The 48,671-nt window shown below is 74.2% G+C and carries 44 protein-coding genes and 2 pseudogenes; 15 read left to right on the top strand and 31 right to left on the bottom strand.

Annotated features, from left to right (window positions below; translation table 11 throughout):
- Positions 1-69: 69 nt before the first annotated feature.
- The 3 genes from LWC33_RS26940 (at position 70) to LWC33_RS26930 (ending at position 2,374) form a co-directional block, all read left to right on the top strand.
- A complete protein-coding gene (locus LWC33_RS26940; protein ID WP_233307477.1) occupies positions 70-768 on the top strand; it encodes an ankyrin repeat domain-containing protein in 699 nt (232 codons plus the stop codon).
- 151 nt (positions 769-919) lie between these two features.
- Complete coding sequence (locus tag LWC33_RS26935) at positions 920-1,750, top strand: helix-turn-helix transcriptional regulator (protein ID WP_233307476.1); 831 nt, start codon at positions 920-922, stop codon at positions 1,748-1,750.
- A 114-nt stretch (positions 1,751-1,864) separates the two neighbouring features.
- Positions 1,865-2,374 carry a tRNA (cytidine(34)-2'-O)-methyltransferase gene (locus LWC33_RS26930; protein ID WP_233307475.1) on the top strand — a complete coding sequence of 170 codons (510 nt, stop codon included), beginning with the start codon at positions 1,865-1,867 and terminating at the stop codon, positions 2,372-2,374.
- Here LWC33_RS26930 and LWC33_RS26925 read toward each other — a convergent pair.
- Together LWC33_RS26925 and LWC33_RS26920 are read right to left on the bottom strand one after the other, a co-directional pair.
- Complete coding sequence (locus tag LWC33_RS26925) at positions 2,340-3,212, bottom strand: YceI family protein (protein ID WP_233307474.1); 873 nt, start codon at positions 3,210-3,212, stop codon at positions 2,340-2,342. The two genes, LWC33_RS26930 and LWC33_RS26925, sit on opposite strands and share 35 nt — an antisense overlap.
- Positions 3,213-3,394: 182 nt before the next feature.
- Positions 3,395-5,965: an FtsK/SpoIIIE family DNA translocase gene (locus tag LWC33_RS26920; protein WP_372476696.1), complete on the bottom strand. Its 2,571-nt coding sequence runs from the start codon at positions 5,963-5,965 to the stop codon at positions 3,395-3,397.
- A gap of 261 nt (positions 5,966-6,226) precedes the next feature.
- Between LWC33_RS26920 and LWC33_RS26915 the strand changes: the two genes are divergently transcribed.
- Positions 6,227-8,263: an acetate--CoA ligase family protein gene (locus LWC33_RS26915; RefSeq protein ID WP_233307473.1), complete on the top strand. Its 2,037-nt coding sequence runs from the start codon at positions 6,227-6,229 to the stop codon at positions 8,261-8,263.
- Positions 8,263-9,000 carry an enoyl-CoA hydratase/isomerase family protein gene (locus LWC33_RS26910; protein WP_233307472.1) on the top strand — a complete coding sequence of 246 codons (738 nt, stop codon included), beginning with the start codon at positions 8,263-8,265 and terminating at the stop codon, positions 8,998-9,000. The genes LWC33_RS26915 and LWC33_RS26910 overlap by 1 nt, the downstream gene beginning before the upstream one ends.
- Positions 9,001-9,217: 217 nt before the next feature.
- Here LWC33_RS26910 and LWC33_RS26905 read toward each other — a convergent pair whose 3' ends face one another.
- The 5 genes and pseudogenes from LWC33_RS26905 to thyX all read right to left on the bottom strand — a co-directional run bounded on the left by LWC33_RS26905 (position 9,218) and on the right by thyX (position 13,893).
- Positions 9,218-10,909 (bottom strand): ribonuclease J, encoded by a 1,692-nt coding sequence (locus LWC33_RS26905; protein ID WP_233307484.1) that lies wholly within the window; start codon positions 10,907-10,909, stop codon positions 9,218-9,220.
- 156 nt (positions 10,910-11,065) lie between these two features.
- A complete protein-coding gene (gene dapA, locus LWC33_RS26900; RefSeq protein ID WP_233307471.1) occupies positions 11,066-12,076 on the bottom strand; it encodes a 4-hydroxy-tetrahydrodipicolinate synthase in 1,011 nt (336 codons plus the stop codon).
- 18 nt (positions 12,077-12,094) lie between these two features.
- Positions 12,095-12,721 (bottom strand): TIGR03085 family metal-binding protein, encoded by a 627-nt coding sequence (locus LWC33_RS26895; RefSeq protein WP_233307470.1) that lies wholly within the window; start codon positions 12,719-12,721, stop codon positions 12,095-12,097.
- Positions 12,722-12,807: 86 nt separating this feature from the next.
- A pseudogene (locus LWC33_RS26890) lies at positions 12,808-13,116 on the bottom strand (endonuclease/exonuclease/phosphatase family protein); the annotation flags it as partial.
- A gap of 24 nt (positions 13,117-13,140) precedes the next feature.
- A complete protein-coding gene (gene thyX / locus LWC33_RS26885) occupies positions 13,141-13,893 on the bottom strand; it encodes an FAD-dependent thymidylate synthase (RefSeq protein WP_233307469.1) in 753 nt (250 codons plus the stop codon).
- Positions 13,894-13,994: 101 nt separating this feature from the next.
- Between thyX and LWC33_RS26880 the strand changes: the two genes are divergently transcribed.
- Both LWC33_RS26880 and LWC33_RS35680 read left to right on the top strand, forming a co-directional pair.
- Entirely contained in the window at positions 13,995-14,540 is a 546-nt protein-coding gene (locus LWC33_RS26880) for a toxin-antitoxin system HicB family antitoxin (protein ID WP_233307468.1), read from the top strand.
- 5 nt (positions 14,541-14,545) lie between these two features.
- Positions 14,546-15,451, top strand: coding sequence for a DUF4097 family beta strand repeat-containing protein (locus tag LWC33_RS35680; RefSeq protein ID WP_305080895.1), 906 nt, complete (start codon positions 14,546-14,548; stop codon positions 15,449-15,451).
- Positions 15,452-15,555: 104 nt separating this feature from the next.
- On the opposite strand, the gene LWC33_RS26870 is transcribed toward LWC33_RS35680, so the two are convergent.
- Together LWC33_RS26870 and LWC33_RS26865 are read right to left on the bottom strand one after the other, a co-directional pair.
- Positions 15,556-16,788: a winged helix-turn-helix domain-containing protein gene (locus LWC33_RS26870; RefSeq protein WP_255693045.1), complete on the bottom strand. Its 1,233-nt coding sequence runs from the start codon at positions 16,786-16,788 to the stop codon at positions 15,556-15,558.
- A gap of 32 nt (positions 16,789-16,820) precedes the next feature.
- A complete protein-coding gene (locus tag LWC33_RS26865) occupies positions 16,821-17,780 on the bottom strand; it encodes an EamA family transporter (RefSeq protein WP_233307466.1) in 960 nt (319 codons plus the stop codon).
- 87 nt (positions 17,781-17,867) lie between these two features.
- On the opposite strand from LWC33_RS26865, the gene LWC33_RS26860 reads away from it, so the two are divergent.
- Entirely contained in the window at positions 17,868-18,395 is a 528-nt protein-coding gene (locus tag LWC33_RS26860) for a GNAT family N-acetyltransferase (RefSeq protein ID WP_233307465.1), read from the top strand.
- A 12-nt stretch (positions 18,396-18,407) separates the two neighbouring features.
- On the opposite strand, the gene dapB is transcribed toward LWC33_RS26860, so the two are convergent.
- The 9 genes from dapB to LWC33_RS26815 all read right to left on the bottom strand — a co-directional run bounded on the left by dapB (position 18,408) and on the right by LWC33_RS26815 (position 27,357).
- Positions 18,408-19,154, bottom strand: a complete 747-nt coding sequence (gene dapB / locus LWC33_RS26855) for a 4-hydroxy-tetrahydrodipicolinate reductase (RefSeq protein WP_308191015.1) — start codon at positions 19,152-19,154, stop codon at positions 18,408-18,410.
- A 42-nt stretch (positions 19,155-19,196) separates the two neighbouring features.
- Positions 19,197-19,673 carry a DUF456 domain-containing protein gene (locus LWC33_RS26850; protein WP_233307464.1) on the bottom strand — a complete coding sequence of 159 codons (477 nt, stop codon included), beginning with the start codon at positions 19,671-19,673 and terminating at the stop codon, positions 19,197-19,199.
- Between the two features lie 137 nt (positions 19,674-19,810).
- The gene (locus LWC33_RS26845; RefSeq protein WP_233307463.1) at positions 19,811-21,079 is read right to left on the bottom strand and encodes a M16 family metallopeptidase; all 1,269 of its coding nucleotides are present in this window, start codon (positions 21,077-21,079) and stop codon (positions 19,811-19,813) included.
- 29 nt (positions 21,080-21,108) lie between these two features.
- A complete protein-coding gene (locus tag LWC33_RS26840; RefSeq protein ID WP_233307462.1) occupies positions 21,109-23,367 on the bottom strand; it encodes a polyribonucleotide nucleotidyltransferase in 2,259 nt (752 codons plus the stop codon).
- Positions 23,368-23,575: 208 nt separating this feature from the next.
- Positions 23,576-23,845: a 30S ribosomal protein S15 gene (gene rpsO / locus LWC33_RS26835; protein ID WP_233307461.1), complete on the bottom strand. Its 270-nt coding sequence runs from the start codon at positions 23,843-23,845 to the stop codon at positions 23,576-23,578.
- A gap of 240 nt (positions 23,846-24,085) precedes the next feature.
- A complete protein-coding gene (locus LWC33_RS26830) occupies positions 24,086-24,724 on the bottom strand; it encodes a hypothetical protein (RefSeq protein ID WP_233307460.1) in 639 nt (212 codons plus the stop codon).
- A gap of 122 nt (positions 24,725-24,846) precedes the next feature.
- Positions 24,847-25,773 carry a bifunctional riboflavin kinase/FAD synthetase gene (locus LWC33_RS26825; protein ID WP_233307459.1) on the bottom strand — a complete coding sequence of 309 codons (927 nt, stop codon included), beginning with the start codon at positions 25,771-25,773 and terminating at the stop codon, positions 24,847-24,849.
- Positions 25,774-25,801: 28 nt separating this feature from the next.
- Positions 25,802-26,686, bottom strand: a complete 885-nt coding sequence (gene truB, locus LWC33_RS26820; RefSeq protein ID WP_308191014.1) for a tRNA pseudouridine(55) synthase TruB — start codon at positions 26,684-26,686, stop codon at positions 25,802-25,804.
- A gap of 11 nt (positions 26,687-26,697) precedes the next feature.
- The gene (locus LWC33_RS26815; protein ID WP_233307458.1) at positions 26,698-27,357 is read right to left on the bottom strand and encodes a response regulator transcription factor; all 660 of its coding nucleotides are present in this window, start codon (positions 27,355-27,357) and stop codon (positions 26,698-26,700) included.
- A 123-nt stretch (positions 27,358-27,480) separates the two neighbouring features.
- On the opposite strand from LWC33_RS26815, the gene LWC33_RS26810 reads away from it, so the two are divergent.
- The gene (locus tag LWC33_RS26810) at positions 27,481-28,992 is read left to right on the top strand and encodes a cation:dicarboxylate symporter family transporter (RefSeq protein WP_233307457.1); all 1,512 of its coding nucleotides are present in this window, start codon (positions 27,481-27,483) and stop codon (positions 28,990-28,992) included.
- 13 nt (positions 28,993-29,005) lie between these two features.
- Positions 29,006-30,673 carry a sensor histidine kinase gene (locus tag LWC33_RS26805; protein WP_233307456.1) on the top strand — a complete coding sequence of 556 codons (1,668 nt, stop codon included), beginning with the start codon at positions 29,006-29,008 and terminating at the stop codon, positions 30,671-30,673.
- Here the strand turns inward: LWC33_RS26805 and LWC33_RS26800 are convergent.
- The 9 genes from LWC33_RS26800 to rimP all read right to left on the bottom strand — a co-directional run bounded on the left by LWC33_RS26800 (position 30,585) and on the right by rimP (position 40,074).
- Positions 30,585-31,934, bottom strand: coding sequence for an MATE family efflux transporter (locus LWC33_RS26800; protein ID WP_233307455.1), 1,350 nt, complete (start codon positions 31,932-31,934; stop codon positions 30,585-30,587). The two genes, LWC33_RS26805 and LWC33_RS26800, sit on opposite strands and share 89 nt — an antisense overlap.
- 154 nt (positions 31,935-32,088) lie before the next feature.
- Positions 32,089-32,646 carry a class I SAM-dependent methyltransferase gene (locus tag LWC33_RS26795; RefSeq protein ID WP_233307480.1) on the bottom strand — a complete coding sequence of 186 codons (558 nt, stop codon included), beginning with the start codon at positions 32,644-32,646 and terminating at the stop codon, positions 32,089-32,091.
- Positions 32,647-32,833: 187 nt separating this feature from the next.
- Positions 32,834-33,814, bottom strand: a complete 981-nt coding sequence (locus LWC33_RS26790) for a DHH family phosphoesterase (RefSeq protein ID WP_372476698.1) — start codon at positions 33,812-33,814, stop codon at positions 32,834-32,836.
- Positions 33,815-33,908: 94 nt separating this feature from the next.
- Entirely contained in the window at positions 33,909-34,382 is a 474-nt protein-coding gene (rbfA, locus tag LWC33_RS26785) for a 30S ribosome-binding factor RbfA (protein WP_233307454.1), read from the bottom strand.
- Positions 34,383-34,451: 69 nt separating this feature from the next.
- Positions 34,452-34,745, bottom strand: a complete 294-nt coding sequence (locus LWC33_RS26780; RefSeq protein ID WP_232872306.1) for a DUF503 domain-containing protein — start codon at positions 34,743-34,745, stop codon at positions 34,452-34,454.
- Positions 34,746-34,834: 89 nt separating this feature from the next.
- Positions 34,835-37,966 (bottom strand): translation initiation factor IF-2, encoded by a 3,132-nt coding sequence (infB, locus tag LWC33_RS26775; protein ID WP_233307453.1) that lies wholly within the window; start codon positions 37,964-37,966, stop codon positions 34,835-34,837.
- Between the two features lie 97 nt (positions 37,967-38,063).
- Complete coding sequence (locus LWC33_RS26770; RefSeq protein WP_372476697.1) at positions 38,064-38,453, bottom strand: YlxR family protein; 390 nt, start codon at positions 38,451-38,453, stop codon at positions 38,064-38,066.
- Positions 38,450-39,514 (bottom strand): transcription termination factor NusA, encoded by a 1,065-nt coding sequence (nusA, locus tag LWC33_RS26765; protein ID WP_233307452.1) that lies wholly within the window; start codon positions 39,512-39,514, stop codon positions 38,450-38,452. Before nusA ends, LWC33_RS26770 begins: the two co-directional genes overlap by 4 nt.
- On the bottom strand, positions 39,511-40,074 hold the full coding sequence (gene rimP / locus LWC33_RS26760) for a ribosome maturation factor RimP (RefSeq protein WP_233307451.1): 564 nt from the start codon (positions 40,072-40,074) through the stop codon (positions 39,511-39,513). The genes nusA and rimP overlap by 4 nt, the downstream gene beginning before the upstream one ends.
- 119 nt (positions 40,075-40,193) lie before the next feature.
- On the opposite strand from rimP, the gene LWC33_RS26755 reads away from it, so the two are divergent.
- The gene (locus LWC33_RS26755) at positions 40,194-40,706 is read left to right on the top strand and encodes a hypothetical protein (RefSeq protein WP_233307450.1); all 513 of its coding nucleotides are present in this window, start codon (positions 40,194-40,196) and stop codon (positions 40,704-40,706) included.
- Positions 40,703-41,152, top strand: coding sequence for a ferritin-like domain-containing protein (locus LWC33_RS26750; protein WP_233307449.1), 450 nt, complete (start codon positions 40,703-40,705; stop codon positions 41,150-41,152). The genes LWC33_RS26755 and LWC33_RS26750 overlap by 4 nt, the downstream gene beginning before the upstream one ends.
- Before the next feature lie 76 nt (positions 41,153-41,228).
- Here LWC33_RS26750 and LWC33_RS26745 read toward each other — a convergent pair whose 3' ends face one another.
- Positions 41,229-42,245: an aminotransferase class V-fold PLP-dependent enzyme gene (locus LWC33_RS26745; RefSeq protein WP_233307448.1), complete on the bottom strand. Its 1,017-nt coding sequence runs from the start codon at positions 42,243-42,245 to the stop codon at positions 41,229-41,231.
- Positions 42,246-42,562: 317 nt separating this feature from the next.
- Here LWC33_RS26745 and LWC33_RS26740 point away from each other — a divergent pair, with 317 nt between their 5' ends.
- The gene (locus LWC33_RS26740; protein WP_233307447.1) at positions 42,563-42,973 is read left to right on the top strand and encodes a secondary thiamine-phosphate synthase enzyme YjbQ; all 411 of its coding nucleotides are present in this window, start codon (positions 42,563-42,565) and stop codon (positions 42,971-42,973) included.
- Positions 42,974-42,982: 9 nt separating this feature from the next.
- Here LWC33_RS26740 and LWC33_RS26735 read toward each other — a convergent pair whose 3' ends face one another.
- Positions 42,983-43,306: a hypothetical protein gene (locus LWC33_RS26735; protein WP_233307446.1), complete on the bottom strand. Its 324-nt coding sequence runs from the start codon at positions 43,304-43,306 to the stop codon at positions 42,983-42,985.
- A gap of 73 nt (positions 43,307-43,379) precedes the next feature.
- Between LWC33_RS26735 and LWC33_RS26730 the strand changes: the two genes are divergently transcribed.
- The gene (locus LWC33_RS26730; RefSeq protein ID WP_233307445.1) at positions 43,380-44,234 is read left to right on the top strand and encodes a DUF8017 domain-containing protein; all 855 of its coding nucleotides are present in this window, start codon (positions 43,380-43,382) and stop codon (positions 44,232-44,234) included.
- Positions 44,235-44,402: 168 nt separating this feature from the next.
- Here the strand turns inward: LWC33_RS26730 and LWC33_RS26725 are convergent.
- Positions 44,403-45,412: pseudogene (locus tag LWC33_RS26725) on the bottom strand (FAD-dependent oxidoreductase).
- 114 nt (positions 45,413-45,526) lie between these two features.
- Positions 45,527-47,269, bottom strand: coding sequence for a proline--tRNA ligase (locus LWC33_RS26720; protein ID WP_233307444.1), 1,743 nt, complete (start codon positions 47,267-47,269; stop codon positions 45,527-45,529).
- Positions 47,270-47,421: 152 nt separating this feature from the next.
- Between LWC33_RS26720 and LWC33_RS26715 the strand changes: the two genes are divergently transcribed.
- Positions 47,422-48,642 (top strand): acyl-CoA dehydrogenase family protein, encoded by a 1,221-nt coding sequence (locus LWC33_RS26715; protein WP_233307443.1) that lies wholly within the window; start codon positions 47,422-47,424, stop codon positions 48,640-48,642.
- Positions 48,643-48,671 lie beyond the last annotated feature (29 nt).

Genomic DNA, 48,671 nt, shown 5'->3' with positions numbered 1-48,671 from the left:
CCGCGAGTCGCGCCCCGGGCTCCCGCGAGTCGCGCCCTGGGCTTCCGCGAGTCGGGGCAGGATCGGCGCATGACCGAGGCCGAGGAGCAGGCGGTGGCGGCGATCCGTGCCGGCGACGTCGAGGAGCTGCGACGCCTGCTCGCCGCCGAGCCCGCGCTCGTCACCGCCCGGCCGGACGGCGCGCGGACGCTGCTCCACGTCGTCACGGACTGGCCGGGCAACCGGCCGGCGGGCCCCGAAATCGTACGGATGCTCGTGGCGGCGGGCGCGGACGTCGACGCCCGGTTCGTCGGGGCGCACCGCGAGACCGCCCTGCACTGGGCCGCCAGCAACGACGACGTCCCGCTCGTCGACGCCCTCCTGGATACCGGCGCCGCGATCGACGCCGACGGCGCCGTGATCGCCGACGGCACGCCCCTCTCCGACGCCGTCGCCTTCGGTCAGCACGCCGCGGCGCGCCGGCTCGTCGAGCGCGGCGCGACACCGCGCCCCGCCGAGGCCGCCGCGCTCGGGATGGTCGACCTGCTCGTCGCCGAGTACGAGGAGCACCCTCCGCGACCGGACGACGTCGACGTCGCGTTCTGGTACGCCTGCCACGGCGGCAGCATCGACGCGGCGGAGTACTTGCTGGCCCGGGGCGCCGACGTGGACGTCCTGCCTCTGTGGGAGCGGCTCACCCCGCTCGACGCGGCGGAGCGCGCCGGGGCAGCCGAGGTCGTCGCCTGGCTGCGGCAGCACGGGGCGCACCGGGCCGCCGAGCTGGGTTGAGCCGGCCGCAGCTCCCGACTCGCGATGCCAGAGCTCCCGACGCGCAGAAGCCCACAACGCGACTCGCAGGAACCCACAGCGCGACTCGCGGGAGCCCAGAGCGCGACTCGCGGAGGTGCGGGGCGTTGAGCTGCGGCGATACCCTCGGCCCGTGACCGACCCGACCCGCCCCGACGGCGGATCGGAGCTGGTGTGGGCGCGGCCGGCTCCGGCGCTGCGCCCGCTCGTCGACCTCTACAGCGGTTACCGCATGCCGGCGACCGCGCCCGGCACGCACATGGGCGTGCCGGGCGGGCACCTGACCTTCCTGCTGTGCCTCGACGGCGAGGTCGACGTCCTGCGCACGCCCGACCCCGACCGCTCGTCGGGCTCCTACCGCGCGATGGTCGGGGGGCTGCACGACCGCCCTGCCGTGATCGGCACCGGCCCGGCGCAGACGGGCCTGCAGCTGCGCCTGACGTGGCTCGGCGCGCGCATCCTGCTCGGCGCCCCGGCGAGCGCGCTGGCCGGCGACGTCGTGGGGCTCGGCGACCTGCTCGGCCGGCGGGGCGAGATCCTCGTCGAGCGCCTCGCCGAGGTCCCGACCTGGGCCGGCCGGTTCGCCCTGCTCGACGCGGCGCTCACCAAGCTCGCCGCCGGGGCCCCCCGCCCCGACCCGCACCGGGAGGTGGCCCGGGCCTGGCACCGGCTGGCGGCGACCGGCGGCACGCTGCGGATCGAGCAGCTCGCCCGGGAGATCGGCTGGAGCCGCCGCCACCTCGCCCTGCGGTTCCGCGACGAGATCGGCCTCTCCCCCAAGTCCGCGGCCCGGGTGATCCGCTTCGAGCGGGCGTGCGACCTGCTTCGCGGCCGCACGCGTCCGGCCCTCGCCGACACCGCCGCGCTCTGCGGCTATGCCGACCAGGCCCATCTGGCACGGGACTTCCGCGAGCTCGCGGGGCTCACCGCGACCGAGTGGCTGGCCGAGCGCCCCGACGGCTGACCCGGACACTCCTGCCCCGGCAACCGACCTCCGGCACCCTGGTTCGCGCACTCGCGCCCCGGCCCGAGCACCCCGTCGTCGCTGGTCCGGGCAGCCGCCTGCTACGAAGGGCGCGTGTTCCGGATCGCCTTCCACGCCCCCGAGATCCCGCCCAACACCGGCAGCGCGATCCGGCTCGCGGCCAACACCGGCGCCGAGCTGCATCTCGTGGAGCCGCTGGGCTTCGCGCTCGACGAGCGCAACGTCCGGCGGGCCGGCCTCGACTACCACGAGCTCGCCGAGCTGCGGGTGCACCGCACGATCGACGAGCTGTGGGCCGCGGTGGCGCCCGCCCACGTCTACGCGTTCACGACGGGCGCGGACCGCGTCTACACCGACGTCGCCTACCAGCCGGGCGACGTCCTGCTGTTCGGCTCGGAGTCGACCGGACTGCCCGCGGAAATCGTCCACGCACCGCAGGTCAGCGCCAGGGTCCGGCTGCCGATGGTCCCCGGCTCGCGGTCGCTGAACCTCGCCAACGCCGCGGCCGTCGCGGTCTACGAGGCCTGGCGCCAGCACGCCTTCCTCGGCGCAGTCGGCGCCACCGCGGCTACCCCTGCAGCACCGCCTGCACGTCGAGGTTGATCTCGATCGTCGACCCGACGACCGGCACACCGCGGTTGACCATCTGCTGCCAGTTCAGCGTGAAGTGCTCACGGTGCAGCTCCGCGGTGGCGACGGCACCGGCGCGCCGGCCGTTCCACTCCTCCATGCCGAGGAAGGTGACGTCGAGCTGCACGTCACTGGTCAGGCCGTGCAGCGTGAGGTCGCCGTCGACGAACCAGCGGTTGCCGGGGCCGCGGCGGAAGCGGGTGCTGGAGAAGCGCAGCTGCGGGAAGCGCTCGACGTCGAGGAAGTCCGGCGAGCGCAGGTGCGTGTCCCGGGCCTCGACGTTGGTGTCGACGCTGACGGCGTCGATCACGATGTCGACGGCGGAGTCCTCGAAGGGCTCGGCGATGCGGATCTGCCCGCGGAAGCGGTTGAACCGGCCGTAGACCCGCGACATCCCGATGTGCCGGGCGATGAACCGGATCGAGGAGTGGTCCGCGTCGATGTCGTAGACGCCGGGCGGCGGCGGGGTGAGCGACTGGTCCGGCGCGAGGGCCAGCGCGCCGACCTCGGCGTGCTTGCCCCACTCGACCTCGACCGTGGCGCTGTTGCCCCGGTAGCCGCCGGCCTCGGCGCGCACCCGGTATTCCCCCGGGACGAGCGCGGCGGTGAAGTAGCCGAAGGGATCGGTGTCGGCGTTGAGGATCCGGGTGCTCGCGCGGTCGAGGACCGAGACCTGGGCCCCGGCCAGTGGGCGCCCCTCGCCGTCCTGGACCTGCCCGCTCAGCAGGCCGCCCGTGAGCGGGATCGGCACGAGCGCGTTGCGACCGGTGTCCGACCGGCGCGCACCCTTCCCTCGCTTGCTCCAGAACACTCCATGACCTTCCGACGAGTGAGTCGACCCGGGCACGGGCCGTCGAACACTCTGGCAGAAAAGGTCACGAACCGGTGACGCCGGTGGCCCCCATGTGAACGCCCCCACACGGCCGTACGCCGAACGGCTGCTCAGCGGAGCCGAGCGACCACACACGGGCCACATCTCCGCTGGTAGAGCGCTCAATCATCGTCCCCGGAAGGGGCTTCACCGCCCCCGCCGCGCAGCAGCCAGATCACGTTCTCGAGCTCCTCGGGCTTGATGAGGACGTCCCGCGCCTTGGAGCCCTCGGACGGCCCGACGATTCCGCGGGTCTCGAGCAGGTCCATCAGCCGGCCCGCCTTCGCGAACCCGACGCGCAGCTTCCGCTGGAGCATCGACGTCGAGCCGAACTGCGAGGTCACGATCAGCTCGGCGGCCTGGATGAGCACCTCGAGGTCGTCCCCGATGTCGGGGTCGATCTCCTTGGCCTCGCCCTGCTTGGCCGCCGTGACGCCCTCGGTGTAGGTCGGCTCGGCCTGCTCCTTGGTGAACCCGACGACCTCGGCGATCTCCTCGTCCGAGATGTACGCGCCCTGCATGCGGATCGGCTTGCTCGCACCCATGGGCAGGTAGAGCCCGTCGCCCATGCCGATCAGCTTCTCGGCGCCCGGCTGGTCGAGGATGACCCGCGAGTCCGTGAGCGACGACGTGGCGAACGCCAGCCGCGAGGGCACGTTGGTCTTGATCAGGCCGGTGACGACGTCGACCGACGGCCGCTGCGTGGCCAGGACCAGGTGGATGCCGGCCGCACGGGCCTTCTGCGTGATGCGGACGATGGCGTCCTCGACGTCTCGCGGGGCCGTCATCATCAGGTCGGCGAGCTCGTCGACGATGCAGAGGATGTACGGGTACGGCCGGTACTCCCGCTCGCTGCCCGGGGGCGCGGTGATCTCCCCGGAGCGGACCTTGCGGTTGAAGTCGTCGATGTGCCGGACGCGGTTGGCCTGCATGTCCTGGTAGCGCTGCTCCATCTCCTCCACCAGCCAGGCCAGCGCCGAGGCGGCCTTCTTCGGCTGGGTGATGATGGGCGTGATCAGGTGCGGGATGCCCTCGTACGGCGTGAGCTCGACCATCTTCGGGTCGACGAGGATCATCCGGACCTCCTCGGGCGTGGCCCGGGAGAGCAGCGAGACCAGCATCGAGTTGACGAAGCTGGACTTACCGGAACCGGTGGAGCCCGCGACCAGCAGGTGCGGCATCTTCGCCAGGTTCGCGCAGAGGAAGTGACCCTCGATGTCCTTGCCCAGGCCGATGACCATCGGGTGCTGCTCGTTGCGGGCCGTGCCGGACCGCAGCACGTCGCCGAGCCGGACCATCTCGCGGTCGGAGTTGGGCACCTCGATGCCGACGGCGGACTTGCCCGGGATCGGGGCGAGGATGCGGACGTTGTCGGTGGCCACCGCGTAGGCGATGTTCTTCGACAGCTGGGTGATCTTCTCGACCTTGACGGCCTGGCCCAGCTCGATCTCGTAGCGGGTGACCGTCGGGCCGCGGGTGAAGCCGGTGACCTGCGCGTCCACGTTGAACTGGTCGAGCACGCCGCTGATCGACTCGATCATCGCGTCGTTGGCCGCGGAGCGCATCTTCGGCGGCGGGCCCGTCTCCAGGACGTCCACGGGCGGCAGCTGATAGTCGCCCTCGCCGACCGGCTCGCGGATGGCCATGGACATCTGCTCGCCCTCGGCGGGCGGGGGCTCGGCGGGCGGCGTGGCCTTGACCGACGCGGGATCCGGCCGCTTCGGGCGCGCCTTCGGCGCGACCGGGACGTACTCCTCCTCGGGCTCCGCCGGCGTCTCCGGGGACGACGCGTCGTCCGGGGTCTCCTCCGTGAACGCCTCCGCGCTCGACGCCTGCCGGCGCCGGGCCGGGCGGCGGCGCGCCGGCGGGGCCTCGGCGGCGGGCTCCTCCTCGGCGAGGGGCTCCTCGCCCTCCTCGCCGTCGGCGTGGAGCTCCGGCCGGCCGAGCAGCCGGCGCACGCGGTCGGGCACCTCGCGCACGGGCGTGGCCGTGAGCACGAGCAACGCGTAGAAGCTGACGAGCAGCAGGATCGGCACCGCGACCCAGACGGTGAGCCCGCTGGCCAAGGGCGTGGCCGCGACGTAGCCGATCGCACCGCCGCCGGAGGCCCACCGCGCCGGCTCGTCGGGCGAGCCGGAGAACAGGTGCACCAGCCCGAGCACGCCGAGGGCCAGCAGCAGCGTGCCGACCGCGATCCGCGGCCGGGCCTCGGGGTGCGCGGGGGTGGTCATCAGCACGACGCCGACGGCCAGCAGGATGACCGGCAGCAGCGCGCCGGCGATGCCGAACACGGCCCCGACGCCCGCGGAGAACCCGCGGCCGACCGGGCCACCCGCCTCCCACCAGATCCCCGCGGCGGAGACCACCGCGAGCACGATGAACAGCACGCCGAGCCCGTCCCGGCGGTGCGCGGGGTCGATCTCGCGGGTACGCCCGGCGGCGCGCCCGGCGGACTTCGTCATCCGGACGACGCCGCGCCCGACGGCGTCGATCCCCTTGTCGATCAGGTCCGGTTGGCGTCGGGCGGGAGGACGCTTCGCGGGCGTGCGCGACCGCGAGGACGAGCCCCTCGACCGGGACGTGGACGACCGCGAGCGCGACGACGAGGACGACCGCGAGCTCCGACCCGATCCGGCCGCGGCCCGCATGCCCGCCCCGTCCGCGGCCCGTCCGGCCGTCCCTCGTCCTGCCATGTCGCCCACGGTAACCGCGAAGTCGGGCGAAACCCGTGACCGACGCACCCCGATCAGGCGGCGTGGAGCGTGCTCCGCTCCACGCCTGCGACCGAGTAGCCGCGGTCGGCGTAGGGGAAGCCGCGACCCGTCCCGGTTCTCCCGCTCGGCCCGGCCGAGGATGGCACATCGGCGCTCGGCGATCTACGGTGAGATCGCGGGACGACGCGCTGACCTGCGGATCCCGCCTTTCCCCAGCCTCGACGACGAGGAGGAACACCGGTGGCTCCCACCGACTGGGAGCGGGTGCTGAACCCGCGGACCGTCGCCGTCCTGGGCGCCTCCGGGCGCGCGGACAACCCCATGGCCCGCCCGCTGCGCTGGCTCGCCGAGCGCGGGTTCGCCGGCCGGGTCGTCCCGGTCAACCCGAAGTACCCCGAGCTCGCGGGGCTGCCGTGCGCCGCCTCGCTCGCCGACGTCGAGGGGCCGGTCGACCTCGTCCTGGCGATGGTCCCGGCCGCCCGCGCGGTGCAGGCCGTGCGCGAGTCCGGTACCGCCGGCGCGGCGGCGGTGATCGTGTTCGCCTCCGGCTTCGCCGAGGTCGGCCCGGAGGGTGCGGCCCTGCAGCAGGAGCTGGTCGCCACCGCGCGGGAGACCGGCGTGCGCGTGTTCGGCCCCAACTGCCAGGGCATCGTCCACACCCCGAGCAGGCTGTTCGCGAGCTTCTCGGCCGCCGTCGAACGGCCGCTGACCGGCAGCAGCGGGATCGCCTACGTCGGGCAGAGCGGGGCGATCGGCGGCTCCGTCCTCGATCTCGCCGCCGAGCGCGGCCTCGACCTCACGACGTGGGTGAGCACCGGCAACCAGGCCGACGTCGACCTCACCGAGATCGGCCTGCACCTGGTGCAGCGGCCGGAGATCTCGGTCCTCGCGGTGTACGCCGAGGAGATCCCGGACGGCGCGGCCTACGCCCGGCTCGCCGCCACGGCCGCGGCCCACGACACCGCCGTCGTCGTCCTGCGCTCCGGCCGGTCCGCCGCCGGGCGGCGCGCCGCGGTGTCCCACACCGGAGCCATGGTCGGCGACGACACCGCCTTCCGATTGCTCTCGCGGCGGCACGGGGTCGTCCTCGTCGACGACGTCGAGGAGCTGCTCGCCGCGGCCACCATGCTGCGCGGGCAGCCCCGGCCCACCGGGCGCGGGGTCGCCGCCGTGACGACATCCGGCGGCGCAGGGATCCTCGCCGCCGACCGCTGCGAGGGGCTCGGCCTGAGCGTCCCGGTGCTGGCGCCGGAGACCCAGGAGAAGCTCGCCCGGATCGTCCCGGACTTCGGGGCGGTCGCGAACCCGGTGGACGTGACCGCCCAGCTGTTCAACCGGGGCGACCGAGCGTTCGGCGACGTGTGCGGGATCGTCTGCGCGGACCCGGCGGTGGAGTCGTTGCTGGTCCTGGTCACGATGGTGACGGGGCAGGAGGCGGTGCACCTCGCCGAGGACCTCGCCGCGGCCATGGCGGACAGCCCGGTCCCCTGTGCGGTGGCGTGGCTCGCGGGCCCGGACCGCACCGCCGAGGCTCGCGCGCTGCTCACCGCCGCGGGCATCCCGGTGTTCGCGTCGATCGCCGTGGCATCCCGGATGCTCGCGGTGCTCGTGCGCGAGCCCGGCCCCGACTCCCCCGCCGCCACGGCGCTGACCGGCCTGCTGACCGGGCCGGTGCCCGCGGACGACTGGGAGCTGCTCGACGTCCTCGGCGTCCCGCGGCCCGCCGGCGCGGTCGCGACCGACCCGGACGAGGCCGCCCGGATCGCCGGGGACCGCACCGTGGTGCTGAAGGTGGAGGGCCCGGCCCACAAGTCGGACGTCGGCGGGGTGCGGATCGGGGTGCCGCCCGGACGGGTCGCGGCGGAGGCGGCCGAGCTGCTCGCGCTCGGCCCGTCCGTCCTGGTCCAGGAGACGGCGCCCGCCGGGTTCGAGCTGCTCGTCGGCGCCACCGCGGGCGTCGACGGCTGGCCGCCGGTCGTCACCGTCGGGCTCGGCGGCGTGGCCACCGAGGTGCACCGCGACCTCGCGACCGCCCTCGCCCCGCTCGACCACGACGCGGCGCTGGCCCTGCTGCGCGGCCTGCGGTCCTGGCCGCTGCTGGCCGGGCACCGCGGCGCCCCGCCGCTCGACGTCGACGCCGCGGCCGCCGCCGTCGTCGCCGTCTCCCGGGCGATCGGGCACCCCGACCTCGCCGAGCTGGAGATCAACCCGCTGATCGTGGGGCGTGCGGGCGCGGTCGCCGTCGACGTCCTGGTCCGCCGGACGGAAGGAACCTGATGGGCACGATCGTGCTGGACAAGGCCGACGGGATCGCGACGATCACCGTCGACTCCCCCGAGGTCAAGAACGGCCTCACCCCCGAGATGGGCCGTGAGCTCGTGGCCGTGTGCGAGGACGTCGACGCGGACCCACGGATCGGGGCCGCCGTGGTCAGGGGCGCGGCGGGCACCTTCTGCTCGGGCGCCGACCGCCGCCGGTGGCAGCCCGGCGCCGACCAGGCCGAGCGCGAGACCTACCGCAACAGCGGCGCGGTGTACCAGGCGTTCGTCCGGGTCGGGAAGCTCGCCGTGCCCACCATCGCCGCGATCCGCGGCGCCGCGGTGGGGGCGGGGCTGAACCTCGCGCTGGCCACCGACCTGCGGATCGTGGCCGAGGACGCCCGGCTGCTGGCCGGGTTCCTGCGGATCGGGCTGCACCCCGGCGGCGGGTTCTTCACCATCGCCGGACGGACCGCGGGCCGCGAGGCCACCGCGGCGATGGGTCTGTTCAGCCAGGAGATCGACGGCCGGCGCGCCGTCGAGATCGGGCTGGCCTGGGCCGCCGTCCCGGACGCCGAGGTCGAGGAGACGGCCCGGCGGCTCGCCGCGGGTCCTGCGAAGGATCCGGCCCTGGCCCGCGAGGCCGTCCGGTCCTTCCGCACGGAGCTCGGCCCGCCCGGGATCGGGTGGGACGCCGCCGTCGAGTTCGAACGGGCCACGCAGATGTGGTCGCAACGGCGCCGCAACAGCAGCTAACCCGAGGCGAGCCTCATCCAGGGTCGACGCGGCGTTCGTCGAGAAGCGGCGTTCGTCGAGAAGCGGGCGCCGGTGGCGCCGTCCTCGCGGCGTCCGATGCTTCGAAATCTGGCGTTTCGCGGAAAGGGGTACCGAGGACCGCGGGCCGGCCCCGCTCGCTGTCCCCCGGCAGAGGTCGGTGACGCGAAGGACGGGACGAGTCCCCGGCCCCGGACGGCTAGACCGCGATGACCGTCGGCACGATCATGGGCCGGCGTCGGTAGGTCTCCCCCACCCACTTGCCGACCACCCGGCGGACGGACTGGGCGACCCGGTGCGTGTCGGTGATCCCGTCGTTCTCGGTGCGGGACAGCTCGTCCTCCACCATCGGGAGGACGGCGTCGAGCGCCTTCGGGTCGTCGGAGAACCCGCGGCCCGAGAGCGTCGGACGCGAGACGGCCCGGCCGGTGTTCGCGTCGATCGCCACGGTGATCGAGATGAAGCCGCCCTCGCCGAGCACCAGCCGGTCGGAGAGCACGCCCTCGCCGATGTCGCCGACGAGGTTGCCGTCGACGTACACGCGGCCGACCTCGACCCGTCCGGTGATCGCGGCCTTGCCGTCGACGAGGTCGACGACCACACCGTCCTCGGCGATCACCACGTTCTCCTCGGGCACACCGGTCGCCACCGCGAGCGCCTTGTTGGCCCGCAGGTGCCGCCACTCCCCGTGCGCCGGCAGGACGTTCGACGGCCGCACCGCGTTGTAGAGGAACAGCAGCTCGCCGGCCGGTGAGTGCCCGGACACGTGGACCTTCGCGTTGCCCTGGTGCACGACCTTGGCGCCGAGCCGGGTCAACCCGTTGATCACGGCGAACACGGCGGTCTCGTTGCCCGGGATCAGCGAGCTGGCCAGGATCACGGTGTCGTCCGGGCGGATCACGACGCTGCGGTGGTCGCCGCGGGCCATCCGGGACAGCGCCGAGAGCGGCTCGCCCTGCGACCCGGTGGAGATCAGGACCAGCTGCTCGTCGGGCAGCCGCATGGCCTCGTCGAGGTCGACGAGCAGCCCCTCCGGCACGTTGAGCAGCTCCAGCTCGCCCGCCAGGCCCATGTTGCGGACCATCGAGCGCCCGGCGAAGCAGACCTTGCGCCCGTGCTCGACGGCGGCGTCGAGCACCTGCTGCACGCGGTGCACGTGGCTGGCGAAGCAGGCGACGATGATCCGCGACGGGGCCTTGGCGAAGACGTCGGAGATCACCGGGCCGATCTCGCGCTCGGGGGTGACGAAGCCGGGGACGTCGGCGTTGGTCGAGTCGACCACGAACAGGTCGACACCCTCGTCGCCGAGGCGCGAGAAGCCGGCGAGGTCGGTGAGCCGGTCGTCGAGCGGGAGCTGGTCGAGCTTGATGTCGCCGGTGTGCAGGACCAGGCCGGCGGGCGTGCGGATGGCGACGGCCAGCGCGTCGGGGATCGAGTGGTTGACCGCGAAGTACTCGCAGTCCCACGGCCCGTGGTGCAGCCGGTCGCCCTCCTTCACCTCCAGAAGGTGCGGGGTGAGGTGGTGCTCCTTGCACTTGGCCGCCACCAGCGCCAGCGTGAACCGCGACCCCACGACCAGCAGGTCCGGCTTCTGCCGCAGCAGGAACGGCACGGCCCCGATGTGGTCCTCGTGGCCGTGGGTGAGCACGAGGACGTCGATGTCGTCGAGCCGGTGCTCGATCGCCCGGAAGTCGGGGAGGATCAGGTCGACGCCGGGCGAGTCCTCGGCCGGGAACAGCACGCCGCAGTCGACGACCATGAGCCGGTCCTCGTACTCGAAGACCGTCATGTTCCGGCCGATCTCGCCGATCCCGCCGAGGGCGTAGACGCGCAGGCCGCCCTCGGGCAGGGCGGGCGGCGGCCCGGCGGGGAGCTCGGTCGGGTTGGTGATCTCCGGCGGCTGCGGCGGGCGCTCGGGACCGCGCTCCCGGCGTCCCGATCGGCGTCGACGGTCGTTGCGGGAGGAGGGACGACTCACGTGGTATGTGCCTCTTCTTGCTGAGCGGAGCTCGCGGGGCGGGCTCCGGCGCTGGTCGGAGGGGCCGGGTCAGCGGTACGCGACCTCGGCCCCCAGGTCGGTGTCCGTTCGGGTGCCCAACGCCCCGTGTCCGGAGTGGCCGGGGCGGGCGTGCGGGACGCGGTCGGGGTCGAGCGCGACGCCACCGGCCATCAGGTCCGCCGCGATCAGCGCGACCTGCTCCTCGGTCGCGGGTGGCAGCGGCAGCCGGGGCTCGCCGACGTCGATCCCCCGCAGACGCAGCGCGACCTTGGAGAAGACCGCGCCGCCGACGCGGCCCATGCCACGCAGCAGCGGGATCATGGCGTAGTGCAGGTTGCGGGCGCGGTCGTGCTCGCCGGCCTCGAAGGCCTCGAGCATGACGCGCAGCCGGTCCGCCACGACGTGCCCGATCACCGAGACGAACCCGACGGCCCCGACCGACAGCCAGGGCAGGTTCACCGGGTCGTCGCCCGAGTAGTACGCGAGCGTCGTGGTGGCGAGCACCTCGGTGCCGACGCGCAGGTCGTTGCGCGCGTCCTTGACCCCGAGGATCCGCGGGTGCTGGGCCAGCCGCTGCAGCGTCTCCAGCTCGATCGGGACGACGGAGCGCGGCGGGATGTCGTAGAGCATCACCGGCAGCTCGGTGGCGTCCGCGACCGCGGTGAAGTGCAGGACCAGCCCGTTCTGCGGGGGCCGGGAGTAGTACGGCGTGACGACGAGCAGGCCGTGCGCGCCCGCCTTCTCCGCCTCGCGGGCCAGGTGGATGCTGTGCGCGGTGTCGTAGGTGCCGGCGCCGGCGATCACCGTCGCCCGCTCGCCCACCGCGCTCACCACGGCCCGGACCAGCTCGGACTTCTCCTTGTCCGACGTCGTGGGCCCCTCGCCGGTGGTGCCGTTGACGACCAGCCCGTCGTTGCCCAGGTCGACGAGGTGGGAGGCCAGTTCCTCCGCCTTCGCCAGGTCCAGCTCCCCCTCCGCGTCGAAGGGGGTGACCATCGCCGTCAGCACCTGGCCGAACGGGCGACCCGGGGGCAGGGCCTGCGCGGAGGAGGGGCTCATGGGGGTGACGGTACCGCCCTACAGCCCGCGCCCCACGCTCTCGTACGCCGCGACGTCGGTGACACTGCCCTCCACCTCGACCCGGGAGGCGTCGCGGCCGAAGAGGTGCAGGACGATCTCGCCGGGGTCGCCCACCAGGGTGACCAGGCCGGGACCGGTCCGGACGACGTGCGCGGCACCCTCCGGCCGGCGCAGGACGACGCCGACGGGACTGCGACGCAGCAGGAGCCGGCCCATCCGCGTGGCGAGCGCCCAGAGCTGCTCGTCGCGCCCGGGGTCCGACGGGCGGGGCTCCCAGCCGGGCGCGCCGCGGCGGGCGTCCTCGTGGTGCACGAAGAACTCGGCGCCGTTCGCGACCTCGTCGACCTTGCCGATCCGGTACGGCGACCACGGCGGGGCACCCGCGCGCAGCTCGCCGATCATCGACTCCCACGCGCTGTCGGCGTACCCCGCCATGCCCTTCTGCGTGATCGGGTGCAGCGCGGGCACGAGGATCCCGGGCGCCGCCCACGGCTGCCGCTCCCGGACGAGCAGGTGCGCGAGCAGGTCGCGCGTGGTCCAGCCCTCGCAGAGCGTCGGGCGGTCGGGCCCCAGCTTCTCCAGGGTGTCGGACAGGGCGGCACGCTCGTCGGTCGCAAGGCTCACGGGCGCCACGCTATCGCCGAGAAACCCGGCGCGCCCGGCGTCGGGAGCCGATGTCGATGCACGCCGGCGGGGACCGGCGCTGCACATCAGCGCGCGCAGGGGCCGACGACGGCGGTGATCGCGTCGTGGTCGGAGCCGGGCAGCGGCAGCCGCCGGGCGTCGTCGCCGCACCAGCCCGGCGTCACCACCAGGTGGTCGATGCGGAGCAGCAGCAGCCGCCAGGTCGTGACGGAGGTGGGGCCGGCTTCGTCCGCCCCCATGGCGTCGACAATCCCGTCGGTGATCACCCGGTAGTCGCGCCCGCGGTCGGTGGTGTTGAGGTCGCCGGCCAGGACGACGGGGCCGGACTCGGCGGCCGGCGCTGCGCCAGCCCTCCGTACTGATGGTCGGGCGGCGCTCCGCCAGCCCTCTCGTGATGGTCAGCCCTCCGTGACGAACGGGCTGCTGGCGATCTCCGTGCCGTCGTCGAGCTTCTGGATCTCGAAGTCGTTGAAGACGTTGGGCACCTCGACCTGCAGCTGCCGCAGGCACTCGATCGCCAGGGCGCGGATCTCCACGTCCGCGTGCTCCGTGGCGCGCATGCCGATGAAGTGGCGCCAGGCGCGGTAGTTGCCGGTGACGACGATCCGCGTCTCCGTGGCGTTGGGCAGGATCGCCCGGGCCGCCTGCCGGGCCTGCTTGCGGCGCAGGGTGGCGTTCGGGACGTCGGCGAACCGCTTCTCCAGGCCCTCCAGCAGCTGCTCGTAGGCCTTCACCGAGGCCTCGGCGGCGTCGAGGAACATCTGGTGGAGCTCGGGGTCGTCGGCGATCACCTCGGGCTCGACCATCGCCGCGTCCCGCTCCGGGACGTAGCGCTGCGACAGCTGCGAGTACGAGAAGTGCCGATGCCGGATCAGCTCGTGCGTGAGGCTGCGCGAGATGCCGGTGAGGTAGAAGCTGACCGTGCCGTGCTCGAGCACGGACAGGTGCCCGACCTCGAGGATGTGCCGCAGGTAGCCCTCGTTCGTGGCCGTGCGCGGGTTGGGCTTGCTCCAGGACTGGTAGCAGGCCCGGCCGGCGAACTCGGCGAGGGCCTGCCCGCCGTCGGCGTCGGTCTCCCAGGGCACGTCGGCAGGCGGGAGGAACTCGGTCTTGGCGACGAGCTGAACCTTCGGCGGGACCGTCTGCGGCATGGTCCGCAGCGTAACCGGCAGGACCGACGAAACCGGCCCGGCGTCGGCGTGACGCCTCAACGGCGGTTGCATGATGTCAGCCGTGACGCCATAGTGGCGTCATGGACATCGGCCAGTACGTCGCGCAGCTGCGGGAGGACCTCCTGTCCGCCGCCGCCGCGGGCGACGAGCAGACCCAGCGCACGGCCGCGCTCCTCGGCGCGGCGATCGAACCCGCGGCCCGGCTGGCCGTCATGAACGCGCTCTCCGACCTGGCCGCCGAGGTGACCGAGGCGCTCGGCGACCGCACCGTCGAGGTGCGCCTCGACGGGCGTGACGTTCGCGTGGCCGTCTCCGGCGCCGCCGAGGAGCACGAGCAGGAGCCGCCGCGCTTCACCCCGCCCGGCCCGGGCGACGCCGGCGATATCAGCCGGATCACGCTCCGGCTCGTCGAGCAGATCAAGGCGCAGGCCGAGCAGGCCGCGGCCCAGCAGGGCGTCTCCCTCAACTCCTGGGTGTCCCAGGCGGTGCAGGGCGCCCTCGCCGGCAAGCAGCGGCGCTGGGAGCAGCGCGGCCGGGGCTGGCCGCGCCCCGACGGCCCGGGCGCCCGGACCGGCCGGGACGACGACGGTGGCGACGGCCGCCTCAAGGGATGGGTACAGGGGTGAGCGCGATGACCGAACCGAACGAGGACCTGGTCCGCCAGCAGGCCTGGCCCTGCAGCGAGCCCGCCGAGCTCGAGGTCGCGATCGACGTCGGGCGGGTGCGGATCGAGCTGAACGACGACGCCACCGAGGTCCGCGTCGAGGTGCGCCACGAGCCCGACGCCGACAGCCCGTGGGAGCAGGGCATCACCGGCCTGCTCAACTGGCTGGGCTCCGCGACCGGCGACATCGCCCGTGACCCCGGTGCCGCCGCGGTCCGCGCGGCCGAGATCGACTGGACCGCGGGCGCTCGACGGCTCGTGGTGCGCTCCACCCAGGACCTGCCGCTGCGGGTGGTGCCGCTGGCGGTGACCGTCTGGGCGCCCGCAGGGTCGCGGCTCGCCGTGCGCACCGGGGCCGGTGACGTCACGGTCGTCGGGCGCTCCGGCTGGGCCGCCGTGCGGACCGGCTCCGGCGACGCCCGGCTCGACGAGGTCACCGGCGCCCTCGAGGTCACCACCGGCTCCGGCCGGGTCGAGCTCGGGATCGTGGGCGCGGAGGCCAAGCTGCGCACCGGCTCCGGCGGGATCTCGGCCGCCGCCCTCTCCGGCCCGACGACGGTCAAGGCGGGGTCCGGCGACGTCTCGTTCGGCGAGGTGCACTCCGACCTCACGCTGAAGACCGGCTCCGGCGACGTCGAGGTGGCCGACGCCTTCGCCGGCCGCTTCGACCTCACGACGGGCTCCGGCTCGATCCGGGTCGGGGTGCACTCCGGCGTCGCCGCCGAGCTCGACCTCACCTCGGGCTCGGGTCACGCACGCAGCGATCTCGAGGTCGGCAAGGTCGCCCCGGCCGACGCACCCCCGCTGCGGGTCGCCGGTCGGACCGGCAGCGGGAACATCCGTATCACCCGCGCCGCCACCGCCGCGGTCTGACGGGGACGACGGCGCGTCCGGAAGGTCCGGGCGCGCCGTCGGCGCGTCCCACCCCAGCGCTCGCCCCACCGCTCACCCCGGCGCGCACCCGCCTACCCCACCGCCTACCCCACAGCCCCGGCCAGTGCGCCCGCGAGATCCCCACGCTCCCCGACGACCACGCCCTCGAGCCCGAGCCACTCCGCCATGTGCCGCAGCTCGGCGGCCAGCTCCGCCGCGACCCGCGGGATCTGGCCGCCCACCTCGGCGAACGCCCCCTGCACCCGCAGCACGCCCACCGACCGGTCCGCCTTGAGATCCACCCGGGCGACCAGCTCGCCGTCGAGCAGGAACGGGAAGACGTAGTAGCCGAACTCGCGCTTGGGCTCGGGCACGTAGATCTCGATGCGGTACCGGAAGCCGAAGATCCGCCCGGTGCGCTCGCGCTCCCAGATCAGCGGGTCGAACGGGCACAGCAGCGCCCGCCCCTCGATCCGCCGCGGCACGACCGCGCCGGGCGCCCGGTACGCCGGCGACCGCCAGCCGCGCACGGCGACCGGCTCCAGCTCCCCCGCCTCGACCAGCTCCTCGACGGCCCGCCGGCTCTCGGCGGGCCCGAGGCGGTAGTAGTCCCGCAGGTCCGGCTCGGTCCCGATCCCCAACGCCCGGGCCGCCCGCCGCACGAGCCCGCGCGCCGCCTCGCCGTGGTCCATCGGGTGGGCGGCGAGCACCGCCGGCGGCAGCACGCGCTCCGGCAGGTCGTACAGCCGCTGGAAGTTGACCCGGGTGCCGGTGGTGAGGGCGCCGAGGCCGAACAGGTACTCGCAGATCCGCTTCACGTCGGACCGTTCCCACCAGGACACCCCCGGCGGGCGCGGCTTCCCCGCCGCCCCGCCCAGCGCCGTCTCCAACGCCCCGGCGCCGACCGGACCGAGCTCCTTCACGGCGGCCAACACGTCGTCGACCAGGGCAGGTTCACGGTCGGCGAGCCGTGCGTAGTGCCGCCACCACCCCGGCCGCTTCGCCCCGGACAGCAGCAGCGGCCAGTCCTCGACGGGCAGCAGGCTCGCCTCGTGCGCCCAGTACTCGACCATCAGCCGCGGGCGTCGTGCGGTGTGGTGCCAGGCCGCCCCGTCGAGCAGGTCGCGGGGGTAGGCGCCGAGCCGGCTGAAGACGGGCATGTAGTGCGCCCGCACGGCGACGTTCACCGAGTCGAGCTGCAGCAGCTGGACCCGGCCGAGGGCGCGCTGCAGGTGCCGCCGGGTCACCGGGCCCGAGGGGCGGGGGTCCGCGAAGCCCTGCGCCGCGAGCGCGGTCCGGCGCGCGACATCGGCCGAGATCGTCCTCACGAGGGGCATGCTGCCAGGACGCACCGACATTTTCCGGACGGTCAGCGCGCGGGGGGCGGATCCGGGAGCGGCTCCGCGGTGAGCGCGCCGGGTGCGCCGACCGGCCGGCGTTCCGCACGCACCACCAGCACGACCGCGACCAGCACGATCACCCCGCCGAGGCCCTGGAGCGGGGTGAACCGCTCGTCGACCAGCAGGACCCCCAGCAGGACCGCGATCACCGGGTTGACGTAGGCGTAGGTCGCGACCGTGGACACGGGCAGCCCGCGCAGCGCCACGGCGTAGGCGCTGAACCCGCCCAGGGTGGCCAGCGCGGCGGCGGCCCAGAGCCACCAGGTCGCGGCCGGGAGTGCGCCGACGTCGACCCGGCCGCCCGCCGCTGAGCCGACCGCGATCATGATCAGGCCACCGGTCACCATCTGCACCGTGGCCAGCGCGAACGGGCTCGGCGGAACCGGCAGCCGGGTCGTCGCGTAGGTGCCCGAGGCCCACCCCAGGCCCGCCAGCACGACCAGCCAGGGCCCCCACCACGCGTTCCCGGCCGTCCCGCCCGAACCGGGCCCGGCCAGGACCAGCACGCCCAGCCCGACGAGCCCGACCAGCACGCCGACCAGCGTCGCGCGGCCGGGCCGGTCGCCGAAAAGCGTGCGCAGCACCGCGATGTAGAGCGGTACGACGGCCAGGAGCAGTGCCGCGAGGCCCGACGGGATCTGGGTCTGCGCGACGGCGACCAGGCCGTTGCCCCAGGCCGGCAGCAGGAGCCCGGAGAGCATCGTCGTCAGCAGCGCCGGCCGGCTCATCCGCAGCTCGCGCGGCCCGGAGAGGACCAGGACCAGGATGCCGAGCGCGGTCCCGGCCGACAGGAACCGGAAGCCGCCGGCGAGCAGCGGCGGCACGTGCGTGATCAGCAGCCGGTTGAGCAGGTAGATCGAGCCCCAGAGCAGGTAGACGAGCGAGAGCGCCACCCAGGCCGCCCGGGCGCCGGACGGACGACCGTTCACGTCCCTGCACGCTGCCATGCGGTCGGCAGCGGGCCAACCCCTCGGCCGGTGTCCGGCGTCACCCCGTCACCGGGTACGAATGTGCGCATGGCCCTCGCCTCGGTCCGCCCCGCCGTCGACGCCGACGTCGACGAGATCGTCCGCATCCAGGCCGGGACCTGGCGGGTGGCGTACGCGGAGGTCCTTCCCGAGGCCGCACTGGCCCGGTTGACCGGCGACGACGCCCGGCGCGCCTGGCGGGACGCGGTCGCGGCCGGCGACCCCTTCCACGTGTTCGTGGCGCTCGAGGGCGACCGGACGGTCGGTTTCTGCGCCGCCGCGCACTACGCCGGGCAGGACGGGCTGGCGATCGCCGAGGTCAGCGCGCTGCTCGTCGAGCCCCGGTGGGGGCGGCGCGGGCACGGCGGGCGGCTGCTCGCCGTGGCCGGGGCCGCCCTGCGCCGGGCCGGGTCCGAGGAGGGCCGGGCCTGGGTGCCCGAGGCCGACGCCGCCTCGCGCGCTTTCTACACCCGCGCCGGCTGGGCGGCCGACGGCGCCGTGCGGACCCTCGACACCGGCGAGGGCACCGTGCGCGAGGTCCGGCACACCGGCCCGTTGGACCTCGCGCTGATCTGACGGTCGACCCGGCTAGGCCAGCCCGAGCAGGGGCTCCAGGCCGAAGGTCAGACCCGGCCGGCCGGGCACCGCGCGGATCGCCATCAGGACGCCCGGCATGAACGAGGCCCGGTTCATCGAGTCGTGCCGGACCGTCAGGACCTCGCCCGCGCCGCCGAGGATGACCTCCTGGTGGGCGACCATCCCGGGCATCCGCACGGCGTGCACGTGGATCCCGTCGACCGCGGCGCCGCGCGCGCCGAGGGGGTCGCTGGTGGTCGCGTCGGGCACCGGGCCGAGCCCGGCCGCCGACCGCGCCTCGGCGACCAGCGACGCCGTGCGGGCGGCGGTGCCGGAGGGGGCGTCGACCTTCTTCTCGTGGTGCAGCTCCACGATCTCGGCCGACTCGAAGAACCGCGCGGCCTGCGCGGCGAAGTGCATGGCCAGCACGGCGCCGACGCCGAAGTTCGGGGCGATCAGCACACCCTGGCCCGGCTTGTCGGCGAGCCAGCCGCGGACCGTGTCGAGCCGCTCGGCGTCGAACCCGGACACCCCGACCACGGCGTGCTGACCGCGGTCGAGGACGTGCTTCAGGTTGTCCATGACGACGTCGGGCCGGGTCAGGTCGACCACGACCTCCGCGCCGTCCGCGGCGTTGATCGGGTCGGCCGAGCCGACCTCCGCCACGAGCTCCAGGTCGTCCGCGCCGCGCACCGCCGCGCACGCCTCGGAACCCATGCGTCCCTTCGCCCCCAGCACCGCCACCCGGATCGCACTCACGAGCGGAACTCTAGGCGGCGGGCTCCGTCCCCGGACTGCCGGCTACGCGAGGACCAGGCCGGTGATCCAGGCGGCGACCATGAGCAGGCCTGCGGCCAGTTCGATGAGGATGCTCCAGCCGACGGCGGAGAGCGCGTGCTTGGTCGACGGCCACGCCTCGGCCGAGCTGCGCAGCCGGGCCAGTTCGGCGAGGTAGACGCCGAGCACGAAGCCGAGGAACAGCCCGACCACCGGGATCACGAAGAAGCCGACGACCCCCAGCACCCCGCCGGCGAGCAGGCTGCGGCCGGGCACGCCGGCGTCGCGCAGCCGCTTGCCGGGCACCAGGAACTTCGCGACCGACCCGACGACCAGCAGCCCACCGGCGACGCCGAGGACCCACCAGCCGAGGGCGTCGCCGCGCGGGACGGCCCAGACGGCGACGCCGGCCAGGATCACGATCAGTCCGGGCAGCACCTGGACGACGACCCCCACCAGGCCGACCAGGATCAGCAGCCCCGCGACCAGCGCCGTCAGCACACGATCAGGCTAGCGGTGATCGTCGGGCGGAGAGCGGAGCCCACAGCCCGACTCGCCGGAGCCCACAGCGCGACTCGCCGAAGCCCACAGCCCGACTCGCCGAAGCCCACAGCCCGACTCGCGGAGCCGCTGCCCTGCTACGCCAGGTCGTGGAGGGCGGCGGGGAGGTCGTCGACCGAGTGGTAGGGACCGACCACGGCGGCGGTGAGGTCCTGCGTGAGCAGCTCGGCGGCGAGGCCGGCGACCTGGGCCGGGGTGACGGCGTCGATCCGCGCGAGGCTCTCCGTGATGCTGCGCTGGCGGCCGTGGTCGAGCTCGGAGCGGCCGAGGCGGTTCATCCGCGAGGCCGAGTCCTCCAGCCCCAGCACGGTGCCGCCGCGCAGGGAGCCCTTGGCCCGCACCACCTCGGAGTCGGTGAGCCCGTCGGCGGCGGCGCCGGCCAGCACGTCCCGCACCACCGCGACGACCTCGCCGAGCCGCTCCGGCGCGCACCCGGCGTAGACCGAGAAGGTGCCGGCGTCGGCGTAGCAGGCCTGGGCCGAGTACACCTGGTAGGCCAGCCCGCGCTGCTCTCGGACCTGCTGGAACAGCCGGGACGACAGCCCGCCGCCGAGCGCGGCGTTGAGCACCGCGAGGGCGGGGCGCCGTGGGTCGTGCCGGTCCAGCCCGGGCACGCCGAGCAGCAGGTGTGCCTGCTCGGACTCGTCCGTGCGCAGGGCGAGCGCCCTGCGGGCGGGCAGGCGCCCCCCGCCGGCCGGGCGCGGGCCCACCGGGGTGAGCTCCGGACCCTCGCCCAGCGCCTTCGCCGCCAGGTCTGCGATGTGCCCGTGGTCGAGGTTCCCGGCGGCCGCGACCACCATCCGCGGGGTCGTGTACTCGCCGCGCCAGAAGTCGTGCAGCGTCTCGCGGCTCATGCCCCGGATCGACTCCTCGGAGCCGATGACGGGACGGCCCAGCGGGTGCGCGGCGAAGATCGTCTCGTCGAAGAGCTCGCCGAGCAGGTCCTCGGGGTCGTCGTCGCGCATGGCGATCTCCTCGAGGACCACCCCGCGCTCCAGCTCGACGTCCGTGTGCGCGAGCTCGGCGTTGGTCACGACGTCGGCGAGGACGTCGAGCGCCAGGGGCACGTCCTCGTCGAGGACGTGCGCGTAGTAGCAGGTGTGCTCCTTGGCGGTGAACGCGTTGAGCTCGCCGCCGACCGCGTCCATCTCCTCGGCGATCCCCTGCGCGGTGCGCCGCCCGGTGCCCTTGAACAGCAGGTGCTCGAGGTAGTGCGCGGCGCCGGCCTGGTCCGGGCGCTCGTCCCGGGAGCCGATCGCGATCCAGATGCCCAGCGCCACCGACCGCACGCCCGGCACCTGCTCGGTGAGCACGCGGACGCCCCCGGGCAGCTCGGTGCGAGCCACCCCGGGGGCGTCCGTGTGCGACGTGCTGGTCAGCTGGAGACCTCGGCCGGCTCGGCCTTGTCACCCTCCGGCGCGGCGGCCGGGGCGCCGTCGCCCGAGTCGCCCGCGCCCTCCTCCTGCACCGGGATCAGGCTGATCTTGCCGCGGTTGTCGATGTCGGTGACCTCGACGCGGATCTTGTCGCCGACCTTGACGACGTCCTCGACCTTGCCGATCCGCTTCCCGTTGCCGAGCTTCGAGATGTGGACCAGGCCGTCCTTGCCCGGGACCAGCGAGACGAAGGCGCCGAAGGCCGCGGTCTTGACGACCGTGCCCAGGAACCGCTCGCCGATCTTCGGCAGCTGCGGGTTGGCGATGGCGTTGATCATGCCGATCGCCTCCTCCGCGGACGGGCCGTCGGCGGCGCCGACGTAGATCGTGCCGTCGTCCTCGATGGAGATGTCCGCGCCGGTCTTCTCCGTGATCGAGTTGATCATCTTGCCCTTCGGGCCGATGACCTCGCCGATCTTGTCGACGGGCACCTTGATCGCGGTGACCCGCGGCGCGTAGGTGCTCATCTCGTCCGGCCCGTCGATCGCCTCGCCGAGCACCTCGAGGATGGTCAGGCGGGCGTCCTTGGCCTGGTTCAGCGCGGCCGCGAGGACCTCGGACGGGATGCCGTCGAGCTTGGTGTCCAGCTGCAGCGCGGTGACGAACTCAGCCGTGCCGGCGACCTTGAAGTCCATGTCGCCGAACGCGTCCTCGGCGCCCAGGATGTCGGTCAAAGCGACGTACTGGGTCGCGCCCTCGACCGTGTCGGAGACCAGGCCCATCGCGATGCCCGCGACCGGCGCCTTCAGCGGCACACCGGCGTTGAACAGCGACATCGTGGATGCGCAGACCGAGCCCATCGACGTGGAGCCGTTGGAGCCGAGCGCCTCGGACACCTGGCGGATGGCGTACGGGAACTCCTCGCGCGTGGGCAGCACGGGCAGCAGGGCCCGCTCGGCCAGCGCGCCGTGGCCGATCTCGCGGCGCTTCGGCGAGCCCACCCGGCCGGTCTCACCGGTCGAGTACGGCGGGAAGTTGTAGTGGTGCAGGTACCGCTTGTGGGTCTCCGGACCCAGCGAGTCGATCTGCTGCTCCATGCGCAGCATGTTCAGCGTGGTGACACCCATGATCTGGGTCTCGCCGCGCTCGAACAGCGCCGAGCCGTGCGCCCGCGGGACGACCTCGACCTCGGCCGACAGCGGCCGGATGTCGGTGAGTCCGCGGCCGTCGATGCGGACCTTGTCGCGCAGGATGCGCTGGCGCACGAGCTTCTTGTTCAGCGACCGGAAGGCGGCGCCGAGCTCCTTCTCTCGGCCCTCGAACTGCGCGCCGAGGGACTCGAGCACCGAGAGCTTGACCGCGTCGGTCTTCGCCTCGCGCTCCTGCTTCGGGCCGATCGCCAGCGCGGCGGCCAGGTCGGCGCTCGCGGCCTTCTCCACGGCCTCGAACGCATCCGGCTGGTAGGCCGGGTACGTCGGGTAGTCGCGGGTCGGCTTGGCGGCGACCTCGGCCAGCTGCTGCTGGGCCACGCACAGGCTGCGGATGAACGGCTTGGCCGCCTCCAGGCCCTGCGCCACGACCTCCTCGGTGGGCGCCGCGGCGCCACCGGCGACGAGTTCGATCGTCTCCGTGGTGGCCTCGGCCTCCACCATCATGATCGCGACGTCGTCGCCCACGATGCGGCCGGCCACGACCATGTCGAACACGGCCCGCTGCAGGTCCTCGTGCTGCGGGAAGGCGATCCACTGGCCGTCGATCAGCGCGACGCGGACGCCGCCGATCGGCCCGGAGAAGGGCAGGCCGGCGAGCTGGGTGGACGCGGACGCGGCGTTGATCGCCAGGGCGTCGTACGGGTCCTGCGGGTCCAGCGACAGGACGGTGACGACGATCTGGATCTCGTTGCGCAGGCCGTCGACGAACGAGGGGCGCAGCGGCCGGTCGATCAGGCGGCAGGTGAGGATCGCGTCCGTACCGGGACGACCCTCGCGGCGGAAGAACGAGCCGGGGATCTTGCCGATCGCGTACATCCGCTCCTCGACGTCCACCGTGAGGGGGAAGAAGTCGAAGTGCTCCTTGGGCTGCTTCGACGCCGTGGTGGCGGACAGCAGCATGGTCTCGTCGTCGAGGTACGCGACGACGGAGCCGGCGGCCTGGCGCGCGAGGCGCCCGGTCTCGAACCGGATGGTGCGGGAGCCGAAGCTCCCGTTGTCGATCACTGCGGTCGTCTCGTGGACGCCGTCGTTCTCGAGGTCTGACATGAAGTGGTGTCTCTCCTTCGTGAAGAGCCTGTGCCACCTCGCCGGATCCTCCGCGGAGCCGGTCTTCGATCGAAGTCCCCGGAGCGTTCTCTCCGGGAACCACTACCGAGGACCGGCGGATCATGGGGCGCGGTGACGGAAGTGGGTCGTTCTTCAGTTGTGTGCCGGGCCGCCGGGGCGGTTCACACCGCCCCGGCCCCGGACCGGGTCAGCGGCGCAGGCCCAGCCGCTCGATGAGCGAGCGGTAGCGCTGCACGTCGACCGACGCCAGGTACTTCAGCAGGCGGCGGCGGCGGCCGACCATGAGGAGCAGGCCGCGGCGGGAGTGGTGGTCGTGCTTGTGCATCTTGAGGTGCTCGGTGAGGTCGCTGATCCGCTTGGTCAGCAGCGCGACCTGCGCCTCCGGCGAGCCGGTGTCGCCCTCGTGGACGCCGTACTCGTCGAGGATGGTCTTCTTGTCTGCGGCGGTGAGTGCCACTGCGGTGGTGCTCCTTCGTGTGGTGACGTCCGTGGGGCCCGCGCCCGGCACGCACTCGCCGTGGTGGGCGACCGCGTCGGGGCGGGAAGCTGGTCACGGCCGCCACGGACTGCAGCCGGACCCACGGGAGAGGCTACCAGCGCGGGCCCGTCCACCTCCGGGTACCCGGCGATCGTCGCCGGTCAGGGTGGGTGACGGGTGTGTCGCGCGTGTCTCCTGTGGTCGTCGGGGGGGCGGGGGTCACCGGGTGGCGGCGGCACGGCGGAGGAGCGCGGCGAGCTCCGGGAAGGTCGCGGCGAGGGTCGACGCCGCGGCGATCAGCTGGGCCGGCCCCGCCACCCGGCGCAGCGCCTCCGCCGCGAGCAGGGCGGGGTCGCGACGCGGGATCGGTCGGGTCCGGCGGGGGTCGATGCCGGGATCGACGTCGGAGTGGGCGGCTGGGTGGGCCGCGGGAAGGCCTGCGGGGTGGACGCCGGGGACCGGGCCGTGGGTCGTGGACGGGTGCCGCCGCGACGGCGGGCCGGGCGGGGCGGACGCGTCGCGGCCCGGCGTGACCGGGCGGGCGAGCAGTGCGGCCCACCCGGGCGGGGCCGTGCGCACCTCGTCGAGCAGGGCCGGGACGTCCTCCGGCGCGACGGGCCCGGCCGCGCACCGCCCGTCGAGCAGGAGCAGCCGGGCCAGCACCGCCGGATCGCCGATCTTCACGCGCTTGGCGCTGACCAGCTGCGACAGCATCGCCGGGCTCATCCCGAGGGTCGCGGCGAGGGCGCCCTGCGTGACGCCGAGGACCCGCGTCATCCGGTGCACCCGCTCGGCGAGCGGCGTCCCGTACAGCGTCCGCTGGCGCTCCCGGTTGGTGGCGAGCCTGTCGATCTCCACATCCGGATGCTGGCAGGTGCGCGCCCCGTCCCGTGGCGGAACGGGAGAAGTCGGCACCGGGAACCGCGCCCGATCGGGTGGCGTCGCACCCGCGCGCAGAGCCCGACCTCAGAAGCCCGACCTCAGGCGCCGAGCAGCTTGCGCGTCCGCTCGACGTCGGCGTTCATCTGCTCGATCAGCGGCCCGACGCCGTCGAACCGCTCCTGGCCGCGGAGCCGGTGGGCGAACTCGATGCCGACCTCGTGGCCGTAGAAGTCCTCGTCGACGTCGAGCACGTAGGCCTCGACGGTGCGGACCTTGCCGGAGAAGGTCGGGTTGGAGCCGACCGAGATCGCCGCCGCCAGCCGCCGCTCGCCCAGCAGGAACCAGCCCGCGTAGACGCCGTCGGCGGGCAGGGCGGTGTGCAGCGCGCAGGCGACGTTGGCGGTCGGGAAGCCCAGCTCGCGACCGCGCTTGTCGCCGTGCACCACCACGCCGTCGACCCGGTGCGGGCGGCCGAGCGCGGCGGCGGCGGCCTCCATGTCGCCCGCGTCGATGCACGAGCGGATGTAGGTGGACGAGAAGGTCACGCCGTCGTCCGTGATCAGGTCGAGCGCCTCGACCTGGAAGCCGAACCGGACGCCGAGCTCCCGCAGGGTGCCGATGTCGCCGGCGGCCTTGTAGCCGAAGGTGAAGTTGGTGCCCACCACCACGTTCGCGGCGTGCAGGGTGTCGACCAGCACCTCGTGCGCGAACTCCGCGGGCTTCATGTGCGCCAGCTCGTTGGTGAACGGGATGACGCAGAACGCGTCCGCCCCCGCCTCCTCGACGAGATCGGCGCGGCGCTCCAGGGTGGTCAGCGCGGCCGGGTGCGAGCCCGGACGGACCAGCTCGGCGGGGTGCGGGTCGAAGGTGACGACGACGCTGCGCAGGCCGCGCTCCCGGCCCCGCTCGACCGCCCGCTCGATCAGCTGCCGGTGCCCGCGGTGCACGCCGTCGAAGACCCCGATGGTCACGACACTGCGGCCCCATCCCGAGGGCACGGCCTCGAGTCCCCGCCACCGTTCCACGATCGGCAGCCTACGGAACCGATCGTGCTCAGGAGCCCGCGGGGGCGAGCACCACCACCGGCTTCGCCGCACCCCCGGCGTCGGCCATGAGGGCGAGCACCCGGCCGTCGGGCGCGAAGACGCCGTAGGTGCCGGTCAGACCGGCCGCGGGCAGCCGCTTGCCGTGCGCGACGTCCGTGGCGCCGCCGGCGTCGACGTCCCGGCGCGGGAAGGCGGTCGCCACCGCCCCGGCGAGGTCGAGCGACAACCCCGGCTCGGCCTCGAGCTCCGCCAGCGTGCGCGCGTGGGTCAGCTCGAACGGCCCGACCCGGGTACGCCGCAACGCCGTGAGGTGCCCGCCCACGCCCAGCGCCGCGCCGACGTCCCGGGCCAGAGCCCGCACGTAGGTCCCCGACGAGCACTCCACCACCACGTCCAGGTCCGTGCCCCGGCGTTCGACCAGCGTGAACGCCGAGACCGTCACGGGCCGGGCGGGGATCTCCACCGTCTCGCCGGCCCGGACCCGCGCGTAGGCGCGCTTCCCGTCGATCTTGATCGCGCTGACCGACGACGGCACCTGCAGGATCTCCCCCGTCAGGGCCGCCATGGCCGCGGCGAGCGCCCCGTCCTCGACGCCGGACGCGTCGGCCGACGACACGACCTCGCCCTCGGCGTCGTCCGTGGTCGTGGCCGCGCCGAGGCGGATCGTCGCGGTGTAGGCCTTGGTGTCGAGCGCGAGGTGTCCGAGCAGCTTGGTGCCGCGCTCGACCCCGCAGACCAGCACCCCGGTGGCCATCGGGTCGAGGGTGCCGGCGTGGCCGACCTTGCGGGTGCGCAGGATGCGCCGCAGGCGGGAGACGACGTCGTGCGAGGTCATCCCACCGGGCTTGTCGACGACGACGATCCCACCGGCTACCAGTCCTGCGTCGGGCACGGGCCGTGACCCTACTTCCCCAGCCGGTACCCGACGCCGCGCGCCGTCACGATCACCTCCGGCCGGCCCAGCTTCGAGCGCACCAGCGCCACGTGGGCCTCGAGGGTGCGGCGCGCGGACGGGTCGCTGGTCCCCCACACCTCGTCGAGCAGCTCGTCGCGCGCGACCACCGCGCCCTCCCGACGGGCGAGGGCCGCGAGCAGGTCGAACTCCTTGCGCGCCAGGCCGACCTCGGCGCCCGCGACGGTGACCGCGCGGCGGGCGAGGTCGATCTCCACGTCCCCCGCGACGACCGCGGGTGCCACCCCGAGGCCGCGGGTCCGGCGCAGCACGGCGTCGATCCGGGCCAGCAGCTCCTCGACGAGGAACGGCTTGACGATGTAGTCGTCCGCGCCGTTGCGCAGCCCGCTGACCCGCGCCTCCACCGCGCCCCGCCCGGTCACGGCGAGGATCGGCACCCGCGAGACCTCCCGGATCCCGCGGCACACCCCGATCCCGTCCCGGTCGGGCAGGCCCATGTCGAGGAGTACGACGTCCGGTTCGGACTCGCGCACCGCCGCAAGCGCGTCGGCCCCCCTGGTGACGTGGCGGACCCGGAAACCCGCGTTGCCGAGGGCCTTCGCCATGGCGCCGCCGAGCACTTCGTCGTCCTCGACCAGAAGTGCACGCACCGTCCGGTTGCTCCCATCCTGCGAAACCTCAAGCCCCGCCCAATTATGAACGCCTGCGCCCTGACATGGCGCCGGTCGCGTTCCTAGCGTGCTCCCGGCACCGGACGTCGAGGAGGACGACACGTGACAGCACTCGAAGCGGCACCCCGTAAGCGCTTCTACACCCAGCTCTGGTTCTGGGTCATCGTCGGCATCGCCTTCGGCATCGTGTTCGGCATGGTGGCGCCGGACGCCGCCAAGGGCGCCAAGTGGCTTGCCGACGGCTTCATCCAGATGATCAAGGTGATCGTCGCCCCGGTGATCTTCTGCACCGTGGTCGTGGGCATCGCCTCGATCGGCAACCTCGCCCGCGCCGGCGGGCTGGCGCTCAAGGCGCTCTTCTACTTCCTGGTCGCGACCGTCGTCGCGCTGACGATCGGCCTGGTGGCGGCGAACGTCTTCGCGCCGGGCTCCGGGTTCGCCGGCCAGCCGTCGGCGACCGCGCTGGCGTCGGCCGCCAAGCAGGTCGACCAGGGCTCGCAGGACGCCGGGTTCACCGGCTTCATCCTCAACGACCTGCTGCCGACCAGCTTCCTCGGCCCGTTCGTGGAGAACGAGGTCCTGCGCGTCCTGGTGCTGGCGATCCTCACGGCCTGCTCGGTGACGCTCCTGGCCGCGCCGCTGCGCAAGCGGGTCGTCGGCTCGATCGAGACCATCTCGAAGGTCATCTTCGGGATCATCAAGCTGATCATGTGGGCGGCGCCGGTCGCGGCCTTCGGCGGCATGGCCTACACGGTCGCGCAGTTCGGCGCGGGCTCGCTGACCAACCTCGTCAAGCTGATGGGCGTCTTCTGGGGCACCTGCGCGTTCTTCGTCGTCGCGGTGCTCGGGCTCGTGTCCTGGTGGGCCGGGTTCAACATCCTGAAGGTCATCCGGCTGATCAAGGACGAGCTCCTGATCATCGTCGGCACCTCGTCGTCGGAGTCCGTGCTGCCGCGCCTGCTCACCAAGCTGGAGGCGGCGGGTGCGTCGAAGCAGACCGTCGGCCTGGTCATCCCGACCGGCTACTCGTTCAACCTCGACGGCACCTGCATCTACCTGACCCTGGGCGCGCTGTTCATCATCCAGGCGGGCAACGAGCACCTGCCGGTGGCGGCGCAGATCGGGCTCGCGCTCCTCATGGTCCTGACCTCGAAGGGCGCGGCGGGCATCACCGGCGCCGGCCTGGTCACCCTGGCCGCGTCGCTGCAGGCCTTCGGCGGCGAGTTCTTCTCCGCCGAGGCGATCGCCGTCGGCATCGCGCTGATCATCGGCATCGACCGCGTGATGAGCGAGGGTCGGGCGCTGACCAACTGCATCGGCAACGTCGTGGCCACCCTGGTCATCGCCCGCTGGAACGGCGAGCTCGACCGCGAGCGGCTCAAGGCGGTGCTCGACGACCCGTCGCTGGTCGACGAGGCCATGGAGCTCGAGCACGGGTCGCAGGCCGACGACGAGGCCGGGGACGAGCCGGAGAAGGAGCTCGCGGCGGTCGGCGCGAGCAGCGGGTACGAGGTCGCCACCGAGCGCACCGGCCGGGTCACGAGTACCGGCAAGACGCTCCCGCCGGCCGAGCGGACCGGGGAGCGCGGCGACGCCCACGAGTCCGTCCGGTAGCACAATCACCGGCGTGTCCCCCCGACCCCGCCGCGGTTCCCGCCTCGTCAGCCGGCTGCTCCTGCTGCAGCTCGTGACGGTGCTGGTGACCGTCGGCGGGGTCGCGGCGTTGGGGGTGTTCGGGACCCGCGAGCTCGAGTCCGCCGCGGCGGCCCGGCTCACCCTGGCGACCGCGCAGTCCGTGGCGGCCGACCCGCAGGTCGTCGCGACGGTCGCGGCGGGCGGGGGTTCGGGTGGGGACGTCATCGCGGTCTCCCGGACCCTGCAGCCCCTGGCCGAGCGGGTGCGGGCCGCGACCGGCACCGCGTTCGTCGTGATCATGACGCCCGACGGGGTGCGGTACAGCCACGCCGACCCGGACCGGATCGGTGGGGAGTACGTCGGCTCCATCGCCGAGGCCCGTGCCGGGCGGGCCTATACCGAGGACTATCCCGGCACCCTCGGACCGTCGGTCCGCACCGTGGTCCCGGTGACGGACCGGGGGCAGGTCGTCGGTCTGGTGTCCGTGGGTGTCCTGGAGACGCGGATCAGCGCGCTGGTGACGCGCGAGCTGCCCTGGATCCTGGCCGTGGCCGCCGGGGCGGTGGCGCTCGGCGCGTTCCTCGCCTGGCTGCTGGCCCGGCGCGTGCGGCGGCAGACGCTCGGACTGGAGCCCGAGGAGATCGCCGCCGCCTACACCCACCACGACGCCGTCCTGCGAGCCGTCCGCGAGGGTCTGATGGTGCTCGACCGGGACGGCCGGGTCGTGGTGCTCAACGCCGAGGCGCGGCGGCTGCTCGGCTTCACCCCCGACGAGCCCGTGGAGGGACGACGGCTGGTGGAGCTGGGCGTGGACCCCGCGCTGCGGGCGGTCACCCGGCTGGCCACCGGGGGCGTCGAGGACGTGCGCGACACCCTCACGCTCGCCGGCGAGCGGGTCCTGCTGCTCTCCCGCACGGCGGCCGGGCCGCGCGCCGGCGACGGCACCCGCGTCGTCACGCTGCGGGACCGGACGGAGCTGGCCGGGGTGCTGCGCGAGCGCGACGCCGCCCGGGACCGGGCCCGCGCACTGGCCGGGCAGGCCCACGAGTTCGCCAACCGGATGCAGACCGTGCTCACCCTCGTGCAGCTCGGCGACACCGACGACGCGCTGCGGGCCGGCACCGCGGCCGTCGACCGGGCGCGCGGGCCGGTGCTCGACACCGTGCACGACCCGGTGCTGGCCGCGCTGCTCACCGACAAGGCCTGGACCGCGAGCGAGCGCGGGATCGCCTTCACCGTCGACGACGCGAGCGAGGACCCGGTCCCGCTCGACCCGGACGACCTCGTCTCGCTCGTCGGCAACCTGGTCGACAACGCCCTCGACGCCGCCGAGGGCGCGCCCGACCCGCGGGTGCAGGTGCGCCTGGCCGACGGCGTGCTCGAGGTCGCCGACTCGGGGCCGGGCATCCCGCCCGAGGCCGCCGACGACGTCTTCGAGCACGGCTTCTCCACCAAGGAGGCCGGGCCGGACCGGCCGCGCGGGATCGGGCTGGCGCTGGTCGCGCGGATCGTGCGGCGGCTCGGCGGCACGGTCGAGGTGGTCCCGCGCGAGCCGGGGACGCTGTTCCGGGTCAGCCTGCCTCGTGGGTCGTCCCCAGCACCGCGCCCGGCACCGCCCAGCGTCCCGAGCGCGTCCGCAGGCCCACCGCCACGAACCTGATCAGCATGAACACCGACAGGCCGGTCCAGATCCCGACCAGCCCCCAGCCCGCGACCAGGGAGATCCAGATCAGCGGGAGGAACCCGCCGAGGGCCGCGAGCAGGGTCGAGGTGCGGAGGAACGCGGCGTCGCCGGCCCCGAGCAGCACGCCGTCGATCGCGAACACCACGCCCGCCACGGGTTGCAGCGCCACGAAGAACCACCAGGCCTGCGGGACGGTGTCCAGGGTGGCCGCGTCGGTGGTGAACAGGCCCGGCAGCACGGGGTAGAGCGCGGCGAACACGACCGCGAACACGATCCCCAGCACCAGCCCGTAGCGGATGACCTGCGCCGCCACGCCCTTGGCGTGCTCGGCCCCGCCCCCGCCCAGCGCCGCGCCGACGAGCGCCTGCGCGGCGATCGCGACGGCGTCGAGCACCAGGGCCTGGAAGTTCCACAGCTGCAGCACGACCTGGTGCGCCGCCACCGTCGAGGCCCCGAACCGGGCCGCCACCGCCGTGGCCGACAGGAAGCAGATCTGGAAGCCGGCGGTGCGCAGGATCAGGTCGCGGCCCATCGACAGCTGCGCGCGGATGAGCGACAGCCGCGGGAGCAGCGACACCTCGGGGTGCGCCTTCTTCTCCCGGGCGAGCGCGACCAGGAACAGCCCGGCGACGATGACCTGCGCCACCAGGTTCGCGACGGCCGAGCCCTCCAGGCCCCACCCCAGCCCGTGCACCAGTACCGGGCAGAGGACCGCGGAGAGCCCGTTGCCGGCGAGGACGTAGCGCAGCGGGCGCGCGGTGTCCTGGACCCCGCGCATCCAACCGTTGCCGGCGAGGGTGACGAGGATGAGCGGCGCCCCGAACAGCGCGATCCGCAGCCAGCTCACGGCGGCGTCGGCGACCGCGCCGCCGTCGCCCAGGGCGTTCGCGACCGGGCGCGCGACGAGCTGGCCGACCCCGAGCACCAGCAGCCCGACGCCCAGCGCCACCCACGTGGCCTGCACGCCCTCGACGACGGCCTCGGGCCGCCGGCCCGCGCCGTGCAGCCGGGCGGAGCGGGCGGTGGTGCCGTAGGACAGGAAGTTCAGAGCGGTGGTGACCTGCGCGAAGAGCACACCCGCAACGGCCAGCCCGGCCAGCGGGACCGCCCCCAGCCGCCCGACGACGGCGGTGTCGACCAGCACGTACAGGGGCTCGGCGGCCAGCACGGGCAGGGCCTGCACCGCGAGCCGGAGGACCTGCCGGGCGGGCACCCCCTCGTGATCGGGCGAACTCACCGCTCCATCGTTACACAGCGCTCGAACGCGGCCCTCAAGAGCGCATCATGGTTCCACACCGCGCAGATCGGGCGCCTGACCTCGCGTTATGGTTCCATAACGCGCAGACCGGGCGCTCGAGAGCGCGTTAAGGTTCCATACTGCGCTCGGCAGCCTAGGCGCTCCGGGGGCGGCGGCAGACGTAGGCGTAGGCCGGCGGGAGGTTGCGCCAGATCGTGCGGCTGACCACCACCTCGTCGAACACCTCCGACAGCATGCGCCGGAAGCGACGGGCCGTGGTCATCGGCGCGGTGTGGGTGTAGGCGAACGTCGCGAAGGCGCCGGTCGGGCCGATGGCCGCGGCGACCTGGTCGAGGATGGCGCGCTGGGTGTCGCCGCCGAACAGCGACCAGGGCAGCCCGCTCACCACGGCGTCGACGCGGGGCGCCGAGCGGGTGGCGAGCAGTCCGGTGAGGTGCGCGGCATTGCCGTCGACGACCTCCATGTCCGGACGGGTGCGGCGCAGGTAGGCGGCGAGGTGCGGGTCGAGCTCCACGGCGAGGTGCCGCGCGCCGGCCGGCAGCCGGTCGGCGATGGCCGCCGAGACCGACCCGGTGCCCGGCCCCAGCTCGACGACGGTGGGTGTGCCGTGCGTGGGGACCACCGAGGCCAGCAGGTCGGCCAGTCTCGGCGAGCTCGGGGCCACGGCTCCGATCTGGCCCGGGCGGCGCACGGCCGCGGCGAGGAACGCCCGCCGCGGGCCGGCGGCGAACGGCGATACGGTGCAGGTCGGGATGCTCCCGGCCACGCCACCCCGGGGGGTGGACGGGGCGGGGAGGGCGGGCTCAGCGGTCAAGTCGTCCTCCTCGTCGGGGCCGAGGGTACGCACCCCTCCCTGAGAACGAGGTGAACATCGCGGGTCAGCTGCGCCCTGATCGTCCCCGGGTGGCGAGCGCCGTCCGGATCGTCCCGAGGACCTCGTCCCGCGTGCCGTCGATGGTGAACCCGGCGGCCCGCGGATGCCCACCGCCGCCGAGCTCGACGGCCACCGCCGCGACGTCGACCGCACCGCGTGAGCGCAGCGAGACGGTCCAGCGGGTCCGGTCGACCTGCTTGAGCACCACGGTGACCTCGGCCTCGACGGCGGTCCGGACGTGGTCGACCACGCTCTCGACCTCCTCGGGCCGGAAGCGCCGGACGACGTCGAGCGGCACGGTGGCGTGCACCGTGGCGCGGCCCGCGGGCACGCCGGTCTCCAGCTCGGCCGTCGCGAGGATCCCGCCGAGGGCGCCGAGCCAGGCGAAGGGGTGCGAGTCGACGAGCCCGCGCATCAACGGCTCGACCTCGACCCCCGCCTCGACCAGCTCGGCGGCCAGCCGGTGCGGCCCCGGCCCGCCGATGCGGAAGCCGACGGTGTCGGTGGCCAGCCCCGCGTAGAGGCAGCGGCCGATCTCGGGGTCGAGCGGCGTGCCGAGCTCGGCGAGGATGCGCCGGACGAGCATCACGGTCGCCTCGGCGCGGGGGTCGAGCACCCGGACGGTGCCGAAGCCGGGGTTCGACGCGTGGTGGTCGACGAGGATCGACCGGCCCGCGGCCTCGACCCGCCCGGCGAGCACGCCGAGGCGGTGCAGGTCGGCGGTGTCGCAGGCGACCAGGACCTCCGGGGCCTCCGGCACGGCCGAGGCCGGGACCAGCAGGCCCGCACTGTCGAGCGCGCGCAGGGACTCGGGTGCGGGCTCGTCGCCGCCCCGCACGCCGAAGGACACCTGCACGGACTTCCCGCGCCGGTGCAGCGCCAGCCCCAGCGCGAGGGCGCTGCCGAGGCAGTCCGCGTCGGGCGACACGTGGCCCAGGACGACGACCTGCTCCGCGTCGCGCAGGACGGCGGCGGCGTCGCCCACCGCCCGGGTGACCGCGCGGTCGATCGCGGCGTCGGTGTCGTCCCGGTCGTCCGGGCCCAAGGCCGCGAACCGGGGTTGCGCGGTCACCGGTCCCTCACTCCTCCCCGGCCAGGGCGGAGTCGGAGAGGTCCTCCTGCTCACGCGGCGCCCGGTAGGGGTCGCTGTCGCCGGCGTGCCGGGCACCGGCGGCCAGCCGCGCGACCTCCGCGTCGGACTCGCGGGTCCGGGCCAGCAGCTCCTCCATCCGGCGGGCCTCGTCCGGGACCTCGTCGGCGACGAAGGCCAGGCTCGGGGTGTGGCGGATGCCGGTCTGCCGGCCCACCATCGTCCGCAGCACGCCCTTGGCGCTGTCGAGCGCGGCGGCGGCCCCCGCGGTGTCGGGCGCCTCGTCGACCGTGCGGCCGAGCACCGTGTAGTACACGGTGGCCTCGCGCAGGTCCCCGGTGACCCGGGTGTCGGTGATGGTCACCATCGCCAGGCGGGGGTCCTTCACCTCGTGCTCCAGCGCGCCAGCGACGATCTGCGAGATCCGCTTCGCCAGCCGTCGGGCGCGGGCCTGGTCCACCATGACGCGCTCCTCCCTGCGGGTCGTGCGCGGCGACCGTCGACGATCGACGGATCACCGCGCACGCGCCGTTCAATCCTCCGGTCCCAGCATCCGGTGCCGGGCGGACAGCAGTTCCAGCTCCGGGCGGGCGGCGACGAGCCGCTCGCAGGAGTCCAGCACCTCGGTGACGTGACCGGGGTCCGCGGCGACGCAGGACACCCCGATCAGGGCACGGCGGTGCAGGTTCAGGTGCCCGGCCTCGGCGGCGGACACCGCGAAGCGCCGCCGCAGCTCGGCCACGACGGGCCGGACGGCGGAGCGCTTCTGCTTGAGCGAGTGGACGTCCCCGAGCAGGACGTCCAGCTCCAGTGCTCCCACGTACATGCTCGAAAGACAGCGTCTTTCCGGAGAGTGGTCGTTCCGGGGAGTCGGGGACGGCACGCAGAGCGCGCCGCCCCCGACGACCAGGGCCGCTAGGCCCGGGGCTTCTCCCGCATCTCGAACGTCTCGATGACGTCGTCGACCTTGATGTCGCTGTACGTGCCCAGGGTCAGACCGCACTCGAAGCCCTCGCGGACCTCGACCACGTCGTCCTTGAAGCGGCGCAGCGAGCTGATCGGCAGGTTCTCCGCGATGACCACCGAGTCGCGCAGCAGGCGCCCGCGGGCGTTGCGGCGGATCTCGCCGTTCATCACGAGGCAGCCGGCGATCGTGCCGAACTTGGAGGACTTGAAGACCTCGCGGACCTCCGCGCGACCCAGCTCGACCTCTTCGTACTCCGGCTTGAGCATGCCCTTGAGAGCCTGCTCGATCTCCTCGATCGCCTGGTAGATCACCGAGTAGTAGCGGATCTCCACGCCCTCGCGGTTGGCCAGCTCCGTGGCCTTGCCCTCGGCACGGACGTTGAAGCCCATGACGATGACGTTGTCCGCGATCGCGAGGTTGATGTCGCCCTCGGTGATGCCACCGACGCCGCGGTGGATCACCCGCAGGTCGACGTCCTCACCCACGTCCAGCTTCATCAGGGCGTCCTCGAGGGCCTCGACGGTACCCGAGTTGTCACCCTTGATGATCAGGTTGAGGGTGCTGGTCTCCTTCAGCGCGGCGTCGAGGTCCTCGAGCGACACGCGCTTGCGGCGGCTGGCCAGCTCGGCGTTGCGCTCGCGCGCCCGCCGGCGGTCCGCGATCTGCCGGGCCACCCGGTCCTCGTCGACGACGAGGAACGTGTCGCCCGCACCCGGGACCGACGTCAGGCCGATGACCTGCACCGGACGCGACGGGAGCGCCTCGGTGACGTCCTCGCCGTGCTCGTCGACCATCCGCCGGACGCGCCCGGAGGCGTCGCCCGCGACGAGCGAGTCGCCGACGCGGAGCGTGCCGCGCTGGACCAGGACGGTCGCCACCGGACCACGGCCGCGGTCGAGGTGACCCTCGATCGTGACGCCCTGGGCCTCCATGTTCGGGTTGGCCCGCAGGTCCAGCGCCGCGTCCGCGGTCAGCAGGATCGCCTCGAGCAGCTGGTCGATGTTCGTCCCCTGCTTCGCGGAGATGTCGACGAACATCGTGTCGCCGCCGTACTCCTCCGCGACCAGGTTGTACTCGGTCAGCTGCTGGCGGATCTTCGACGGGTTGGCGCCCTCGACGTCGATCTTGTTCACCGCGACCACGATCGGCACGTCGGCCGCCTGGGCGTGGTTGATCGCCTCGACCGTCTGGGGCATGACGCCGTCGTCCGCCGCAACCACGATCACCGCGATGTCCGTGGACTTCGCCCCGCGGGCACGCATGGCGGTGAACGCCTCGTGACCCGGGGTGTCGATGAAGGTGATCGGACGCTCGATGCCCTCCAGCTCCGTCTGCACCTGGTAGGCGCCGATGTGCTGGGTGATGCCGCCGGCCTCGCCCTCGCGGACGTTCGCCTTCCGGATCGTGTCGAGCAGGCGCGTCTTACCGTGGTCGACGTGACCCATGATGGTCACGACCGGCGGCCGGACGGCCCAGTCCTCCTCGTCGCCCTCGTCGCCGAAGGAGATGTCGAAGCTGTCGAGCAGCTCGCGGTCCTCCTCCTCCGGGCTGACGACCTGGACGTTGTAGTTCATCTCGTTGCCGAGGAGCTCGAGCACCTCGTCGGCGACCGACGCCGTGGCCGTCACCATCTCGCCCAGGTGGAACAGCACCTGGACCAGCGACGCCGGGTTGGCGTTGATCTTCTCGGCGAAGTCGGTGAGCGACGCGCCGCGCGGCAGCCGGATCGTCTCGCCGCTGCCCTTGGGCAGGCGGACGCCGCCGACCGACGGCGCCTGCATCGAGTCGAACTCCTGGCGCTTCTGCCGCTTCGACTTGCGGCCCTTGCGCGCCGGACCGCCGGGACGCCCGAAGGCACCCGCGGTACCGCCGCGGCCACGACCGCCGCCGCCACCGGGACGACCGCGGAAGCCGCCGCCCGCCGGGGCACCGCCGCCACCGCCGCCGGGGCCACCGCCACCGGGACGGAAACCGCCGCCACCGCCGCCGGGACGACCACCGGGACCGCCGGGACGGCCACCGGGGCCACCACGACCACCGGGGCCACCACGACCACCGGGCGCGGGACGCCCACCGGCCGGGCGGGCCGGCATCATGCCGGGGTTCGGACGCGGGGGCATGTTGCCCGGGCTCGGCCGTGAGCCGCCGCGACCGGCCTCACCGGAACGCTGCGGGGGCCGCGGGCCACCGGCACCGGGGCCGGGACGCGGGGCGCCGCCCTCGCGGCCGCCGCCACCCTGCCGACCCTCGCCACCCTGCTGGGGCGGCGGGCCCGGACGCGGAGCGGCCGGACGCGGCGGGGCGCCGGAGCCGACGCCGAACGGGTTGTTGCCGACGCGCGGCTGCCGCGGGCCGGGCTTCGGCGCGCGCGGGGGCACGGTGCCGGCACCGGAACCGCCCGACGCCGCCGCGGGCTGCTGCCGCGGGGCGTCCGGACGCGGACCCGGACGGGGGCCGCCGGTCTGCGGGGCCTGCTGGCCACCGCCCTGACCGCCCTGATCGCCCTGCTGACCACCCTGCGGGGCGGGCCGCTGCTGGGGGCCGGGACGCGGACCCGGACGCGGGCCGGGCTGGGCCGGACGCTGCTCGGAACGCTGCTCCGACGGGCGCTGCTCCGCGGGGGGCTGCTCCGCCGGGCGCTCGGGAGCGGGCGCCGACGCGGACGCGGCCGGCGCCTCCGGGCGCGGGCCGGGACGAGGACCGGGCCGCGGGCCCGGACCGGGAGTGGGCGCGCCGGAGCGCGACGGGCCGGGGGTCGCACCGGTCGACCCCGGCGCTGAACCGGGCGTCGCACCGCCGGACGGGCCCGCCGGCGCCGCGGGGCGCGGACGGGAACCCGGGGCGGGCGCACCCGAGGACTGACCGGGACGGGGGCGGCCACCGCCGCCACCGGGGACCCCACGACGGGGGCCGCCACCGTTGCCGGCCATGGAGTCGCGCAGCTTGCGCGCGACGGGGGCCTCGACGGTGGAGGACGGGGACTTCACGTACTCCCCGAGATCAGCAAGCTTGCTCAGAACCTGCTTGCTGGAGATACCGAGCTCCTTCGCGAGCTCGTGCACACGGGCCTTGCCTGCCACTGCTCTCCTCTTGCTGTAGAGAGGCCGGGCGGCAGGTGTCCGCTCGACCTCGAACCTAGAGTCGATGCACGTTCATGGTGCGATCTTCACGACTGGCTCATGACGGGTCGACCTTGCTTTCCGTGAATGACGGAACCGGGACTGTCCCGATCCCCTCCTGTTGCACCCCACCGGAATCCGCCGCCGGAGCGGCGCGGGTCCCGTCGAGGTACGACCTGACCGCGGCCACCGAGAGCGGGCCCGGGACACGCAGTGCCCGCGGGAACGCCGATCGGCGCTCGGCCCGGTCGAGACATCCCGCGGCGGGGTGCACCCAGGCACCCCGGCCGGGGAGGCGCCGGCGGGGGTCCGGGACCAAGGCCCCGTCCACCGCGACGACGCGCAACAGACCGGTGGCCTGCTCCCGGGTGCGACACCCGACACAGGTGCGGACGGGTCCCTGCGCCCGGTTGCGGGCCGTGGTCGAGTGTAGCGCGTCCTCCTTCAGCCGACCGACTCCGTCCCCGAGGTGCGCGCCACGGGGGACTCGTCCTCCGGGGTCGCGTCGAGCTCTGTCCGACCGGCCCGCGCGCGGGGGTCCGCGTCGCTGCGGATGTCGATCCGCCAGCCGGTCAGACGGGCTGCGAGCCGGGCGTTCTGCCCTTCCTTGCCGATGGCGAGGGACAGCTGGAAGTCCGGCACGACCACCCGGGCGGTCCGGGTCCGCGCGTCGACCACCGTGACCGACACCACCTTCGACGGCGAGAGCGCGTTGCCGACGAACGTCGCCGGATCCTCCGACCAGTCGATGATGTCGATCTTCTCGTCGTGCAGCTCGCTCATGACGTTGCGCACCCGCTGGCCCATCGGGCCGATGCAGGCGCCCTTCGGGTTGACCCCGGAGACCTTGGACCGCACCGCGATCTTCGACCGGTGCCCGGCCTCGCGGGCGACGGCGACGATCTCCACCGACCCGTCGACGAGCTCCGGGACCTCCAGCGCGAACAGTTTGCGCACGAGGTTGGGGTGCGTGCGGCTCAACGTGATCTGCGTGCCGCGCATTCCCCGGCTGACGCCCACGACGTAGCAGCGGATCCGGTCGCCGTGCTCGTAGCTCTCCCCCGGCACCTGCTCGGTCGGGGGCAGCACACCCTCGATCTGGCCCAGGGAGACCACGACCACGCCGCGGGCGTTCGCGCGGGCGTCGCGCTGGATCACCCCGGAGACGATCTCGCCCTCCTGGGCGGCGAACTCGCCGTAGGTGCGCTCGTGCTCGGCGTCGCGCAGCCGCTGGACGATGACCTGCCGCGCGGTGGTCGCGGCGATCCGGCCGAAGCCCTCCGGGGTGTCGTCCCACTCGGGGCCGGGCTCACCGTCCTCGCCGACCTCGTGCGCCATGACCCGGACCAGCCCGGTCTTGCGGTCGATGTCGATCCGCGCGTGCGGCTGATGGCCCTCGGTGTGCTTGTACGCCGTGAGCAGGGCGGTCTCGATGGCCTCGATGACCGTGTCGAACGGGATCTCCTTCTCCCGCTCGATGGCCCGCAGCGCCGCGATGTCGACGTTCATGCCTGCTCCTCGTTCCCCGGGTCCGCCCCGCCGTCCCCGTCGAGCGCCTCGACCTCCGCCTTCGGCGGCGCCTTGAACTCCACCTGCACCACCGCCCGGGTCACGTCGGCGTAGCGCAGCTCCCGCGGGTGCGGCTTCTTCGCGCCCGCCTCCACCACGGTGACCGACTCCGGCCCCGCGCGCCCGGCGCGCACCTCGATCGTCTCGCCGCCGGCCAGCGTCACCCGGACCAGGCGCAGGTGCGCCCGCCGCCAGTGCAGCGGCCGGGTGAGCGGGCGGTCGATGCCCGGGGAGGTCACCTCGAGTGTGTACGAGCCCGCGATCAGGTGCTCGTGCCGGTCCAGCTCCGTCGCGGCCGAGCGGCTCAGCCGGGCGATCGCGTCGAGCCCCACGCCGGTCTCCTCGGCGTCCTCGGGCACGTCGACGACCACCTTCACGGTGTGCTTGCGCCCGGCGGCCCGGACCTCGACGTCCTCGATCTCGAACCCGGCGTCGGCGACGACGGGCTCCAGCACACCGCGCAGGGTGCCGGTGAGCTGATCGGGGGCGGGGCTCGGCATGGATCTCCTTCGCGGGCGCTCGGCAGGTCGCAACGGCCGTCCAGACTATCGCGGACGGCCGGAGGGACCGCCGGACCCGTGCCCCGCCGTCGCAACGGCGGCTGGCAGGATGCCGGGCTGTGCACTCCGGCCCTCCGCCCCGCCCGGCAGCCCCGCCGCTGACCCGCCGGCGGGCGTTGTCGCTGGGGCTGGCGGCGGGCGGCCTCGGACTCGCCGCCCCGGTGCTCGCCGGGTGCGCCGCCGGCTCCTCCGACGGCCCGGACCCGCTGATCCCGCTGGTCACCCGGGCCCGGTCGGACGCCGCCCTGGTCACCGCCGTGATCACGGCCGACCCGTCGCTGACCGGGCAGCTCGACCCGCTCCGCTCGGCCCGCTCCGACCACGCCGCGACGCTCGAGCAGGAGATCGCCCGGGTCGCCGGCACCACCGCGTCCCCCACCCCGGCCGCGGCGCCGACCGCCCCGCAGGCGGGCGCGGACCTGAACGCGGTGCGCCAGGCCGTGGCCGACGCGGCGCGCGAGGCCGCCGGCCTGGTGGGCACCGTCCCGATCGCACGGGCCGGGCTGGTCGGCTCCGTCGCCGCCTGCTGCGCGGCCTACACCGCGGTGCTGGGGGCGGCGCAGACCTCATGAGCGTCCCGATCGACGACGAGGCGATCACGGCCCTGCAGGGCGCCCTGGCCGCCGAGCACGCCGCCCTCTGGTCCTACACGCTGATCCTCGCGTTCGTGCCCGGGGACCAGGCCGTCGAGGCGCGCCAGGACATCACCGCGCACCGCACCCTGCGCAGCCAGGTCGAGCAGACGCTCACCGACGTCGGGGCGCGGCCGGTGTCGGCACAGCCGGCGTACGCCACTCCCGTGCCGGTGACCGACGCACTCTCCGCCGGGAAGCTCGCGGTGACCGCGGAGGCCGACGCGCTCGCGGCCTGGCGCTCCGTGCTGGAGCACACCACCAACCAGCAGTTGCGGGTCGCGGCGCTCACGGCGCTGTCGGAGGGGACGGTCCGCGCCTCGCGCTGGCGGGCCGCCACGGGCACCGCCCCCGTCATCCCCTCCCTCCCCGGCATCGTCCGCTGAGGCTTCCGCGAGTCGCGCTGTGAGCTCCCGCGAGTCGCGAATACCAGCAGGCGAGTCGGGAGATCCCGGGTGAGGCTCAGGTGAGGGCGGCGAGGGCGCGGTCGACGTCGTCGTCGGTGCTGTAGAGGCCGAACGAGAGCCGGGCCCCGCCCCCGCGCGCGGTCGCGACGATCCCGGCGTCGACGAGCCGGCGCGCCGCGTCCGGCACACTCACGTGCACGATCGCCGAGCCGGCGGGCGGGAGGCCGAGGCCCGCGCGGAACCGGTCGGCCAGGCCCGCGCAGTGCGTGCGCACGGCGGCGAGATCGAGCCCGGCGAGCCAGCCGAGCGACTCGGCGGCGCCGACGTGGCAGTACCAGGCCGGCGACGTGTCCAGCCCGCGCGCCTCGGCGGCCAGCTTCGGCGGCAGGCCCGTGGTGCTGTTCCACGGGTCCTCGGCGGCGTACCAGTTCGCGGCGTGCGGGACGAGCTCGAGCTCCGGGTGAACCGCCATCCATGCGGCGCCGCGCGGGGCGAAGAGCCACTTGTAGCAGGCGCCCGCGACCGCGTCGGCCCAGCCGAGGTCCAGTGGCATCCACCCGGCGGCCTGGGTGACGTCGAGCAGGACTCGGGTGCCCGACGCGCGGGCGGCGCGCAGGGCGTCGAGGTCGGCGAGCCTGCCGTCGAGGGACTGGACCACGCTGACGGCGACGACGTCGGCCTCCGGCGCCCGCTCCCCGAGCTCCTCGAGCGGCACCTCGGTGACCGTGATCCCGCGGCCCTGCACGGCGAACGGGTAGCTGACGCTGCTGAACTCGCCCTCCACCACGAGGACCTGCGCCCCGTCGGGCGTCGCGGCCGCGACGAGACCGACCAGCGGCGACACCGAACCCGCCACCGCGACCCGGTCGGCGCCGACCCCCACGAGGCGGCCGAACGCCGCGCGGGCCCCGGCCACCGCGCCGTCGAAGTCGGTAGCCCGGCCGGTCCCGTGCCGCCAGGCGTCGAGGGCGCGGTCGACGGCGTCGGCCGTCTCGCGCGGCGGGACCCCGACGCTCGCGGTGTTGAGGTAGCCGTCGGGCATGTCGAAAATCCGTCCGAACGCCTCTCGCACACCCCGAACCCTACGGCGGAGCGCCGCGGTGGAGGGAATTCCGCCGGCGTGGCGACCCGAAGGACCGCGACTGCCGACTCGCCGAAACCCACAGCCCGACTCGCGGAAACCCACAGCCCGACTCGCGGAAACCCACAGCCCGACTCGCGGAAACCCACAGCCCGACTCGCCGAAACCCACAGCCCGACTCGCCGAAACCCACAGCCCGACTCGCCGAACCCACAGCCCGACTCGCGGGAGCCCACGGAGCGACTCGCAGGAGGGCGCGGCGCGGCTCGCGGGAGGTCGGGTGGACGGGGCTCTCCTAGGGTCGGGGCATGCACAGCGAGCTGATCGACGTCCGCACCGGCGGCGAGGAGCGGGTCGTCGACCTGACCTCGCGCATCACCGACCACCTGCGCTCCGTCGAGGCGCGGGAGGGTCTGCTCAACGTCTGGGTGCCGCACGCCACCGCGGGCGTCGCGGTGATCGAGACCGGCGCCGGCAGCGACACCGACCTGCTCACCGCGCTCCGCGACCTCCTGCCGGCCGACGACCGCTGGACCCACCGCCACGGCAGCCACGGGCACGGCCGCGACCACGTGCTGCCGGCGATCGTCGCGCCCTCGATGTCGGTCCCGGTGATCGACGGCGAGCTCGCCCTCGGCACCTGGCAGTCGGTGTGCCTGGTGGACACCAACGTCGACAACGCGGTGCGGTCGGTGCGCCTGTCGTTCCTGCCCGGCTGACCGGCCGGATCAGAGGTCGCGCACGGTGCGGACGGCGGCGGCGAGGCCGGTGGCGGGGCGCATCTCGCGCAGCCGGTGGATCGCGGCGACCTCACCCTGCCGCCGCTTCACCTCGCGGATCTCGGCGACCTCGTCGTCGTCCAGGTCCACGGGCAGGTGGGCGACGGTGATGCGGCGCAACGGCTCCACCATGAGCAGGGCCGCGGCGGCCACGACCCCCGCGGCGGTGTAGGCGCCGCTCAGGACCAGGACGAGCGCCGCCAGCAGCCCGACCGCCGGGATCGCCCAGAGCAGCCACGGCATCCGCCGGCGCAGCGCGTCCACCACGTCCACGGCGGAAGGACACCACACCCGGGCCGCGCCCGCCACCATGATCGGGAGTGCGCTCCGCGCTACCCTCCGCGACGTGCACGGACCGGACGAGCCGCGCCGGCCTGCGGAGGGCCCGGAGCCCACCCCGTCCGACGCCCCGCAGTACCCCGGCCAGCGCTACCCCGCCGTCCCGGGGCGCGAGGGCGAGCCCGAGATCCCGGGCGAGCAGCCCTGGGGTCCGCTGCCCCCGTTCGACATCCCGCCACAGTCAGCAGGGTCGTGGGCTCCGCCTGTCGAGCAGCGGGAACAGCACACCGGTCGATGGATCGCCGGCCTCACCGCGGTGATCGTGCTGGCCCTGGCGGCGATCGGCGGCGGCGCGTGGTTCCTCGGCGCCGCGCTCTCGGGCCCGACCGTGCCGGCGGACTACCGGCCCGTCGAGACCCCGTACCTGACCTACGCCGTGCCCGGCGACTGGACCCCGCTCGGCGGCGTCGCCGCCCGCGGGCTCGGGGTCGCCTTCACCGGCGGTGCCGACGCGCCCGGCTACGTCTGCGGTGGTGCCCCCTACAAGCGCGGTACCGCCACCAGCGCACTCGTGCAGGCCCCCGACGACCCGGCGACCCTCGCCCGGCGCTTCGCCACCGACTTCGGCCGCTCCTTCTACACGAGCACCGCCGGCCAGGGCCCGCGCGTGGCGGTGAGCGAGCCCCGGACCGTGGAGATCGGCGACGCGACCGGGGTCGTCGTCGAGGCCGTCTCCACCACCCCGACCGACGACGGCTGCCTCGCCACCGAGGGCCGCACGGCGGTGCTCGCGGTGCCGGCCGCGGGCGGCACCGCGCTCCTGGTCGCGAACGCGGACACGAGGGGCGGCCCGGCATCGCCGCTGCTCGTCCCACCCTCCACCGTGGACGACATCATCGGCACCGCCGCGCTGCCGCGATGAGTCCCGCCCGGTAACGCCGCCGCGAGCGAGCGGCGCCGCCTCCCTGTTCTGGGCCGCCAACACCGCCCTGTCCTTCGGCTGCTACCTGCGCCGCAGCGACGGTGACATGGCCGCGCTCTACGACTGGTGGAGCGCCGACGACTTCCGCGCGCCCGGTCGCTGAGGTGGTCAGCCCACCTGCGACAGCTCCACCATCTCCTCGCGCGACACCACCTCGATCCGCTCGCGGCCTCGTTCCTCGCCGAGCCCGCGCTCGTGCTCGTCCAGCTGCAGCCAGCCGTCCCACGTCGTGTAGCGGACGCCCCGCTCCTCCAGCAGCTCGACGACGGCGGCCGGGTCCGGCACCGGGGCGGGAACGAGGTCGTCGGCGTCGGCCAGGAGGCTGCCGACGGTCTCCAGGGCGCAGCTCGTGGTGTGCCCGATCAGCCCGACGGGTCCGCGCTTGATCCAGCCGCAGGCGTGGACGCCGGGGACGTGCTGGTCGTCGAAGTCGAGGACCCGGCCCGCGGCGTGGGGCAGGGTGCCGGACAGCGCGTCGAACGGCGGTCCAGCTCGCGCAGCTCCGTCGGCGTGAAGCGGGCCTGGGCGAGGCCCCGGCGGGCGAAGACGTGCACGTCGGTGGCCCGGTTCGCGGCGAGCCCGCGGTGCACGTTGTCCGGGATCTCGGTGACGAGCATGTCCTCGGCCTGCTTGGCCAGCACCCGGGCGACGTCGAGGGCCACGTTGCCGGCCCCGATCACGCCGACGTGCCGCGCCCCGAGGGACCAGTCGCGCGGGACGTCCGGGTGGCCGTCGAACCACTTCACGAAGTCGGCCGCGCCGTGGCTGCCGGGCAGGTCGATCCCGGGGATGTCGAGGTCCCGGTCCCGCTCGCAGCCGGTGGCGACCACGACGGCGTCGTAGAGCATCCGGACGTCGGAGAGCGAGAGGTCGCGCCCGTAGGCGACGTTGCCGAACAGCCGCACCCCCGGCCTGCTCAGCACGCCGTGCAGGGCCCCGACGATCCCCTTGATCCGCGGGTGGTCGGGCGCGACGCCGTCGCGCACCAGACCGAAGGGCGCCGGGAGCCGGTCGAACAGGTCGATCGAACAGGGCGTGCCGGACTTCATCAGCGTGTCGGCGGTGTAGATCCCCGCCGGTCCGGCCCCGATGACGGCGATGCGCAGCTCACGCCCCATACCCGCTCCTCGCTCGTGTCGATCCACTCCGACCGTAGCGAAGAAAGGTGAGCCTTACCTAATGAAGACGATCAGACCCTGCGGGCGGCCCCGGCGACCACCGCGTCGGCGCGCTCAGCCGCGGACAAGGGCGGCGAGCACCTCTGCGGCACCCTCGCGCGCGATCTCGGAGCGCTCGCCGGTCCGGCGGTCCTTGACCTCGAGCTTCCCCTCGGCCAGGCCGCGGCCCACGACGACGATCGTGGGCACGCCGATCAGCTCGGCGTCGGCGAACTTCACGCCCGGGCTGGCCTTGCGGTCGTCGAGGATCACCTGCAGGCCCGCGGCCTCCAGCTCGGCGGCGACGGCCTCGCCGCCCTCGAGCAGCTCCACGCTCTTGCCGGCGACCACGACGTGCACGTCGAACGGCGCCACCGCGCGCGGCCACACCAGACCGGACCCGTCGTGGTTCTGCTCGGCGATCGCCGCGACGAGCCGCGAGACGCCGATCCCGTAGGAACCCATGGTGATCCGGACGGGCTTGGAGTCCGGCCCGAGCGCGTCGAGGGCGAAGGCGTCGGCGTACTTGCGGCCGAGCTGGAAGATGTGCCCGATCTCGATGCCGCGCGCGGCCTCCAGCACCCCGGTGCCGTCCGGCGAGGGGTCGCCGGCGCGGACCTCGGCGGCCTCGATGGTGCCGTCGGGGGTGAAGTCCCGGCCCGCCACGAGGTCGACGACGTGGTGGTCCGCCTTGTCCGCCCCCGTCACCCACGCCGTGCCGGTGACGATCCGCGGGTCGACGAGGTAGCGCACCCCGTTGGTCTGCAGCGACTCCGGCCCGATGTAGCCCTTGACCAGGAAGGGGTTGGCCGTGAAGTCCTTCTCCTCCAGCAACGCCACCTCGGCCGGCTCCAGCGAGGCCTCGAGACGCTTCATGTCGACCTCGCGGTCCCCGGGCACGCCGATCCCGAGCAGCTCCCACTCGGCCGCGCCCGGCTGCCTCGTCTTGACCAGTACGTTCTTCAGCGTGTCCGCCGCGGTGAACGTCCGGTCCGTGTGCGCGTTGAGGTAGTCGACCAGCGTCTCGATCGTCGGGGTGTCCGGCGTGTGGTGGACGACGGCGGCCGGCTTGTCCTCGACGGGCAGCGCGGGCGGCACCGGGGTCGTCACGGCCTCGACGTTCGCCGCGTACCCGCCCGGGCCGCGGACGAAGGTGTCCTCACCGGTCTCCGACTCGGCCAGGAACTCCTCCGACGCCGAACCGCCCATCGCACCGGACGTGGCCGCGACGATGACGTACTGCAGCCCGAGCCGGTCGAAGATGGTGATGTACGCCTTGCGGTGCTTGGCGTAGGACTCGGAGAGCCCCTCGTCGGACAGGTCGAAGGAGTACGAGTCCTTCATGAGGAACTCGCGGCCGCGCAGGATGCCCGCACGGGGCCGCTCCTCGTCCCGGTACTTGGTCTGGATCTGGTACAGGATGACCGGGTAGTCCTTGTACGAGGAGTACTCGCCCTTCACCGCGAGCGTGAACAGCTCCTCGTGCGTGGGGCCGAGCAGGTAGTCGCCGCCCTTGCGGTCCTTGAGCCGGAACAGGTTCGGCCCGTACTCGGTCCAGCGGTGCGTGGCCTCGTACGGCTCGCGGGGCAGCAGCGCGGGGAACTGGATCTCCTGGGCGCCCATGGCGTCCATCTCCTCGCGCACGACGTTCTCGACGCGCCGCAGCACCTTGAGCCCGAGCGGCAGCCAGGAGTAGACGCCCGGGGCCACGCGGCGGACGTAGCCCGCGCGGACCAGCAGCTTGTGGCTGGGCACCTCCGCGTCGGCCGGGTCCTCGCGGAGGGTGCGGAGGAACAGCGACGACATCCTGGTCAACACGCTGAGCAGGGTACTGAGGGTGTCCGGGACACCTCATCCCGGTTCCGCCCATCTCAGAGTGAGACCTCCGCAGAGGGGGCCCGCCGGGTTCTGATGATCCGGCAAGGCCGCGACGACGGCGTCCGGCCCCCGCCGAGAAGGACGGTGTGCACATGACCGCGACCGCGGAACGCGCCGAGAAGACCGGGCCGGCCGACCGGCCCTCCGCCGAGGAGCTGATCGCCCGCGCCGAGGCCCTCGTCCCCGTGCTGCGCGAGCGCGCCCAGCACTGCGAGGAGCTGCGCCGGGTCCCCGACGAGACCATGGCCGACCTGACCGGGGCCGGGCTGTTCGACCTGGTCGCGCCGCGCAGCATCGGCGGGTACGGCTACGGGATGCGCGAGTTCGGCACGATCACCCGGATCCTCGCGCAGGGCTGCGCCTCCACGGCCTGGGTCTACTCGTTCCTCGTCGTGCACAACGTCTCGCTGGTCCAGGACACCCCGCACCTGCTGCACGGGAAGGCGTTCGCCCCGTGCGCCCTGTCCGCGGGCTTCCAGGCCACCCCCTCCGGCACGGCGGTGCCGGTCGAGGGCGGGTGGCGGCTCACCGGGAAATGGCCCTTCGCCAGCGGGATCATGAACTCGGAGTACTCGCTGCTCATCACCATCGAGGACCGCGGCGACGGCAGCGAGCCCGCGCTGCTCGGCCTGGTGGTCGACGTCGCCGACGTGACGATCCACGACGTCTGGCACATGTCCGGGATGAAGGGCACGGGCTCCAACACGTTCTCCTGCGAGGACCTCTTCGTGCCCGCCGACCGGCAGTGGACCGTGTTCGGGCAGGAGCCGATCCACCCGCTCGACCACGGCGACGACCGGCCGCTCGAGGGCTTCTCGATGATCCGGATGTTCGACGTCCTCCTCGCCGCCGTCGCGGTCGGCTCCGCGGAGGCCTGCCTCGCCGACTACAAGCAGCGGATCCTGACCCGCACCGTCGGCTTCGGGCTCGGCCCGCAGCGCGAGCACCGCGAGGCCTGGGTGCGCTACGGCGACGCGGTCACCCGCACCCGGATCGCCCGTCTCGTCTGGGACGAGACCCACCGCGTGGTCACCGAGCTCGCCGACGCCGGGGAGAAGGCGTCCCTGGAGCAGGCCTGCCTGCTGCGGATGGCCTCGCCGCGGATCTGCCAGCTCGCCCGCGAGGCGATCGACACCATGCTCGACGGCGCCGGCTCCAGCGTGAACGAGCTGCGCAGCCCCTTCCAGCGCTACAAGCGCGACGTCGACACCCTCAAGAGCCACTCCTACCTGCACTGGGACGGCGCGGCGGTCACCGCGGGCGCGGCGCTCCTCGGCGTCACCGACGAGCCCGACGGCCTCCTGCTGGTGTGAGCCAGGCGTGGGGGGGGGGGGGGGGTGGG

This window comes from Pseudonocardia terrae, assembly GCF_021343995.1.
GTDB lineage: Bacteria > Actinomycetota > Actinomycetes > Mycobacteriales > Pseudonocardiaceae > Pseudonocardia > Pseudonocardia terrae.
Note: the sequence above shows the minus strand (reverse complement) of the source record. Positions and strands in the feature narration are given on the sequence as shown.

What these genes read in the sequence shown, in the direction of transcription:
- LWC33_RS26715 (WP_233307443.1), top strand. Translation starts at nt 47,422, where the DNA reads ATGACCGCGACCGCGGAACGCGCCGAGAAGACCGGGCCGGCCGACCGG.
- LWC33_RS26750 (WP_233307449.1), top strand. Translation starts at nt 40,703, where the DNA reads ATGAGCGTCCCGATCGACGACGAGGCGATCACGGCCCTGCAGGGCGCC.
- LWC33_RS26740 (WP_233307447.1), top strand. Translation starts at nt 42,563, where the DNA reads ATGCACAGCGAGCTGATCGACGTCCGCACCGGCGGCGAGGAGCGGGTC.
- LWC33_RS26860 (WP_233307465.1), top strand. Translation starts at nt 17,868, where the DNA reads ATGGCCCTCGCCTCGGTCCGCCCCGCCGTCGACGCCGACGTCGACGAG.
- LWC33_RS26870 (WP_255693045.1), bottom strand. Translation starts at nt 16,788, where the DNA reads ATGCCCCTCGTGAGGACGATCTCGGCCGATGTCGCGCGCCGGACCGCG.
- thyX (WP_233307469.1), bottom strand. Translation starts at nt 13,893, where the DNA reads ATGCCGCAGACGGTCCCGCCGAAGGTTCAGCTCGTCGCCAAGACCGAG.
- LWC33_RS35680 (WP_305080895.1), top strand. Translation starts at nt 14,546, where the DNA reads ATGACCGAACCGAACGAGGACCTGGTCCGCCAGCAGGCCTGGCCCTGC.
- nusA (WP_233307452.1), bottom strand. Translation starts at nt 39,514, where the DNA reads ATGAACGTCGACATCGCGGCGCTGCGGGCCATCGAGCGGGAGAAGGAG.
- LWC33_RS26920 (WP_372476696.1), bottom strand. Translation starts at nt 5,965, where the DNA reads ATGGCAGGACGAGGGACGGCCGGACGGGCCGCGGACGGGGCGGGCATG.
- rimP (WP_233307451.1), bottom strand. Translation starts at nt 40,074, where the DNA reads ATGCCGAGCCCCGCCCCCGATCAGCTCACCGGCACCCTGCGCGGTGTG.
- LWC33_RS26780 (WP_232872306.1), bottom strand. Translation starts at nt 34,745, where the DNA reads ATGTACGTGGGAGCACTGGAGCTGGACGTCCTGCTCGGGGACGTCCAC.
- LWC33_RS26940 (WP_233307477.1), top strand. Translation starts at nt 70, where the DNA reads ATGACCGAGGCCGAGGAGCAGGCGGTGGCGGCGATCCGTGCCGGCGAC.
- LWC33_RS26840 (WP_233307462.1), bottom strand. Translation starts at nt 23,367, where the DNA reads ATGTCAGACCTCGAGAACGACGGCGTCCACGAGACGACCGCAGTGATC.
- rbfA (WP_233307454.1), bottom strand. Translation starts at nt 34,382, where the DNA reads ATGGTGGACCAGGCCCGCGCCCGACGGCTGGCGAAGCGGATCTCGCAG.
- LWC33_RS26880 (WP_233307468.1), top strand. Translation starts at nt 13,995, where the DNA reads ATGGACATCGGCCAGTACGTCGCGCAGCTGCGGGAGGACCTCCTGTCC.
- LWC33_RS26910 (WP_233307472.1), top strand. Translation starts at nt 8,263, where the DNA reads ATGGGCACGATCGTGCTGGACAAGGCCGACGGGATCGCGACGATCACC.
- dapA (WP_233307471.1), bottom strand. Translation starts at nt 12,076, where the DNA reads ATGAGCCCCTCCTCCGCGCAGGCCCTGCCCCCGGGTCGCCCGTTCGGC.